This window comes from Micromonospora coriariae, assembly GCF_900091455.1.
Classification (GTDB): Bacteria; Actinomycetota; Actinomycetes; order Mycobacteriales; family Micromonosporaceae; genus Micromonospora; species Micromonospora coriariae.
Genome location: NZ_LT607412.1, coordinates 172141 through 227683 on the forward strand (window position 1 = coordinate 172141; position 55543 = coordinate 227683).

54 protein-coding genes and 4 pseudogenes (2 of these 58 running past the window's edge) are annotated in these 55543 nt (G+C 67.3%); 37 read left to right on the forward strand and 21 right to left on the reverse strand.

Translation table 11 applies throughout. The annotated features are described in order from the left end of the window. The 3 genes in view from GA0070607_RS00775 to GA0070607_RS00785 are tightly spaced (at most 57 nt apart) and all read left to right on the forward strand, a layout consistent with a single transcriptional unit that may run on beyond the window. A protein-coding gene (locus GA0070607_RS00775; RefSeq protein WP_089016438.1) for an NADPH-dependent F420 reductase crosses the window boundary here: on the forward strand, window positions 1-523 show its 3' portion. Its footprint begins 104 nt before the window's first position; 523 of the gene's 627 nt are visible here — the last part of the coding sequence; its start codon lies beyond the left edge, outside the window; its stop codon occupies window positions 521-523. A 52-nt stretch (window positions 524-575) separates the two neighbouring features. Continuing rightward, window positions 576-1517 (forward strand): SDR family oxidoreductase, encoded by a 942-nt coding sequence (locus tag GA0070607_RS00780; RefSeq protein ID WP_089016439.1) that lies wholly within the window; start codon window positions 576-578, stop codon window positions 1515-1517. A gap of 57 nt (window positions 1518-1574) precedes the next feature. After that, window positions 1575-2246, forward strand: coding sequence for an NADPH-dependent F420 reductase (locus GA0070607_RS00785; RefSeq protein WP_197701271.1), 672 nt, complete (start codon window positions 1575-1577; stop codon window positions 2244-2246). 436 nt (window positions 2247-2682) lie between these two features. On the opposite strand, the gene GA0070607_RS00795 is transcribed toward GA0070607_RS00785, so the two are convergent. Next, window positions 2683-3324, reverse strand: coding sequence for a TetR/AcrR family transcriptional regulator (locus tag GA0070607_RS00795; RefSeq protein ID WP_089016442.1), 642 nt, complete (start codon window positions 3322-3324; stop codon window positions 2683-2685). A gap of 144 nt (window positions 3325-3468) precedes the next feature. Between GA0070607_RS00795 and GA0070607_RS00800 the strand changes: the two genes are divergently transcribed. Continuing rightward, window positions 3469-4203 (forward strand): SDR family NAD(P)-dependent oxidoreductase, encoded by a 735-nt coding sequence (locus GA0070607_RS00800; protein ID WP_089016443.1) that lies wholly within the window; start codon window positions 3469-3471, stop codon window positions 4201-4203. A gap of 157 nt (window positions 4204-4360) precedes the next feature. Next, complete coding sequence (locus GA0070607_RS00805; protein WP_089016444.1) at window positions 4361-4984, forward strand: NADPH-dependent F420 reductase; 624 nt, start codon at window positions 4361-4363, stop codon at window positions 4982-4984. Window positions 4985-5007: 23 nt separating this feature from the next. On the opposite strand, the pseudogene GA0070607_RS00810 reads toward GA0070607_RS00805, so the two are convergent. Beyond that, window positions 5008-5148: pseudogene (locus tag GA0070607_RS00810) on the reverse strand (IS5/IS1182 family transposase); the annotation flags it as partial. 427 nt (window positions 5149-5575) lie between these two features. Here GA0070607_RS00810 and GA0070607_RS00815 point away from each other — a divergent pair. From GA0070607_RS00815 to GA0070607_RS00830, 4 genes are all read left to right on the forward strand, one after another. After that, on the forward strand, window positions 5576-6238 hold the full coding sequence (locus tag GA0070607_RS00815; protein ID WP_089016445.1) for an ABC transporter permease: 663 nt from the start codon (window positions 5576-5578) through the stop codon (window positions 6236-6238). Next, window positions 6238-7434 carry a betaine/proline/choline family ABC transporter ATP-binding protein gene (locus GA0070607_RS00820; RefSeq protein WP_089016446.1) on the forward strand — a complete coding sequence of 399 codons (1197 nt, stop codon included), beginning with the start codon at window positions 6238-6240 and terminating at the stop codon, window positions 7432-7434. Before GA0070607_RS00815 ends, GA0070607_RS00820 begins: the two co-directional genes overlap by 1 nt. A 112-nt stretch (window positions 7435-7546) precedes the next feature. After that, window positions 7547-8236, forward strand: a complete 690-nt coding sequence (locus GA0070607_RS00825) for an ABC transporter permease (protein WP_197701217.1) — start codon at window positions 7547-7549, stop codon at window positions 8234-8236. A 44-nt stretch (window positions 8237-8280) separates the two neighbouring features. Next, window positions 8281-9252 (forward strand): glycine betaine ABC transporter substrate-binding protein, encoded by a 972-nt coding sequence (locus tag GA0070607_RS00830; protein WP_089016447.1) that lies wholly within the window; start codon window positions 8281-8283, stop codon window positions 9250-9252. A 329-nt stretch (window positions 9253-9581) separates the two neighbouring features. Here GA0070607_RS00830 and GA0070607_RS00835 read toward each other — a convergent pair whose 3' ends face one another. The 3 genes from GA0070607_RS00835 to GA0070607_RS00845 all read right to left on the reverse strand — a co-directional run bounded on the left by GA0070607_RS00835 (window position 9582) and on the right by GA0070607_RS00845 (window position 11569). Continuing rightward, window positions 9582-9926, reverse strand: a complete 345-nt coding sequence (locus GA0070607_RS00835; protein ID WP_089016448.1) for a cupin domain-containing protein — start codon at window positions 9924-9926, stop codon at window positions 9582-9584. Window positions 9927-10373: 447 nt separating this feature from the next. Continuing rightward, window positions 10374-11264 carry a PhzF family phenazine biosynthesis protein gene (locus tag GA0070607_RS00840; RefSeq protein WP_089016449.1) on the reverse strand — a complete coding sequence of 297 codons (891 nt, stop codon included), beginning with the start codon at window positions 11262-11264 and terminating at the stop codon, window positions 10374-10376. Continuing rightward, window positions 11261-11569 carry a winged helix-turn-helix transcriptional regulator gene (locus GA0070607_RS00845; protein WP_231930718.1) on the reverse strand — a complete coding sequence of 103 codons (309 nt, stop codon included), beginning with the start codon at window positions 11567-11569 and terminating at the stop codon, window positions 11261-11263. The genes GA0070607_RS00840 and GA0070607_RS00845 overlap by 4 nt, the downstream gene beginning before the upstream one ends. 151 nt (window positions 11570-11720) lie before the next feature. Between GA0070607_RS00845 and GA0070607_RS00850 the strand changes: the two genes are divergently transcribed. Further along, complete coding sequence (locus GA0070607_RS00850; protein ID WP_089016451.1) at window positions 11721-12752, forward strand: NAD(P)H-dependent flavin oxidoreductase; 1032 nt, start codon at window positions 11721-11723, stop codon at window positions 12750-12752. Between the two features lie 176 nt (window positions 12753-12928). Here the strand turns inward: GA0070607_RS00850 and GA0070607_RS00855 are convergent, their stop codons facing one another. Beyond that, a complete protein-coding gene (locus tag GA0070607_RS00855) occupies window positions 12929-14353 on the reverse strand; it encodes a M48 family metallopeptidase (protein WP_089016452.1) in 1425 nt (474 codons plus the stop codon). On the opposite strand from GA0070607_RS00855, the pseudogene GA0070607_RS00860 reads away from it, so the two are divergent. Together GA0070607_RS00860 and GA0070607_RS00865 are read left to right on the forward strand one after the other, a co-directional pair. Beyond that, window positions 14306-14811 (forward strand): annotated as a pseudogene (locus GA0070607_RS00860) (transposase); the annotation flags it as partial. The gene GA0070607_RS00855 and the pseudogene GA0070607_RS00860 sit on opposite strands and share 48 nt — an antisense overlap. A 299-nt stretch (window positions 14812-15110) precedes the next feature. Then, on the forward strand, window positions 15111-15437 hold the full coding sequence (locus tag GA0070607_RS00865; RefSeq protein WP_089016453.1) for a hypothetical protein: 327 nt from the start codon (window positions 15111-15113) through the stop codon (window positions 15435-15437). A gap of 505 nt (window positions 15438-15942) precedes the next feature. On the opposite strand, the gene GA0070607_RS33130 is transcribed toward GA0070607_RS00865, so the two are convergent. Beyond that, the gene (locus GA0070607_RS33130) at window positions 15943-16263 is read right to left on the reverse strand and encodes an MDR/zinc-dependent alcohol dehydrogenase-like family protein (RefSeq protein WP_231930721.1); all 321 of its coding nucleotides are present in this window, start codon (window positions 16261-16263) and stop codon (window positions 15943-15945) included. A 386-nt stretch (window positions 16264-16649) separates the two neighbouring features. Continuing rightward, window positions 16650-16979: pseudogene (locus GA0070607_RS33135) on the reverse strand (alcohol dehydrogenase catalytic domain-containing protein); the annotation flags it as partial. Between the two features lie 220 nt (window positions 16980-17199). Here GA0070607_RS33135 and GA0070607_RS00875 point away from each other — a divergent pair. The 9 genes and pseudogenes from GA0070607_RS00875 to GA0070607_RS00915 form a co-directional block, all read left to right on the forward strand. Beyond that, a complete protein-coding gene (locus GA0070607_RS00875; RefSeq protein ID WP_089016454.1) occupies window positions 17200-17475 on the forward strand; it encodes a hypothetical protein in 276 nt (91 codons plus the stop codon). Then, entirely contained in the window at window positions 17476-18273 is a 798-nt protein-coding gene (locus tag GA0070607_RS00880; protein WP_089016455.1) for a hypothetical protein, read from the forward strand. Between the two features lie 14 nt (window positions 18274-18287). Beyond that, complete coding sequence (locus GA0070607_RS00885; RefSeq protein ID WP_089016456.1) at window positions 18288-19574, forward strand: MFS transporter; 1287 nt, start codon at window positions 18288-18290, stop codon at window positions 19572-19574. 19 nt (window positions 19575-19593) lie between these two features. Further along, window positions 19594-20040: a hemerythrin domain-containing protein gene (locus GA0070607_RS00890; RefSeq protein ID WP_231930722.1), complete on the forward strand. Its 447-nt coding sequence runs from the start codon at window positions 19594-19596 to the stop codon at window positions 20038-20040. 298 nt (window positions 20041-20338) lie between these two features. Then, the gene (locus GA0070607_RS00895; protein WP_408630934.1) at window positions 20339-24013 is read left to right on the forward strand and encodes a nitrate reductase subunit alpha; all 3675 of its coding nucleotides are present in this window, start codon (window positions 20339-20341) and stop codon (window positions 24011-24013) included. 1 nt (window position 24014) lies between these two features. Then, entirely contained in the window at window positions 24015-25664 is a 1650-nt protein-coding gene (gene narH, locus GA0070607_RS00900; RefSeq protein ID WP_089016458.1) for a nitrate reductase subunit beta, read from the forward strand. Window positions 25665-25720: 56 nt separating this feature from the next. Beyond that, on the forward strand, window positions 25721-26356 hold the full coding sequence (gene narJ, locus GA0070607_RS00905; protein ID WP_197701218.1) for a nitrate reductase molybdenum cofactor assembly chaperone: 636 nt from the start codon (window positions 25721-25723) through the stop codon (window positions 26354-26356). Then, a complete protein-coding gene (gene narI, locus GA0070607_RS00910) occupies window positions 26353-27081 on the forward strand; it encodes a respiratory nitrate reductase subunit gamma (RefSeq protein ID WP_089016460.1) in 729 nt (242 codons plus the stop codon). The genes narJ and narI overlap by 4 nt, the downstream gene beginning before the upstream one ends. Window positions 27082-27227: 146 nt before the next feature. Continuing rightward, a pseudogene (locus tag GA0070607_RS00915) lies at window positions 27228-27592 on the forward strand (helix-turn-helix domain-containing protein); the annotation flags it as partial. Here GA0070607_RS00915 and GA0070607_RS00920 read toward each other — a convergent pair. After that, window positions 27541-27780 carry an Ada metal-binding domain-containing protein gene (locus GA0070607_RS00920; RefSeq protein WP_089016461.1) on the reverse strand — a complete coding sequence of 80 codons (240 nt, stop codon included), beginning with the start codon at window positions 27778-27780 and terminating at the stop codon, window positions 27541-27543. The pseudogene GA0070607_RS00915 and the gene GA0070607_RS00920 sit on opposite strands and share 52 nt — an antisense overlap. A gap of 394 nt (window positions 27781-28174) precedes the next feature. On the opposite strand from GA0070607_RS00920, the gene GA0070607_RS00925 reads away from it, so the two are divergent. From GA0070607_RS00925 to GA0070607_RS00940, 4 genes are all read left to right on the forward strand, one after another. After that, window positions 28175-28603 carry an OsmC family protein gene (locus tag GA0070607_RS00925; protein ID WP_089021566.1) on the forward strand — a complete coding sequence of 143 codons (429 nt, stop codon included), beginning with the start codon at window positions 28175-28177 and terminating at the stop codon, window positions 28601-28603. Window positions 28604-28890: 287 nt separating this feature from the next. Continuing rightward, complete coding sequence (locus GA0070607_RS00930; protein ID WP_089016462.1) at window positions 28891-29271, forward strand: nuclear transport factor 2 family protein; 381 nt, start codon at window positions 28891-28893, stop codon at window positions 29269-29271. A 118-nt stretch (window positions 29272-29389) separates the two neighbouring features. Next, window positions 29390-30610, forward strand: a complete 1221-nt coding sequence (locus tag GA0070607_RS00935; RefSeq protein WP_231930723.1) for an MFS transporter — start codon at window positions 29390-29392, stop codon at window positions 30608-30610. Window positions 30611-30729: 119 nt separating this feature from the next. Next, window positions 30730-31098, forward strand: a complete 369-nt coding sequence (locus tag GA0070607_RS00940; RefSeq protein WP_269458416.1) for a Na+/H+ antiporter NhaA — start codon at window positions 30730-30732, stop codon at window positions 31096-31098. A gap of 122 nt (window positions 31099-31220) precedes the next feature. On the opposite strand, the gene GA0070607_RS32205 is transcribed toward GA0070607_RS00940, so the two are convergent. Continuing rightward, window positions 31221-32024, reverse strand: coding sequence for a hypothetical protein (locus GA0070607_RS32205; RefSeq protein ID WP_157743052.1), 804 nt, complete (start codon window positions 32022-32024; stop codon window positions 31221-31223). 532 nt (window positions 32025-32556) lie between these two features. After that, window positions 32557-32946, reverse strand: a complete 390-nt coding sequence (locus tag GA0070607_RS00950; RefSeq protein WP_089016465.1) for a DUF488 domain-containing protein — start codon at window positions 32944-32946, stop codon at window positions 32557-32559. 698 nt (window positions 32947-33644) lie between these two features. Here GA0070607_RS00950 and GA0070607_RS00955 point away from each other — a divergent pair. From GA0070607_RS00955 to GA0070607_RS00970, 3 genes are all read left to right on the forward strand, one after another. Next, entirely contained in the window at window positions 33645-34073 is a 429-nt protein-coding gene (locus GA0070607_RS00955) for a cupin domain-containing protein (protein WP_089016466.1), read from the forward strand. A 407-nt stretch (window positions 34074-34480) separates the two neighbouring features. Continuing rightward, window positions 34481-34909 (forward strand): RrF2 family transcriptional regulator, encoded by a 429-nt coding sequence (locus GA0070607_RS00965; protein WP_089016468.1) that lies wholly within the window; start codon window positions 34481-34483, stop codon window positions 34907-34909. A 28-nt stretch (window positions 34910-34937) separates the two neighbouring features. Then, complete coding sequence (locus GA0070607_RS00970) at window positions 34938-36152, forward strand: globin domain-containing protein (protein ID WP_089016469.1); 1215 nt, start codon at window positions 34938-34940, stop codon at window positions 36150-36152. 203 nt (window positions 36153-36355) lie between these two features. Here the strand turns inward: GA0070607_RS00970 and GA0070607_RS00975 are convergent, their stop codons facing one another. From GA0070607_RS00975 to GA0070607_RS00985, 3 genes are all read right to left on the reverse strand, one after another. Beyond that, window positions 36356-36871, reverse strand: a complete 516-nt coding sequence (locus GA0070607_RS00975) for a universal stress protein (protein WP_089016470.1) — start codon at window positions 36869-36871, stop codon at window positions 36356-36358. A 333-nt stretch (window positions 36872-37204) separates the two neighbouring features. Beyond that, window positions 37205-37558: an STAS domain-containing protein gene (locus tag GA0070607_RS00980; protein WP_089016471.1), complete on the reverse strand. Its 354-nt coding sequence runs from the start codon at window positions 37556-37558 to the stop codon at window positions 37205-37207. Window positions 37559-37616: 58 nt separating this feature from the next. Then, the gene (locus GA0070607_RS00985) at window positions 37617-38411 is read right to left on the reverse strand and encodes an NAD(P)/FAD-dependent oxidoreductase (RefSeq protein WP_172898955.1); all 795 of its coding nucleotides are present in this window, start codon (window positions 38409-38411) and stop codon (window positions 37617-37619) included. A 499-nt stretch (window positions 38412-38910) separates the two neighbouring features. Here GA0070607_RS00985 and GA0070607_RS00990 point away from each other — a divergent pair, with 499 nt between their 5' ends. After that, window positions 38911-39201 carry a DUF3040 domain-containing protein gene (locus GA0070607_RS00990; protein WP_089016473.1) on the forward strand — a complete coding sequence of 97 codons (291 nt, stop codon included), beginning with the start codon at window positions 38911-38913 and terminating at the stop codon, window positions 39199-39201. A gap of 420 nt (window positions 39202-39621) precedes the next feature. Here the strand turns inward: GA0070607_RS00990 and GA0070607_RS00995 are convergent, their stop codons facing one another. Both GA0070607_RS00995 and GA0070607_RS32210 read right to left on the reverse strand, forming a co-directional pair. Next, entirely contained in the window at window positions 39622-40752 is a 1131-nt protein-coding gene (locus GA0070607_RS00995) for a PucR family transcriptional regulator (RefSeq protein ID WP_231930724.1), read from the reverse strand. A 383-nt stretch (window positions 40753-41135) separates the two neighbouring features. Next, window positions 41136-41435, reverse strand: a complete 300-nt coding sequence (locus GA0070607_RS32210) for a hypothetical protein (RefSeq protein ID WP_157743054.1) — start codon at window positions 41433-41435, stop codon at window positions 41136-41138. 229 nt (window positions 41436-41664) lie between these two features. Between GA0070607_RS32210 and GA0070607_RS01000 the strand changes: the two genes are divergently transcribed. From GA0070607_RS01000 to aceE, 4 genes are all read left to right on the forward strand, one after another. Then, a complete protein-coding gene (locus GA0070607_RS01000) occupies window positions 41665-42792 on the forward strand; it encodes a baeRF3 domain-containing protein (protein WP_089016474.1) in 1128 nt (375 codons plus the stop codon). Window positions 42793-43275: 483 nt separating this feature from the next. Next, window positions 43276-43815, forward strand: coding sequence for a universal stress protein (locus GA0070607_RS01005; protein ID WP_089016475.1), 540 nt, complete (start codon window positions 43276-43278; stop codon window positions 43813-43815). 72 nt (window positions 43816-43887) lie between these two features. Beyond that, entirely contained in the window at window positions 43888-44889 is a 1002-nt protein-coding gene (locus GA0070607_RS01010; RefSeq protein ID WP_089016476.1) for an Acg family FMN-binding oxidoreductase, read from the forward strand. 153 nt (window positions 44890-45042) lie between these two features. Next, entirely contained in the window at window positions 45043-47760 is a 2718-nt protein-coding gene (aceE, locus tag GA0070607_RS01015) for a pyruvate dehydrogenase (acetyl-transferring), homodimeric type (protein ID WP_089016477.1), read from the forward strand. A gap of 32 nt (window positions 47761-47792) precedes the next feature. Here aceE and GA0070607_RS34050 read toward each other — a convergent pair whose 3' ends face one another. Beyond that, on the reverse strand, window positions 47793-48113 hold the full coding sequence (locus GA0070607_RS34050) for an HIT domain-containing protein (RefSeq protein WP_408630862.1): 321 nt from the start codon (window positions 48111-48113) through the stop codon (window positions 47793-47795). 186 nt (window positions 48114-48299) lie between these two features. On the opposite strand from GA0070607_RS34050, the gene GA0070607_RS01025 reads away from it, so the two are divergent. Both GA0070607_RS01025 and GA0070607_RS01030 read left to right on the forward strand, forming a co-directional pair. Beyond that, window positions 48300-49091 carry an inositol monophosphatase family protein gene (locus GA0070607_RS01025; protein WP_197701222.1) on the forward strand — a complete coding sequence of 264 codons (792 nt, stop codon included), beginning with the start codon at window positions 48300-48302 and terminating at the stop codon, window positions 49089-49091. Window positions 49092-49939: 848 nt separating this feature from the next. Next, window positions 49940-51151, forward strand: coding sequence for a low temperature requirement protein A (locus GA0070607_RS01030; RefSeq protein WP_089016479.1), 1212 nt, complete (start codon window positions 49940-49942; stop codon window positions 51149-51151). An 85-nt stretch (window positions 51152-51236) separates the two neighbouring features. Here GA0070607_RS01030 and GA0070607_RS32215 read toward each other — a convergent pair whose 3' ends face one another. After that, window positions 51237-51464, reverse strand: a complete 228-nt coding sequence (locus tag GA0070607_RS32215; protein ID WP_157743055.1) for a hypothetical protein — start codon at window positions 51462-51464, stop codon at window positions 51237-51239. Between the two features lie 171 nt (window positions 51465-51635). On the opposite strand from GA0070607_RS32215, the gene GA0070607_RS01035 reads away from it, so the two are divergent. Both GA0070607_RS01035 and GA0070607_RS01040 read left to right on the forward strand, forming a co-directional pair. Next, window positions 51636-52535, forward strand: coding sequence for an alpha/beta fold hydrolase (locus GA0070607_RS01035; RefSeq protein ID WP_089016480.1), 900 nt, complete (start codon window positions 51636-51638; stop codon window positions 52533-52535). Then, window positions 52532-53107, forward strand: coding sequence for a TetR/AcrR family transcriptional regulator (locus GA0070607_RS01040; RefSeq protein WP_089016481.1), 576 nt, complete (start codon window positions 52532-52534; stop codon window positions 53105-53107). The genes GA0070607_RS01035 and GA0070607_RS01040 overlap by 4 nt, the downstream gene beginning before the upstream one ends. Before the next feature lie 428 nt (window positions 53108-53535). Here GA0070607_RS01040 and GA0070607_RS01045 read toward each other — a convergent pair whose 3' ends face one another. From GA0070607_RS01045 to GA0070607_RS01055, 3 genes are all read right to left on the reverse strand, one after another. Further along, a complete protein-coding gene (locus GA0070607_RS01045) occupies window positions 53536-54075 on the reverse strand; it encodes a DinB family protein (protein WP_231930725.1) in 540 nt (179 codons plus the stop codon). A 260-nt stretch (window positions 54076-54335) separates the two neighbouring features. Then, window positions 54336-54629 (reverse strand): DUF1330 domain-containing protein, encoded by a 294-nt coding sequence (locus GA0070607_RS01050; protein WP_059130497.1) that lies wholly within the window; start codon window positions 54627-54629, stop codon window positions 54336-54338. A gap of 33 nt (window positions 54630-54662) precedes the next feature. After that, window positions 54663-55543: the 3' portion of an MFS transporter gene (locus tag GA0070607_RS01055; protein WP_089016482.1), read on the reverse strand. Its footprint extends 553 nt past the window's final position; only the last 881 of its 1434 coding nucleotides appear in the window; its start codon lies off the right edge, out of view; the stop codon is at window positions 54663-54665.

Here is a 55543-nt window from a genome sequence, read left to right on the forward strand (position 1 = left end):
CAAGGCCAGGAACCTGGCCGCCGCGCTCGGCGGCGGCGCCACGGCCGGAACGTTCGGCACCGTCCCCGCCGGCGGCATCGTCATCCTTGCCGTGCCGAACGCCAGCGCCGTGCCGGTCGTTTCCCAGTACGCTGACGCGCTGGCCGGCAAGGTCATCATCGACATCACAAACCCCATGAGAGCCGACGCGAGCGGGCTGACCACCCCTGACGGCACTTCCGCCGCGCAGGAGATCGCCAAGGCCGCCCCGGCGAGCGCGCACGTCGTGAAGGCGTTCAACACCGTCTTCGGCCACGTCCTGGCCACCCCGGGGCGCCCATTGGACGTGCTCTTCGCTGGCGACGACGCGCGGGCCAAGGCGAACGTGTCGGCGTTCATCGAGAGCCTCGGGTTGCGCCCCCTGGATGCCGGCGGCCTGGAGATGGCGCACTGGCTGGAAGGGACGGGCCTGCTGATGGTCAACCTGGCCCGCCACGGCGTGGGGGACTTCAACTTCTCCCTCGGCGTCAGCAATCTCGGCTGAGCACACACGCACTACCACTTCTCGCGTCACATCACTCACACGGAGCAGCAGGATGCGCGTTTTCGTCACTGGTGGGACCGGCCATTCCGGTTCGTACATCGTCCCCGAGCTCATCGCCGCTGGGCACGAGGTCACCGGCCTGGCCCGGTCGGACACTGCCGCGGCGGCGCTGTCCGCGCTCGGCGCGAAGGTGCGTCGCGGCGACCTCGGGGATCTCGACGGGCTCAAGGAGGCGGCTGCGGACTCCGACGGCGTCATCCACGTCGCGCACCGGCAGGACCTGCTTTTCTCCGGCGGGATCCACGCCGTGGCCGCCGCAGAGGTCCCGATCATGCTGGCCTACGGCGAGGCACTGGCGGGAACCGGGAAGCCGCTGGTCGCGGCGGGGAGCATCGGCTCGCCCGGGCAGGGATTCCTGGGCCGGACGGCCACCGAGGAGGACCCGGCCCTTCCCAGTGGCGATGAGCACAAGGGCACCCTGCGGGCTCGTAACGTCGTGGAATCCACAGTAATCGGCCTCGCCGAGCAGGGCGTGCGGTCATCGGTCGTGCGGATCGCCAACATCGCGCACAGCACGACCGATCGTGCCGGCTTCCTCCCGACGCTGATCGCGCTCGCGAAGGAGAAGGGCTTCATCGGCTACCCCGCAGACGGCGCGAACCTGTGGAACGCCGTGCACATCCGCGATGTCGCCTCCGTGTTCCGCTTGGCGCTGGAGAAGGGCCCGGCCGGCAGATACTGGCACGCGGTCGACGACGGGGGCATCCCGTTCCGGGAGATCGCCGAGGCCATCGGCGGTCGTCTGGGCCTGCCCGCCGTGAGCATTCCCGTGGACGAACTGGTGCTGCCGGGATACTTCGGGTTCCTCGCGAACATCGTCACGCAGAGCTACCCGGCGTCCAACCTCGTCACCCGCCGGACCCTCGGCTGGGAACCCGCTCAGCCCCGCCTGCTCGCCGATCTGGACAACGGCCACTACTTCCCCGCCAGCTGACGGCAAGGACCCGGGTCTCAACGAGTCCGGTACATGACGAGGAGGGCGGCTCAGAATATGACGACTGTGGGATTCATCGGCAGCGGCGCCATCGGCAGCACGATCGCGCGGCTCGCCGTCGAGGCCGGGCATCAGGTCGTGCTCAGCAACTCACGCGGTCCAGAAACGCTCGCGGACACGGTTGTGGAACTGGGGCCGCGGGCGTCCGCGGCGACCAGCGGGGAAGCCGCGGCAGCCGGTGACATCGTCGTGATCGCGGTTCCGGTCAAGGCCTTCCCCCACGTGCCCGCCGCGCCACTGGCCGGGAAGACGGTCATCGACACGTGCAACTACGGCCCCGAGCGTGACGGGCCCATTCCCGAACTCGACAGCAGGTCGCTCGCCTCAAGCGAGCTGCTGCTGCTGCGGTACCTCCCGGACGCCATGGTCGTGAAAGCGTTCAACAACATCTTCTTCAAGCACCTGCTGTCACTCGCCCGCCCGGCGGGGGCGGCCGACCGCTCGTATCTGCCGATCGTCGGGGACTCCGCGCCGGCGAAGGTGGCGGTGACCGAATTCATCGAATCCATCGGGTACAGCGTGCTGGACGCGGGACCACTGGCCGCCGGCTGGCGGCAAGCGACGGGCACGCCGGTGTGGGGGACCCCGTACGGGCCGTACTCGAACGAGAAGGGCCAGCCGGTCGGCGAGGACGCTATCCGCGCGGCACTGGCCGCCGCAACGCGGTGAACCGCGAGTGCGTGCGCGGGCCGCGGTATGGTCCGGCCGTGTTATAGCCCCGCTCGGCAGGCCGCCGGGCGGGGCGAAACACAGAAATCGTTGTCGTCCAGGTCAGTCGCGGCGATTCGTTCGCGGAGCCGGTCGGCGGACAGGGCCCGTTTCCCTTGGCTTCTGGGGAACAGCCATGTCGGCCTGTCGCGGGCCCGTGCGTCGTCGGCGACGCGTAACGCGAGCCCGGCGAGGGGCTCGCGCAGCCGCAGCGGAGTGCTCGACAGGGCCAGGGTGACCCGTGGCCCTGTCGAGCACTCCGAGTGGGCGTTGGCCGCGTTCGCGTTGGCGTCCTCCTGCGAGTCGGGCTTGTTCTTGCCCTTGTGCGGCGTGATCTACCGCTTCGGCCGCGCCGAACTCGACGCCGTCTTCCGTGCGACAAGGCGTGATCGGGCCGTCATTGGCCTCCCACCGGAACGGGAGCAGACCCCGTAGTTCCGCGGTCATCGCTGGGCTGCCGAGGAGATGACGCGGGGATGGCGTTGTCGATGAGGACGGCGGCGATGGCGGCGGCGGTGGGGAAGGCGTCGGCGTTGAGAACCCGGGTCCGGGCCGCAGCGCCGTCGATGAGCAGCGCGAGCTGCTCGCCGAGCTGTTCAGGCTCGGCGGCGCCGGCTTCCCGGGCGGTGTCGGCGAGCCGCGCGGCGACGGCTTCCTTGTAGTTGCGCGCGTACTGGGATGCGGGGTGCTGGGGGTCGTGAAGTTCGACGGCGGCGCCGATGTAGGGGCACAGGGGGGTGGTGGAAGGGACGTCGAAGGCGGCCAGGAGCCGCTCGCGGGGCGTGAGGTCGGTGCGGTCGAAAACGCCGGACAGAACGGAGGGGTCGAACCGGCGCAGGTACTCGGCGACGAGTTCGTCCTTGCCGGTGAAGTGCTGGTAGGCCGTGCGCTTGGACACCTGGGCCGCCGCGCAAAGCTGGTCCATGCCGGTGCGGTTGATGCCCTGCTCGCGGAACAGCTGCTGGGACGCGCTGATGATGCGCTCGCGCGCACCCCGGCCGCGGCGGCGGCCCTGGGGGCCCTTCTCCAGCTCAGTCATGGGTCCATGGTACCCCTGCTGGGTAACGACCGGTGTACATAGTTTGCGCTGCGGCCACCCGCCCCGTACCGTAAGCACACAGAGCGGTGTACATAACATCATCGCCTCAGGTGCGCACGGCACCACCGACCTGAAGGAGCGGTCATGGGAAAGCTTGACGGCAAGGTAGCGGTCATCACTGGCGGCACCACCGGCATGGCGCTGGCCGGCGCCAAGCTGTTCGTCGACGAGGGAGCGCACGTCTTCATCACCGGCCGCCGCCAGGACGCCCTGGACGAGGCCGTGAAGCAGATCGGCCACAACGTCACCGGCGTCCAGGGCGACGCCGCCGACCTGGACGACCTGGACCGCCTGTACGACACCGTCAAGCGGGAGAAGGGAAGCCTCGACGTACTGTGGGCCAGCGCCGGCGGCGGCGAGCCCGCCCCGCTCGGCGAGATCACCGAGGCCCAGTTCGACACCTGGTTCGGGCTCAACGTTCGGGGCACCCTGTTCACCGTCCAGAAGGCCCTCCCGCTCTTCAATGACGGCGGCTCGATCTTCATGACCGGCTCCAACGCCTCCCTCGGCGCCTTCCCCGGCTGGAGCCTTTACGCCGGCAGCAAGGCCGTCCAGCAGGCCTGGGCCCGCGTCTGGCTCAACGAACTGCGCGACCGCAAGATCCGGGTCAACGTCCTGACCCCGGGCCAGGTCGCCACCGCCAAGCAGGAAGAACTGTTCGACGAGGCCACCAAGCGCCAGTTCGAGTCCCTCATCCCCCGCGGCCAGATGGGCCGCCCCGAAGAAATCGCCACCGTCGCCCTGTTCCTCGCCTCCAACGACTCCAGCTACGTCAACGGCCTGGAACTGGTCGCCGACGGCGGCACCACCGCCATCTGAACCACACACCAGGAATGCCCCGGTCGCACCCCACAACAACCGAATCTACCGGCGGAAGACGACGAGCCGGAGGTGCCGGGAAACGCCGACGCCCGGCGCCTGGCCCGGCACGAACGAGACAGAGCGACACCTTGAGAGCAGGAAGAGAGCACACCTCATGAGCAGCATCACCCTCATCGGTACGGGCAACATGGCCCGTACCATCGGCACGCTCGCGGTGGCGGGCGGCAACACCGTCGAGGTCATGGGACGCGATCAGTCCAAGGCCGATGACCTGGCGAAGGCTCTGGGCGGTGGCGCGACGACGGGCAAGTGGGGCGACGTCCCGGCCGGGGACATCGTCATCACGGCCCTGTTGTACGACGGTGTCGTTCCGGTCGTCGCCGAGTACGGAGAAGCCCTCGCGGGCAAGGTCATCGTCGACATCAGCAACCCCTTCAACGCCACATTCGACGGACTGGCCCACAGCGAGGAGACCTCGATCGCGCAGGAAGCCGCCAAGGTGGCCCCGGCCAGCGCCAACGTGGTGAAGGCATTCAACACCATCTTCCGTAATGTCCTGGAGAAGGGCCGGCCCAACGTCTTCCTCGCTGGCGACGATGCGCAGGCCAAGGCGGGCGTAGCGGCATTCATCGAGAGCCTCGGGCTGCGCCCGCTGGACGTCGGCGGCCTGAAAATGGCGCACTGGCTGGAAGGAGTGGGCGTGGTCACGGTGGGCCTTGCCGGCAACGGGGTCGGCCACTGGGACTTCGCCCTCGGCGTCAACGAATTCACCGGCTGAGCCCCAGGGCCGAGGATCGGGTGCTCGGCGTGGTGTAACACGAGGATGGCCTGCACGATCGCAGTGGCGCGGTGTGGGCAACAGCGCCGCTCGGTCAAGATTTTCCGGCTTTTGAGGGTGGCGTTGGCGCGTTCGCCGATGGAGCGGGTCCGGGCGTGGGCGCGCCATCCTCACCGGCCGCTGGCGCACTCTGCGCCAGCGGCCGCCAGCCCACGCCGGAACGGGGAGATCGCCGCCGTGCTGCACCTGACCCTTTCGAATACAAATACCTACCGCTGAGATTACGTCATTGGATGTCCGATTTTCTCGTTGGCTAGCAATGTTCGACCAACTCGATCTCGCCCCACTCGAATGCGTGGATTGGCCTACCGGCGACGCATCACACGAGGTCCGACGGCGAACGTCACCCGTGGAGCATGAACTCCTCGCCACACCGAAAAGGCCCAGACCGGCAATTGGTGTGACCGCTTGACGAGCGTCCGCTGCCGTGCGGCGACCTGGGCGGCCGTCACCGGTTACGTGACCGGCAACCGGCCACCGGTCAGGGGGCCTCGGCAAACATGAAAATCCATCGGTTAAACTTGCTCGTCAATGACCTTCCTCGACTACATCTCCGGCTTGCCCGCATATCTGGAACGAGAGTGGTCTGACCTACTCGAGCTGACCTTCGAGCATCTGCTTGTGGTGCTCGTCACAATTGTGTTGGCGACTGTGATCGCGCTCGGGTTGGGTCTGGCAACTTATCGCAATCGAAACGGAGCCAGAGCCGTACTGACGGTGACCGGCACGTTCCTGACCGTCCCGTCGTTCGCCCTGTTCGGACTGTTCATACCGATTTTCGGTCTCGGGGCCGTGCCCACGGTCGTCGCGTTGGTGCTGTACTCACTGCTTCCCATCGCGCGCAACACGATCACTGGGCTGCGTTCGGTCGATCCAGCTATCGTCGAATCGGCGCAGGGCATGGGGCTCTCCCGCCGCCAACGGCTGCTCCGCATCGAGCTACCGCTGGCCTGGCCGGTCATCATGACCGGCGTACGCGTGTCGACCCTGATGATCGTTGGGATCGCTGCCATCGCGGCCATCGTCAACGGGCCCGGCCTCGGTGGACCGATTTTCCAGGGGCTCTCGGCGATCGGCACCCAGCGCGGCTTCAACCTTGCCTTCAGCGGAACCCTCTTCGTGGCGATGCTGGCGCTGCTGCTGGACGGCGTCCTCGGACTGATCTCCAAGTTGACGACATCGAAGGGGCTGTGATGCCTGAGCATGCACAAGGGACCGTTACGGCGGCGTCCATCCGCCTCGAGTCGTTGACCAAGCGCTATCCGGGTCAGGCCGAGTCGGCCGTGGACAACATCACCATGGACATACCGGCAGGCGAAATCGTGGTTCTGGTCGGACCCTCTGGTTGCGGCAAGACCACCAGCCTGAAGATGATCAACCGGATCATCGAGCCGACCTCCGGACGCATCTTCATCGACGGCGAGGACGTGACCCACGTCAACGCTGATCAACTACGCCGTCGGATCGGCTACGTCATCCAACAGATCGGCCTGTTCCCGCACATGACGATCGCCGAGAACATCGGCATGGTGCCCCGGCTGCTCGGGTGGAGCCGGGCCCGGATCTCCGAGCGTGTCGACGAACTGCTGGATCTGGTGGGCATGGAACCGTCGGCCTACCGTGCGCGGTACCCGAAGGAACTCTCAGGCGGCCAGCGCCAACGGGTCGGGGTCGCCCGGGCGATGAGCGCCGACCCTCCGGTGCTGCTGATGGACGAGCCGTTCGGCGCCATCGACCCGATCACCCGCGAGCGTCTCCAGAACGAGTTCCTCCGCCTGCAGAGCAACATTCGGAAGACCATCGTCTTCGTCACCCACGACATTGACGAGGCGATCAAGCTCGGCGACCGGATCGCGATCCTCACGAAGGGGTCGAAGATCGCCCAGTACGACACTCCCGAAGCGATCCTGACGGCTCCGGCCGACGACTTCGTCGCGGACTTCATCGGCTCGGGAGCATCGCTCAAGCGCCTGAGCCTCAGCCGCGTCCGAGACGTGGAGCTCAACCAGTGGGCAGTCGGCCGGCTCGACGACGATCGGGCACACCTGCGCCAGGCGCTCACCGACAGCGATCACGGGTCGCTGCTGTTGCTCGACGAGAACCAACGGCCGGTTCGCTGGGTCACCGGCCATGACCTGACACGGTCGGGCGAGTCCCTCGATCGGGTGGGGCTTCCCGCGGCGGCCACCGTGGAGCCGCACGCCACGCTGCACGACGCGCTCAACGAGATGGTCACCTCGCGGGTCGGGTGCGCGATCGTCGTCGACGACCAGCGGCGGTACCAGGGCATCGTCGACATGCGCACAGTGATGCGCGCCATCGACGAGATGCGCGAGAGTTCCCGGGCCCGGGACCGGGACACGGCAGGCCAGCGCGCGGAGGCCGGTTAAGGTGGCCATCCCAGCATTCGGGGCCAGGACCCGCGAGGTCACGCCCGACGCCAACGACCTACTCAACGAGCTCGGCGGACCGTCCCGATTCTGGCGGCGGTTGGGCACTCCGGTGCTCCTCGCCGCCGTCTGCGTAGCCCTGTACCTCTACGTACGGAACCAGGACCTCGACAGAATCTCCCAGGCGAGCCTCAACGCCGACACGATTCGCGAGAAGCTGATCGAGCATGTGCAGCTCACCTTCGTCTCGACCCTGATCGTCGTCCTCCTGGCGGTGCCGTTGGGGGTGCTCCTGACCCGCTCAGCGGTCCGCAGGTTCTCCCCGGTAGTGCTCGCCGTCGCCAACATCGGTCAGGCGATACCGTCGATCGGGGTTCTGGTGTTGATGGCGATCACCGTCGGCATCGGCTTCGGCCAGGCCGTCTATGCGCTGGTCATCTACGCCGCGCTGCCGGTCCTGCGTAACACCATCGTCGGCCTGAACCAGGTCGATCGCATGCTCGTCGAGGCGGGCCGGGGAATGGGCCTGAGCGGCTGGCAGGTGCTTCGCCGCATCGAGCTACCGCTGAGCGTGCCGGTCCTGCTCGCCGGCATCCGTACGGCACTGATCATCAACGTCGGCACCGCCACCCTGGCGACCTTCGTCGGTGCCGGCGGCCTCGGCTTCCTTATCGACCAGGGGATCCGCTTCGATCGGATGCCCGTTCTCATCACCGGAAGTGTCCTCACCGCAGTTCTGGCGCTGCTCCTTGACTGGGTGGCCGGAATTGTCGAGGACGCTCTGCGCCCGAAGGGGCTATGACCTCCGCGGCTTCGTCCTGAGTCGCTCACTATCTGAGGAGGAACATGAGGAACACGAACAAGCGAGGCCGTTGGCCGCTGCTCACCGGCGCACTGGCGCTGGTAATGCTCGTCGCCGCGTGCGGCAGCGACGGCAACGACGATGTCGCGGGCAGCGGAAGCATCGGGGAGAAGTTCGACCTCGGCGGCGCCACGGTCACCGTCGGCTCCAAGGAGTTCACCGAGCAACTCGTCCTCGGAAACCTGACCAAGCTCGCACTCACCGCCGCGGGCGCCAAGGTGGAGGACCAGATCGGATTGCAGGGCAGTACGACCGTCCGCGCCGCGCTGACCTCCGGCGAGATCGACCTGTACTGGGAGTATCTCGGTACCGGCTGGGTCACCTACCTGAAGAACGAGAAGGGCATCCCCGGAGCCAAGGCCCAGTTCGAAGCAGTCCGCGACGCCGACGCGGCCAACGGTGTCACCTGGCTCGACCAGGCCCCGTTCAACGACACCTACGCGATCGCCGCGAGCAACGAGACCGCCGAGCGGCTCGGCGTCGCCTCGATCTCCGACCTCGCCGCACTGGTCGCAAGCAACCCCGCGGACGCGACCTTCTGCGTCGGCGGCGAGTTCTCCACCCGGCCCGACGGCCTGCCCGGCCTGGAGAAGGCGTACGGCTTCAAGGTCGCACCGGACAACGTCTCCAACGTGCAGGACGCCCTCGTGTACAACCAGGTCGACAAGGGCGAGTGCGCCTTCGGCTCGATCACCTCCACCGACGGTCGGGTGGGTAGCCTCGGTCTCACCGTGCTGACCGACGACAAGCAGTTCTTCCCACCCTTCAACGGTTCGCTGAACGTCCGGAGTGAGGTGCTCAACGAGCACCCCGAGATCAAGGACATCTTCGCTCCGATCGCGGCGGCCCTCGACGATGCCACGATGGTCGCGCTCAACGCGAAGGTCGACGTGGACGGTGAAGAACCGGCGGATGTCGCCAAGACCTGGTTGACCGAGAACGGCTACATCGGCTGACGACCCTGCCCCGCGGCCCCAACGTCGGGCCACTGTTCACCGCGTAGGGGTTCGATCCCCTTCGGGCGCACAGATGATCAAGGCCGTGACCCGCGCGACCGCGGGTCACGGCCTTGGTCGCTTCTGCCGCTTGCTGCCCGCGCGGCGCCCCTGCCCGTCAGAACGAGCCCACCGCTCCGGGTCGTCCCGATCGGCCAGCGGGGGACTGCCCACCACGAGCGGCCCCTCATAATGCCAACAGCGCTGGACCGGGCATAACGGAGCGTGGCAGGGCCATCCGTTCCACTCACGACGGACGCTGAACTGCGGGCGGGCGACCGTCGGCCGCCCTATTCGGCTCGCCGACCCGAAGCGCGCGAGCCGTACGCCGGGCCGAACACCACCAGCAGCGCCAGGTCCTCGGTCACCTCGTCGAACCGGTGCTCCTCGCCAGCCGGCACGAAGATCACCGAACCCGGGCCAACCTCGGCCGCGCCGTCCGGAGTCACGATCCGGGCCCGCCCCGCGGTGACCACGTAGATCTCATCCTCGGTGTGCGGACTCTGATCGTCGAGACCGCCCGTCGGGATGCAGTACGTCCCCACCGACAGGTCCGGCACCCTCAGGTGCTCCACCCAGTCGTTGACTGCCCCGGCGGGTGCGGTCCACCGGCCCGCTCCTTCGATGATCAGCATGGCGGAAGCCTAGCCTGGTGCGAATCGCCGGTAGTCGATCCCGACCCTCGCAAGGGAAAAGGCTCGCGGCCAGGGCGGCGGCGCTCGGCACGCCAGCCGGCTCGCCGGCTGACTGCGCGCCGGGGGCCTGCCGACCCCGGACCAGCGGGTGTCACGCTGCCCCGCCGGGAGGGCCGACAGGGCTACGACTGGGGGTACGACGAGCTGCCCCGGCACCGGACGCACCTGCGGGTCAGCCCGCCGGAGGGCGTCGACGACCCGTTCGGCCTGCTCATGGCGCTCTGCGCTCATCGGCTACCGCGCGCTCCGCGGCTACTAGGTTCAATGACCTGCGACCGTCGCCCGGCCAGACCTCGGTCGAGGCGCCCGGGCTGTCGCTCTCTTTTCGGCTGCCCATATGAGTGCACGGCTGATCGTCCGGTCTACCGAGCGGTCGCGCTCGACGTGCTACTGACGTCCGGCGTTCTTTTTGGTGTCGGGTTCTGCGGGCCCGGTGCGGATGATGGCTGTTCCGCCGATCCGGGTGGAGATGCCGTAGGTGGTGGCGGTCGTGGTGGCGCGGACGAGGGAGGGGCGGCCGGCGGCGTGTCCCTGTTCGACCTCGATGCTGTTCCGGGCGTGGGTCGCATACAGGTGGGCGGCGAGGCAGCCGGTGCTGTTGGCGTTGACGACATCTTCGCCGACGCCGATTGCGGGCGCGAACATGCGGGCGATCGCTCTGTCGCGGACCGGAGACCTGGTGTAGACGAAGCAGCCGAGGTAACCCCGGCGGTGGCATTCGGTGGCGAGTCGGGGAAGATCCGGTCGCAGGGAGTGCAGGGTCGGCGCCGTCTTGACGGGTACCAGAAGTCGTGGTGTTCCTGGCGAGGCGACGCTCGGGCCGTCGTCGGCGGCGATGGCGGCCGGCTCGATGCCGAGGGCGCTGAGGATCTTGTCGAGATCCTCGGAAACGGTGTTTTGAAGATCAATGATGCCCTGATCGAACCACACCTCGATGCCGTCGTCGCGCTGGATCGCTGTGGTGTCGAAGGTGCGGCCACCGGTCCGCTGGCGCCCCTGTTGCTTGGTTGTGCCGCGACGGTGTAGCAGGAAGGCTTGGGCGGCGATGGTGCCGTGTCCACAGTTGGTGAGCTCGCTGTGTGTGGTGAAGAACCGCACGGTGTCCGCCTCGGTGTCCACGAAGGCCGCGTGTGAGGTGCCGACATCGCGCACCACCGCGCGGCGTGCATCATCACCGAGCGTGTGGTCATCGATCAGTACGGCGGTGGGGCTGCCGCCGTGTCCGCGGTGCGTGCAGGCGTCCACGATGGTCACGTTGCGGTGGTGGTTGCCGGTCATGGTGGCGTCGCCCTGTCGGTGATCATCTCGTGGTCGGCGAGGGCGGCGGCCCAGTCGTCGGACCAGCGCACGAGAGGGCGCAGTGCGCGGTAGGCGTCGTCCCCGAGTGAGGTGAGCGCGTATGCGGTATCCGGGCGCTGCTCGACGAGGCGGGCCTCTGCCAGCTCGGTCAGCCGTTGCCGCAGGACGCTGGACGACATGTTGTCACAGCGCTGTTGCAAGGCACGGAAGCCGAGCGGACCGCCTTGCAGTTCCCACACGATACGCAGGCTCCACCGCCGTCCGAAGAGGTCGAGCGCGGCCATCAGGGGTCGTCCGGTACTCGACCCGCGTACCGGTCTCCCCGGCCTGGGCGCCGCCATCGCGATCCCGTCCCCTTCTCCACCGCTTCTGTTTCCGATACAGTACCGGGCTCGGATCTGATTCGTTTTCCGAAGCGCTGGAGGAAATTTCGCCATGATCGTTGGGTTACGCACCGCACTGGGCGACCGTCTCGGCATCACCGCGCCGGTGGTGCAGGCGCCGGTCGGTTCCGCGGCGGCGCCGGAACTTGCCGCCGCAGTGTCCGAGGCCGGTGGGCTCGGCATGCTGGCAGTGACGTGGCAAGGTCCTGACCGGGCGCGCGACAGCATCCGCGAGGTGCGACGGCGTACGTCCCGGCCGTTCGGGGTCAATCTGATACTCGACTTTCCCGTGCAGGACACGTTGGCGGTCTGCTTGGACGAGGCGGTTCCGGTCGTCTCGACCTTCTGGGGCGACCCGGCGCCTGTCAGCCAGCTGATCCGGGACGGCGGTGCGCTGCACATGCACACGGTCGGCAGCGTGAGGGAGGCGCAGCACTCCGTCGACTGTGATGTCGACGTCATCGTGGCGCAGGGCTGGGAAGGCGGTGGGCACGTGCGCGGGACGACCACCACGATGGTTCTGGTGCCGGCCGTGGTCGACGCGGTCAGCCCGATCCCGGTCATGGCAGCCGGAGGCATCAGCGACGGCCGCGGTGTCGCCGCCGCCCTGGCCCTGGGCGCGCAAGGCGTGTGGCTGGGCACCCGTTTCCTCGCGACCATCGAGGCAAGGACCCATCAGCTCTACCGCAACCGTCTGGTCGCCTCCGGTGCCGAGGACACGGTCCACACTCGCTGCTTCGACGGCGGCTGGCCCGACGCGCCGCACCGCGTCCTGCGCAACACCACCGTGCATCGCTGGGAATCCGCTGGATCTCCACCGTCGCCGGGGCGCCCCGGCGACGGCGACATCGTGGCCGTCGACGACGAAGGCCAACCGCACCACCGGTACGAGGATCTGATTCCGCTGCCCGGCATGACCGGAGACCTGGCGGACATGGCTCTCTATGCCGGACAGTCGGTCGAACTCGTCCGCGACGTCCGCCCGGCGGGTCAGCTCATCCGCGACCTCACGACACAGACCATCGACGCCATCGAGCAGATGCGCCGGATGACCCGACCGGCGCACGGGAGTCCGCAACCATGACCTCCCCACCTCCCAGCGAAGGCCACGCCGACAGCAGCGCTGCTGTGCGGGAAGCTTCCGGCGCGGCCGGGACAGCGCCAGCTACCTCGAAGACGTCGGCTACCTCACCCACGGCACTCTCGGGTTCTGCACCGACTGGAAGATCGATTACGTCCCCACTGGCTGGCGCAAGCTCCTCAGAACCGGTCCCTGGTTCCAAGGAGGGCGTTGTGCGCGGTGCGGCGCCACGGCGCGAGTTCAGTGTCGATCTCGGCCCAACGGATGTCGTCGACGCAGACGGCTCCGTCGACACCAGGCAGGGCCTCGATCAGCGCCATCCTCTGGTCTTCGCTCGGGTGGGTGCTCCACAGGTCGGTGGTTCGCCGGCTGAGCTGGCGGGCCAGCGGCAGGTGGGCGGCCAGGCGTTGCCGGGCTTCGGCCGCCATCGCCTCAAGTTGCTCACCGTCGATACGTGGCGCCAGATGCCACAAGTCCTGCCAGATCCGGCCGGCAAGCAGGACCGTCTCGGAGGATCGGAGGAAGGGCGCGCTGCCGGCGACCCTGCGGGCCACTAGATCGGCCCGGTACTCGGCGTGACGGCTGTCGGGCATCGCCACGCTGTCGACGAGCAGCTGAGCGGTCGCGGCGGCGACATTGGCCAGAGCGACGATTCCGTGAACGATCATCCCGAGGAGGACGACTGTCCCCCTCCCCTGCTCGGCCAGCGAGTCCGCCGCCCGAATGGCTCGCCGCCAGGGGTTCCGCCCACCGGTGGCCGCTACCGCCCGGGCGCCGAACGTCCTCGCCAGCAGGGTCCTTCGTACCCGAAGCGGATCGCCGTTGGCGAGGTGACCCAGCTCGTGGGCCAGGAGCGAAGCCCGGGCCGGCCGCGGCAGCATCACCCACAGCGGGATTCCGATGACGAGCACCGACCGCTGGCGCCAACCCAGCCGGGCGACACCAGCGTTGAGGCTCAGGTCCGCGCAGATCACGTCGGGAACCGGTGTCCCGGCGGCATCGGCGACCTCCCGCACCAGACGGTGCAACTGCGGAGCCTCGCGCTCGGTGATCACGCCATACTTCGGCACCCGCCCGAACGACGGCTTGACAAGCAGCAAGATGAGCACAGCGGGGATCGCCATGGCCAGCCGGACGCCCGGCGGCAGATCGCTGGCCACGACAAGCCAGACGAGGTAGCCCGCCGCCGCCAGCCCCAGCAGGGCCAACACCACGGAGGCCGCCAACAGCCAGACCTCACCCGACGACGTCCCAGCCGGGCGTGCCTCCGGGTCGGCCAGCAGCTGCTCATGCGCCGCCCGATCGACCTCCAGCCCTCGCCGGAACCCCCACCGGCCGATCATCCTGGTGCCGCGCCAGGGAGCCAGGGCCGGGTCGTACACGTCCAGGTTCCACCGGCAGGCAGAGCACCAGGAGAGCGCCCCCGCCTCCAGCAATACCAAGTCGTGGGCACACGCCGGACACTTGCTCGGCGTCGTCGTCTTCGTCGGCACGAGGGTGGAGTGTAGATCGCAGTGACAGGAGTGCGTGGTCCGGCAAAGGCGGCGTGGTCTGCGGTCACCAACGTGTGGCCCCAGACGGTCGTGCAAACCTGCGTGATCCATCTGATCCGCAACACGATCCGGCTGACCTCCTGCAAGTACTGGGACGAGCTGAAACGAGCCCTCAAGCCGATCTACACCGGGCGGTCAACGCGCCGCGGCCCGGACCGCTTTCGACGACCTGGCGGACAAGTGGGGCGGGCGTTATCCGGTGGTGATCTGGTTGTGGGACAACGCCTGGTCCGAGTTTCATCCGGTTCCTGGACTACGACGTGGAGATCCGCAGGGTGATCTGCTCGACCAACGCGATCGAGTCCCTCATCGCCCGCTACCGGCGAGCGGTCAAAGCCCGCGGCCACTTCCCGAACGAGCAGGCGGCGCTAAAGTGCCTGTATCTCGTGACCCGGTCTTTGGCCCCGACCGGAACCGGCCGGACCCGATGGACGATGCGCTGGAAACCCGCGTTGAACGCCTTCGCCATCACCTTCAGCGACCGCTTCCCGGCCGTTGAGACCTACTAGAAGACCGCCGGAAGCACCGTTAGCGAGATAGTCCCCCGGCTCCGGGGCTGGTGCGGGCGCGGCCGGCGTGGCGGTGGTCGCTGGTGGGGCGGCGGCCGGAGTCTCGGGTGTGCTGGTGCCGCAGCCTGCGGCGGCGAGCATGACCGCGGGCGGTGACGGCGACGGTGCTGTGGTGAAGACGCATTGCGTGATCCTCGGACAGCGGGCACACCTGCGCCGCCCTCTGACCCGCTCGCGGCCTGTCCGGCTGGGGACACAGCCGCTCCCCCACCTGACCTACGAAGATCAGCATGACTGACATGAGCGAGCAAACGGTCGTGCGCTGCGGCGACCGCCTCACCACCATCACCGACGTTCAGATCCCGCCCACCGTATGTCGCTTCCCCGCCGGGCACGCTGGCTGGCACATGGCCGACACCGGGGCCGAATGGAGCCAGGTACCGGCCGCCGACCTGCCGCTGCTGCTGCTGGCCGCAGTCGACAACGCGTTGCGGAACGGCTCGTACATGACGGGCGCGAACGTGGCGTTCAACCGGCCGTGCGAACGCCTCGGGATTGACCGGGATGCGCGCGTGTTCCGGCCCGACTGGGCTCCCGCCACCGACAGTGCGGACGGCAGTCGATGAGCGCCGTCGAGTCAAGGGCCGGAGTGTGGACAGCTATCACCGCCGACCAAACCGGTGGCATCCATATCGGCAGCGAAGCCGTCCGAAGGAGCACCCGCGCATCCTGGTGGTGCGGGCACTGCTCGATGAGGACGACATCTGCGAGAAGGAGACCGGTGCTGTCGTCGACACCGAGTTCGACCAAGCAGTCGAGACCATCGCAACGACACCGGGCACGTCGGATTGGGGAGCGCACCGTCGTCGTCGGTCATGAGCCAGCTAACGTCAGCGGGAACGGCCCAGCCGGCCTCGTCCGTCTCGCCCAGATCCCACTGCGCCGCGGCCTGTTGGAGATCGTCCGGCGCGGGTGACCTGCCGCAACTGAGGATGCGCTTTCGGCGGCACGGCCGGACCGAAGCCGCCTGCCGCGCAGAACGCGTGGGCAAGGGCGTTGAGTCGGTTTCCGTCCGGTAGCGTGCCCCCGCCGAAGTCGACGGGGGCAGGGGCGTCCGTCATGACGTTCTCCTCAGCGCGTGAGGACGACTTTGAGCGCGCCCGTTTCCGCCGCGCCTGCGAAGACGTCGTACGCCTCGGCGATCTGCTCCAGTGCGAACCGATGGGTGACCATGTGGGCCGAGTCGAGCTGTCCCGCGACCAGCATGTCGAGCAGCCTCGGGGTGGAGTACGTGTCCACGAGCCCGGTGGTGAGGGTGACGTTGCGGATCCACAGGTCCTCGAGGTGCAGAGTCGCCGGCTTGCCGTGTACGCCGATGTTGGCGACTCGCCCGCCGGGCCGCACCAGCCTCGTGCAGAGTTCGAAGGTCTGCGGTGTGCCGACCGCCTCCATCGCCACATCCGCCCCGAGACCCCGGTGAGCGACAGGACAGCGGCCAGCGGGTCACCGTCGGCGAGGACGGTCGTATCGGCGCCGAACACTTTCGCGGCTGCCAGGCGACTCTCCGCCTTGTCTACGGCGATGATATGCGCCGGGGAGAACAACCGCGCGGTCTGGATGGCTGCCAGCCCGGTCGGCCCGGTGCCCACCACGACGACGGTGTCGCCGGGGCGGACGGGGCCGTTGAGGACGCCGACCTCGTACGACGTGGGGAGGATGTCGGCGAGCAGGACGGCGGCTTCGTCGGTCACGGCCGCCGGCAGTTTGTAGGTGGACGTGTCCGCAAACGGGATGCGGGCGTATTCGGCCTGGACACCGTCGACGACGTGCCCGAGGATCCAACCCCCGCCCCCCAGGCACTGACCGTAGGTGCCCTCCCGGCAGTAACGGCACGTCCCGCACGCGGAGATGCACGACGCCAGCACCCGGTCACCCTCGCGAAGGCTGCTCACGCCGGCCCCGACCGAGACGACGGTGCCGACCGCCTCGTGTCCGAGGACCCGGCCAGGCTCAACGGCAGGGACGTCTCCGCCGACGATGTGCAGGTCGGTGCCGCAGATGGTGACAGCGTCCACCCTGATGATCGCGTCCCGAGGGTCCACGATCCGTGGATCCGGGACTTCGGTCCATGACTTCTCGCCCGCTCCGCCGTACACGAGTCCTCGCACTGTTCCTCCATCGTCGGTGCCTCAACTCGATGCTGCGCGCCTACCGGACGTACAGGCAGGGCCGACGGGCCCTGATTGCCGGGAATGCGCAGGTACCGGGCCCGCGCGCGGCGGCACCGCGGCCCGCTCCGTCAGCTCGGTGGTGGGGCCGCCCCGGGAGCCCGGCATGGAGGGCCGTCCGGCCCTGGCCGCCCGGTAGTTTCGCGCGCAGGCTCGCACCATGCAGAGCAACGGCACCAGGACGTCCGCCCGGCTGCTCGGCGTGGGCCTGGTGCTGCTCGCCGCGGCGGTCGCAGCCGTGGTGGTGCTCGGCCCGCTGGTGTTCGGTGTGCTGCGTTACCGCACGTCCGCGACGAGCATGAATCAGATCATCGGCGGGGACGCCGCCGCATTGATCGTCGTCGCTCCGGTCACCGTCGCGGTGGGGGTGTTGGCGATCCGCCGGCATCCGGCGGCGCCCGTACTCGCCCTGGCGCCCTCGATCTTCGTGCTCTAGATGTACACGCAGCTGATCGTCGGCAACGAGTACCTGCGATTGCCGGGCAACGTCGAGCGGTTCTTCCCGCTGATGCTCGGCCCGTTCGTCCTGGCCGGCGCGATCGCCCTACGGGCGTGGACCAGGTCCCCAGCGGGACAGCTGCCGGCGGCCTCGCCGCGGGCCGATCGGGTGGCGGGAGTCCTGTTGCTGGTCATCGCCGCCTTCGTGGCGCTGGGTCTGCACCTGCCGAGTTACCTGGACGCGATGCGCGACCAGCCCACCGCGGTGCAGTACCTGTCCAGCCCGACACCGTTCTGGCTGGTCAAGCTCATGGACCTGGGCATCGTGGTCCCGGCGGCGATCACCGTCGGAATAGGCGCGCTGCGGCACCGGCCGTGGGCGCCCAAACCCGTGTACGCCATCCTCGGCGCCTACACCCTGATCGGCGCCTCAGTCGCCGGCATGGCCATCACTATGGTCGTCCGCGATGACCCGGACGCCTCCATCGGGGTTGCCACCGGCGTGACGGTGCTCTGCATGCTGCTGGCCGCGGTGACCTGGTACGTGTACCGCCCGCTGTTCCGCCCGGCCGGGGCACATGCCGGCCTGTCAGCGCCCCACGCTGCTCCGCGCGCACTACCCGCTCGGCTCCTGACACATGGGGCCGTTCGGACTGACGACCCGGCGCCCGCCCGAGTCGTCCTATGTGGTCGGGAACAAAGACCCTGTTCGGTCGGATCGGAACCGGAAATCCTGGTGGGTGTGCCGCTCTGGAAGGCGCTAGCCGATGGCGACCGGCATCTGCGTCGCGAATGACAGTGGAGACGACAATGAGCACACGGGATCCCCGCGCAGCTTCGCCGGGCGCAGTGCAGGCAGCCGGCGGGCAGCGGACGGTGATGCTCGTCCTGGCCACCGTCGGGTTCGCAGTCAACTTCTGGGCCTGGGCCCTGCTCAGCCCGCTGGCTCCCAAGTTCAAGGACACGCTGGGTCTCAGCGCGTTCCAGCAAGCTCTGCTGGTCGCAGTCCCGGTCGTGGTTGGCTCGCTGGGCCGGATCCCGGTCGGGGCGTTGACCGACCGGTTCGGGGGCCGGGTCATGTTCCCGCTGGTCTCCCTGACGACGATCGTCCCGGTGCTCTATCTGGGTCTGTCCGGGCACACCTCGCTGGCCGGGCTACTGGTCGGCGGGTTCTTCCTCGGCGTCGGCGGCACCGCCTTCGCCGTCGGCGTGCCGTTCGTCAACGCCTGGTTCCCGCCCGAGCGGCGGGGGTTGGCGATCGGGGTGTTCGGCGCCGGGATGGGCGGCACCGCGATCAGCGCGCTGACCACCGTCAAACTCGTCACCGCTGGGCGGACCGCGACCCCGTTCGTGGTCACCGCGATCGCCTTGAGCGCTTACGCGTTGGTGGCCGCGCTGCTATTGCGCGACGCACCCGGCCAGGCGCTCCCGTCAGGGACGCTGTCGCGGCGGCTGGCCGGCACCGCACGTCTGCGGGTCACCCGCCAGGCGGCCGCCCTGTATGCCGTCCTCTTCGGGGGCTACGTCGCGTTCTCCGTCTACCTGCCCGCCTACCTCAAGACCGCCTACGGGCTCACTCAGGCCGACGCCGCCAACCGGATGGCCGGCTTCGTGCTGCTCGCGGTGGTGATGCGCCCGATCGGCGGCTGGCTGGCCGACCGCCTCGCCCCGACCCGCGTCCTGGCCGCATCGCTCGCCGTGGTGGTCGTCGGCGCGGCTGTACAGGCGTTCACCCCCGGCCTCGCGCCGCTGGGTACCATCGCGTTCCTGTCCATGGCCGCAGCCTTGGGTGCTGGCAGCGGCGCGACCTTCGCCTTGGTCGCCCTGCTGGCACCGCAGAATCAGGTCGGCTCTGTTACCGGCATCGTCGGTGCCGCAGGCGGCCTCGGCGGGTTCGTCCCACCACTGATCATGGGTGCTATCTATGGCCAGTACGGGTCGTACGCTCTTGGCCTGGCCGCCCTCGCTGTGGTCGCACTCGCCGCGTTGGCGCTGACTGTCACGGCTGTCGCCAAGAACGTCAGCCAGACGTCCGTCGGCGTCCAGGACCCAGCGACCCGCCCCAACTCAGGCAAGGGAAGTGCTGTTCATGTGTGAGTACTGCGGGTGCCAAGCCGTGACCGCGATCGACGATCTGACCCGCGAACACGATCTGGTCGTCAACCTCATCGGTGAGGTCCGTGCCGCGCACGCCGCTACCGACACCGCTCGGATGGCAGAACTGGCCCGGCAGATCACCAACGTCCTGGAACCACACACTTATGTCGAGGAGCACGGCCTGTTCCCGATGTTGGCCGCCGACTTCCCCGATCAGGTCATGGCCTTGCAAGCCGATCACCGGCACATCGAAGCGGTCCTCGGCGAAGCCGGCGGCGGCGCACCCGCCGACCCTGGCTGGCCCGCCCGGCTCGTCGAGACCCTCCACCTGCTCCGCGAGCACATCCTCAAAGAGCAGGACGGCGTCTTTCCGGCCGCTCTCGCCAGCCTGAACCCCGAGGACTGGGACGCTGTCGACACCCTCCGGGCGACGGTAGGCACATTGTTGCCCGCTCCCGGTCGCTGATCGCCATGTCCTACACCCGAGGGGTTCCATCCCGGCGATTGTCCCGGGTCGGTCTCGTGCCCCCACCGATCATCGGCTGCGCCTGCGGCCGTGCCGACTCTTATGCCGGCGGGCCGTGGCTGCCGCCGCCAACCGCGGCCTTCGCCACGCTGCTGACCCCAACCGTCGTACGCCGGCCCGCGCGTCGACACGACGAGGAGATGTCCATCTCATGACGACTGCCCGAAACCCCCGCGACAGCACCAGCAGTTCGGGACACGCTGATCGGTCGGGTTTGGACGGCCCGCTCAGTGAGGCCCTGGTGCGCACCCGTCGCTACTTCACCAAGGGCACGGTGTCCGAGGACCTGCGGACCCTCACGAAGCGGGGTGGCCGCCAGGCCGACGACTTCTACCGGGACCGGTGGAGCCACGACAAGGTGGTCCGCTCGACTCACGGGGTGAACTGCACCGGGTCCTGCTCGTGGAAGGTCTACGTCAAGGACGGCATCATCACCTGGGAGACCCAACAGACCGACTACCCGTCGGTCGGTCCGGATTCCCCGGAGTACGAGCCCCGCGGCTGCCCGCGCGGTGCGGCATTCTCCTGGTACACCTACTCGCCGACCCGGGTCCGCTATCCCTATGTCCGCGGCGTCCTTCTACAGATGTTCCGGGAGGGCAAGAGCCAGCACGACGGTGATCCGGTGCGCGCGTGGGAGCACATCGTCGAGAATCCGCAGCGGGCGAAGGCCTACAAGTCCGCCCGCGGCAAGGGTGGCCTCGTACGCGCCACCTGGGAGGAAGCATGCGAGATAGTCGCCGCCGCGCACGTCCACACGATCAAGAAATACGGCCCCGATCGGGTGGCCGGCTTCTCGCCCATTCCGGCGATGTCGATGGTCTCGCACGCGTCGGGTGCACGCTTCGTGAACCTGGTCGGTGGCTCGATGCTGAGCTTCTACGACTGGTACGCCGACCTCCCGGTCGCCTCCCCGCAGGTCTTCGGCGACCAGACCGACGTTCCCGAGTCGGGCGACTGGTGGAACGCCGGCTACTTGATCATGTGGGGCTCCAACCTCCCGGTCACCCGCACCCCCGACGCGCACTGGATGACCGAGGCCCGCTACCGCGGCCAGAAGGTGATCGCGGTCGCTCCCGACTACGCCGACAACGTGAAGTTCGCCGACGAGTGGCTGCCGGCCAGACCAGGCACCGACGGCGCGTTGGCCATGGCGATGGGCCACGTCGTGCTCAAGGAGTTCTTCGTCGACCGGCAGACACCGTATTTCACCGAGTACGTCAAGACCTACACGGATCTGCCGTACCTGGTGAAGCTCGACGACGCTGGTGACGGCGCATTCACTGCGGGCAAGTTCCTGACGGCCGCCGACCTGGCCTCAGCCGGCGCGGCGCAGGAGAACGCCGCCTTCAAAACCGTTCTCATCGACGCACGCACCGGTGAGCCGGTCGTCCCGAACGGCTCGCTCGGTCACCGGTTCGGCGACGCCGGTATCGGCCGCTGGAACCTCGAACTCGGCGACGTCGACCCGCAGCTCTCCCTGCTCGAGGGCGCCGAGGAGACGGTCCTGGTGCAGATGCCACGCTTCGACACTGCGGACGGAGCAGCCGCCGACCTACCCCGCGGCGTTCCGGTCCGCCGTGTCAATGGGCACCTCGTCACCACGGTCTTCGACCTGCTGCTCGCGCAGTACGGCGTCGGCCGTGACGGCCTGCCGGGGCAATGGGCCCGCGGCTACGACGACGCGGACGCGCCGTACACCCCCGCATGGCAGGAAGTGATTACCGGTGTCCGGGCCTCTACCGCTGCCCGGATCGGGCGGGAGTTCGCCGCGAACGCCGAGGAGTCACGTGGCCGATCGATGATCGTCATGGGGGCTGGCACGAACCACTGGTTCCACTCCGACACGATCTACCGCGCGTTTCTGACTCTGACCAACCTCACCGGATGCCAGGGCGTCAACGGCGGCGGCTGGGCGCACTACGTCGGGCAGGAGAAGGTCCGTCCGATCACGGGCTACACGCAGATCGCCAACGCCCTCGACTGGAGCCGGCCGCCACGCAACATGATCCAGACGGCTTTCTGGTACTTGCACACCAACCAGTTCCGGTACGACCAGTTCGGCGCCGACACCCTTGCCGCCACTACGGGCAAGGGCCAGCTGGCAGGAAAGTCCACGGCCGATGTGATCGCCCAGAGCGCGCGGATGGGCTGGATGCCGTCATACCCCACGTTCGACCGCAACCCGCTCGACCTCGCCGACGATGCGGCCGCCGCCGGTAAACCGGTGGGCGCGTACGTCGTGGAGCAGCTCAAGTCCGGCGAGCTCGACTTCGCCGGTGAGGACCCGGACGCACCACAGAACTATCCGCGCATCCTGTCGATCTGGCGGGCCAACCTGCTCGGCTCGTCGGGAAAGGGCAACGAGTACTTTCTCAAGCACCTACTCGGCACCGACTCGTCCATACGGGCGACCGAGACTCCAGAGGACCAGCGCCCGGTCGACGTGACCTGGCGAGACGAGGCACCCGAGGGCAAGCTCGACCTGCTCATGACGATCGACTTCCGGCAGACCAGCACCACGATCTTTTCCGACGTCGTTCTCCCGGCGGCAACCTGGTACGAGAAGCACGACCTCAACACCACCGACATGCACCCCTTCGTGCACTCCTTCAACCCGGCGATCGCGCCCCCATGGCAGACGCGGACCGACTGGGACGCCTGGCAGAGCATCGCAGCGAAGTTCAGCGAGCTCGCCGCGACCCACCTCGGCGTGCGCAAGGACGTCGTCGCAGTCCCACTCACCCACGACACGGCGGACGCGATGGCAAACCCGCACGGCGTGGTGCGTGACTGGAAAATGGGCGAGTGCGAACCGATCCCCGGCGTCACCATGCCCAAGCTCGTCGAGGTCGAACGTGACTACGGCGCGATCGCCGAGAAGATGAACGCGCTCGGCCCTCTGGTCGACACCCTCGGTGCGACCACCAAGGGCGTCACATTCGAGCTAGGCAAGGAGGTCGATTACCTGCGGCGCAAGAACGGCGCCGTTCGCGGCGGCGTGGCCGACGGCCGGCCGTCGCTGAAGAAGGACGTCAACGTCTGCGAGGCAATCCTGGCCATGTCCGGGACCACCAACGGGCATCTGGCTACTCAGGGGTTCAAAACGCTCGAGAAGCGCACCGGTGTCCGGCTGGCCGACCTCGCCGAGGAGCACGAAGGCAAGCAGATCACCTTTGCCGACACCCAGGGGCCACCGGTGCCGGTGATCACCTCACCGGAGTGGTCGGGCTCCGAGACGGGCGGGCGACGGTACTCGCCGTTCACCATCAACGTGGAACGCAGGAAGCCCTGGCACACCCTGACCGGCCGGATGCATTTCTACCTGGATCACGACTGGATGACCGAGCTCGGCGAGGGCCTGCCCGTCTACCGGCCACCGCTAAACATGGCGGCACTGTTCTCGGAACCGTCGCTCGGGAATGTTTCCAACGGGGCGGGAGCCGCCGAGGTCGAAGGGCTCACGGTGCGGTACCTGACCCCGCACAACAAATGGTCCATCCACTCGGAGTATCAGGACAACCTGTTCATGCTGTCGCTCTCACGCGGGGGCCAGAACATCTGGATGAGCGATCGCGACGCGGCCAAGGTCGGCATCCAGGACAACGACTGGATCGAGGCGGTCAACCGCAACGGGGTCGTGGTCGCCCGGGCGATCGTGTCGCATCGGATGCCCGAGGGCACGGTCTACATGTACCACGCACAGGACCGGTTGATCGACGTACCGATCGCCGAGACCTCGGGCAAACGGGGCGGCATCCACAACTCCCTGACCCGGATCCTGGTGAAGCCGTCCCACGTCATCGGCGGCTACGCCCAGCTCACGTTCGCTTTCAACTATCTCGGCCCGACAGGCAACCAACGCGACGAGGTCACGGTCATCCGCAAGCGCTCACAGAACGTGGAGTACTGACATGCGCGTCATGGCCCAGATGGCGATGGTGATGAACCTCGACAAGTGCATCGGTTGCCACACCTGCTCGGTGACCTGCAAACAGGCGTGGACCAACCGCACCGGCACCGAATACATCTGGTTCAACAACGTGGAAACCCGCCCCGGCCTCGGCTACCCCCGGACGTACGAGGATCAGGAGAAGTGGAAGGGCGGCTGGGAGCTCAACAAGCGCGGCAGGCTGGTGCTCAAGGGCGGCGGGCGGTTCAAGAAGCTGTTCAATATCTTTTCCAACCCCAAGCTTCCCTCGATCGGGGAGTACTACGAACCATGGACCTATGACTACTCCACGCTCACTGATGCCCCTGCTCAGGAGCACACGCCGGTCGCTCGTCCGAAGTCGCTGATCTCGGGCAAGGACATGAAGATCGAGTGGTCGGCCAACTGGGACGACGACCTCGGTGGGTCCACCGCGACCGCACACCGTGACCCGATGCTGAAGAAGATCAGCGACAAGGTCAAATTCGAGTTCAAGCAGACCTTCATGTTCTATCTGCCGCGGATCTGCGAGCACTGTCTGAACCCGTCGTGTGCGGCGTCATGCCCAAGCGGGGCGATCTACAAACGTGTGGAGGACGGCATCGTCCTGGTCGACCAGGACAAGTGCCGGGGCTGGCGGATGTGCGTGTCAGGCTGCCCGTACAAGAAGATCTACTTCAACCACAAGACCGGCAAGGCCGAGAAGTGCACGTTCTGCTTCCCGCGCATCGAGGTCGGCCTGCCGACCGTCTGCTCCGAGACGTGCGTCGGCCGGCTGCGCTACATCGGCCTGATGCTCTACGACGCCGACAAGGTCCTCGAGGCGGCGGCGGTCGAGGACGACCACGGACTCTACGAGGCGCAACGTGAGGTCTTCCTGGACCCCTTCGACCCCGACGTCATGCGGGAGGCGGAGAAGGCAGGGATCGCCCGCGACTGGATCGACGCCGCGCAGCGCTCCCCGATCTACGCCCTGATCAACACCTATAAGGTGGCGCTGCCGCTGCACCCGGAATACCGCACGATGCCGATGGTCTGGTACATCCCACCGCTCTCCCCCGTGGTCGACGTCGTACAGGAGACCGGCGAGGACGCCGAGGACAAGGGCAACCTGTTCGCGGCGATCGACGCCCTGCGCATTCCCATCGAATACCTCGCGGAGCTCTTCACCGCGGGCGATGTGGGGCCGGTCGACGCCGTACTCAAGAAGCTGGCCGCTATGCGCTGCTACATGCGCGACATCAACATGGGCCGCGACCCGGACGGCACCATCCCGGCCGCGGTCGGCATGAGCGAGGAGGAGATGTACGACATGTACCGGCTCCTCGCGATCGCCAAGTACGACGAGCGCTACGTCATCCCTCCGGCGCACGCCGAGCAGGCACACTCCCTGGAAGAACTGGCGACCGAGTGCTCGGTCTCCGCGTACGGCGGCGGACAGCAGGACCTCTTCGGCGAGGGCTCCGGCGCACCGACGCCGATCGCCGTCGAGAACTTCCAGATGCTCCAGGACCGTCAGACAGCCGACACGCTCGCTTCGCCCGCCGACAAGGGCGCGCGCGTCAACCTGCTGAACTGGGACGGCAAGGGCTCACCCGAAGGACTCTTCCCGCCACGGGAGACAGACTCGTGAGCCGTCGACCGAAGGCCGGCCTTGCGCCGCATGAGCTGACAATCGCCTGGCAATCGGTGTCGCTGCTGCTCGACTACCCAGACTCCGAGATGCTGGCGCGCCTCGACCTGATCCGGGGCGCCTCGCAGCGGCTGCCGGTGGCCATCGGGGACTCGATCCGCGAGTTCGCGGACCACGTGGAACAGACACCCCTGCCGCAGCTACAGGCCCAGTACGTCGAGACGTTCGACAACCGTCGCCGGTGCAACCTGTTCCTGACCTACTTCGCCCACGGGGACACCCGCAAGCGAGGGCTGGCCCTGCTGCGGTTCAAGCAGACCTACCTCAGCGCCGGCTACGAGCTCGACAACTCGGAGTTGCCCGATCACCTCTGCGTGGTGCTGGAGTTCGCGGCGACCGTGGATCAGGAGCGTGGTCGAAGCCTGATACTCGATCACCGGGCCGGGCTCGAGCTGCTGCGCGTCTCGCTCGTCGACATGTCTTCTCCCTGGGCGGCCCTCATCGACGCGGTCACTGCGACCCTGCCTGCCCTGCGCGGCGACGAGCGGGACGCCGTACGCCGTCTCGCCGCCGAAGGCCCCCCTGAGGAGGAAGTGGGACTGGCACCGTTCGCCGCCCCGCAGTTCAGCGCCGGCGCCGCACCGAAACCGACCTTCTTGTCCATGCCGTCATTCCCAGGAGCACGCCGATGAACGAGTTCCTCTTCGTCGTGGTTCCCTACATCTGCCTGACGACCTTCGTCGTCGGGCACCTGTGGCGCTACCGCTACGACAAGTTTGGGTGGACCACCCGGTCGAGCCAGCTCTACGAGAACCGGCTGCTGCGCATCGGGAGCCCGCTGTTCCACTTCGGGATGCTCGGAGTCGTCGGCGGCCACATCATCGGGCTCCTCGTGCCGCAGTCGTGGACGGACGCGATCGGGATCAGCGAGCACAGCTATCACGTGGTGGCCGTCACCGGCGGTCTGCTCGCAGGCGTCGCAGCGCTGGCCGGCATGGTGATCCTGATCTACCGCCGCCGCACGGTCGGTCCCGTCTTCTCCGCGACCACTCGAATGGACAAGGTGATGTATGCCTTCCTCGCCGTCGTGATCGTGCTCGGGATGTGGAACACCATCGCCGGCTCGATCATGACCTTCGGTGGTGAGTACAACTACCGTGAGGGCGTCTCGGTCTGGTACCGCTCGTTCCTGGCCTTCCAGCCGGACGCCAGCTTGATGGCGAGCGCACCGCTCGGCTTCCAGCTGCACGCACTGGCCGCCTTCGGCCTCTTCGCACTGTGGCCGTTCACCCGACTCGTACACGTGTTCAGCGCACCCGTGGGCTACCTGACCCGCCCCTACATCGTCTACCGCAGCCGCGATGACCAGCTGGGCAGCCACCGGCCTCGGCGCGGCTGGGACCGAATCTCACAATGAACCCCCCGACGCGCCTGTCGTGTCCCGGCTGATGCTTCACATCGGCGTCCCAGCTGATGCTTGCACAGTGGCCGTGTTCGGCTTCTTGATCGCGTGATGTCTGCGGGCATCGCGAGGTCAGGGGGCCGGGATTGGCGCTGGTGCACATGTCGGTGGTGGAGCAGCGGTATCGCGCGGTGCTCGCGGTGAAGGCTGGGGGTCGCGTGGGCGAGGTCGCCGCACAGCTGGGGGTGACGCGGGAGAGCGTTCACGCGCGGCTGCGTCGGTATGAGGAGGCTGGTCTGGCCGGGTTGCAGGACCGGTCGCATCGACCGGACTCGTGTCCGCATCAGGCGTCGCCGGCGGTGGAGGCGGCGGTGTGTGAGCTGCGGCGTGAACACCCGCGGTGGGGTGCCCGGCGGATCGCGTTCGAACTGGGTCGTAACGGCTGCCCGGGGCCGGTGCGTCGCGGATGACGGTCTATCGGATCCTGGCCCGGCATGGGCTGCACGTGGCGGTCAAACGCCGCCGTGGCCGTCCAGCGAGCTGGGCGCTGGCCGCTGTCGGGTGAAAGTCGACGTTTTGCGTGCGAGGGGTCTTGGCGCGGCACGATGGACGACAGTAGGTGCCGGTCGTCTTCACCGCGGTGAGAAAGCTGCCATCGAGTCGTTCCTCGCGTCGTTGGATCGCCTCGTACTGCGACTGCGGATCACCAAGCATCAACGTTCCCCAGGGTGTCCGGATTTGAGTCCGCCCGAGTCGCGGGAGGCGACGACGATCGCCCGCCCTGATGCGTGAACGACGGCGAACCCAAGCTTAAACGGACTTATGAGTCCATCCCGGGGTTTGGCGTTGAACGAGTTCATCTGGGGCATCTTGGTCCGAGCCGCCTCCCAGTGCAGCTTAACACCCCGAGTGATGGTTTCGCGAGGGCCGAGCGGTTCTGGCGACGAGTGACCGACTTGGACTATCTGGTCCACGGAGCTAACCTGCGGAGGTACTCGGTCATGGGGTGATACGCCCGGCCGCAGCCCCCGCTCAGACTTCGGCTCGGCTGCTGCTGGATCCGCGTATCTCGACCATCACTACCAGGATCTACAGGAAGGCGCGGCTGATGGAAACCGATCGGGATCGTGTCGTCGCATCCGCCCGAGTTGTCCTTCCGGCCACTGAGCGCCGGCGCACGGACATGACCACCCGCGGCTTCACGTTCGTCGCCGATGAACCGCACAACGGCGCACTCGGCGAAGGCCCGACGCCGACGGAGTACCTGTTGATGGCGCTCGCGTCGTGCACTGCTCAGACGCTCAGGCAGTACGTCGACTACAAGTACGACACCGCCGGCGACATCACCGTCGAAATCGACTACCACGAACCCGAGCAGGACGGCGCAGAGCGCTACCTGAAGCGCACGATCACGCTGAGCGAAGACCCTGACCCCGACGACTTGAAGGTGATGCATGAGATCGCCGAAAAGTCCCCGGTGACCCTGCTGATTCAGTTCGCATGGAGCGTGAGGACCGAGTTCATCGGGCCGAGCTGAAATCAGGCCGCTTCCTGCTCGGCGATCACGGCAGTGCAGCAAGCGGTTGTCGTTCCGCCCCAGGCGGCGACAGTGAGGCCGTCGAGCGCGACAGTTTGAACGCGATGCGGCGCCTATAGATCGCGACGTGAGCTGTTTTGACTGCCCGCGTGACTCGCGCGGATACATCTTGGGGTGCCTACAGAGCAGGACGGCGCCGCGAACCGAAAGTAAACATTCGGGCCATAACGCCCTTCGTTGTGCCCACCTGCAGCGAGCGTCGAACCACACACAGAAGGAGCAAGAAAATGAATGACACCATGCAATCCGCCGAAGATCTGGCGATCCTCGAGCAGCTCAACCTCGACTACAACCATGCGGACCAGGCCAGCGACGCCAAGCGCTTCAGCGAGTTTCTTGCTGACGATTTCATCGTGCAGACACCGGGTGTCACCCGCAACCGCGACGAGTACCTCGAGTACATCGCCAAGCCGCGCCCTTTCAAGGATCTCGCGCTGCGCGAGGCCAAGATCCGCATCCTCGGCGACGTTGCTCTGATCCACGGCCGCGCCTCATACACCATGATCGCGGACGGTGCGAAGCAGGAAGCTCTGTACACGGACGTGTACCAGAAGCGTGAGGGCACCTGGGTCTGCGTCTCAGCCTGTGCGATCGCTCCGGGCGCCTGACGCCGCTCAAACCAGGCTCCTGGTCGCGAGACATCTTCGCGTCGGGTTGGGACCACACGGGAGCCAAGGGATAGTTCAGGACGCAGAAAGGCACAGCTCGATGCTCAACACGGCACCAGTGACCAACGTGCCCGGCCGGGGCAGAACGCTCCGGCTGACCTTCATATCTGCGGTGGTCTCACTGGTGGCCGCGTTTGCCGCTGTTGGCTCGACGATCCCGCTGTTCAACATCTATCGGGCTGAGGACGGGTTCACCAACGCCGGCATCTCGATGACCGTCGTCGCATACTCCGCCGCCACTCTGACCACGCTGCTGGTGCTGGGGCGACTGTCCAATCATCTGGGCCGACAGCCCATTTCTATCGCCAGCCTCGTCCTGCTCCTCTTGGGCTGTGTGCTGCTGTTGAACGTGCACGACATCGGCATCCTGATCACCGGCCGGCTCCTGATGGGCCTCGGTGCCGGGCTGGCCAGTAGCAGCCTCACTGCATACATCGTCGACGCCGCACCCGCCAGGCCTGCATGGTTGGCCTCTGTCGCCTCCAGCCAGACAGTCATGCTTGGCCTCGCCGTCGGCGCCATCGCCTCCGGCGCCCTGGTTCAGTTCGGGCCGTGGCCACGCGACCTCATCTTCCTGGTTGTCATCGGCCTTCTCCTCCTGTCTGTCGGTCTCATTGCCGTCAGCCCGGAGACCGTGACTCGGATGCCGGGTGCTTGGCGATCGCTGCGACCCCGGGTCTACGTGCCGCCCCGGGTCAGGCATCTGCTCCCCGTCGCGACGGCGGTGTTCCTGGCCACCTGGGCGGCCGGGGCCTTCTACCAAGCGTTCGTGCCTGCGCTGGTCGAGGATCAGCTCCACACCAACAGCCCGCTCATCGTCGGACTGGTGTTCGCCGCCTACATGGGTCCCAGCGTTCTCGGCGCTCCCCTCGGCGGCCGGTTCACAACGACGGCAGCCCAACGCCTCGGCATGATCGCCTTCCTAGCCGGAATGATCGGCATCATCACAGCGATCGCCACCGGCACACTGGCGTTGTTCATCGCCGCAACGATCGTCGCCGGCGCCGCTCAAGGGATCGCCATCAGCGCCACCACTCGCGGTCTGCTGCACGGAAGCACACTGGCCGACCGGGCACCGATTTTCAGCGTGATCTATCTACTCTGCTACAGCGGCGCTACGATCCCGGCCCTCATCGCCGGCCAGCTTTCCCACACCTTCTCGCTCCCGCAGATCGCCCTCGGCTACGGTGCACTTGCCCTCATCGCCACCCTGTTCACCGCCATCGCCGCACGCAACGCGCACACCGACACGGTCGAGAACAGCCAGCACGCTGAGTAATCATCTGACGAACCTCACCGTCATCCAGACCTCACTCGGCCACGAGCGGGCCGCTGACAGTTTTCGTCGACGCCCATCGATCGCCGCGCGGATCGGCGCGATGGGACAGAACCGGACCGGTGTCCTGTTCCTTCTCGTGGGGACGCTTGCGGCGAGCCTCTGGGCCAACGGGGTCCCTGACGCCGTATGACGCGTTCTGGAAGACCCATCTGATGGTCAGCGTCGGCGACCTACAGCTGGATCTCACCCTGCATGCGCTCGTGAACGACGGGCTGATGGCGATCTTCGTCGTCACTGTCGAACTCGAAGTGCGACGGGAGATCGCCATCGGGCAGCTGACGAGCTGGTTCCACGCCCTGGTCCCCGTCGCCGCCGCGATCGCGGGGCTGGCGGCGTCCGGAACTGCCTTCAACACGGTGAGTAACCGAAGCAGCCCGGCCTATGCCGGCCAATACCGCCTGTGCGGCCCTATCCCCACTAGCCGATGACAATGCGTCCGTTCGAGTCGCGAATACGGTCGGTACATCGGCGGAGCGGTTGTCGTGGCACGAATTGTGTCTGGCGGCGTCCAGGCTGGCGTTTGCCAGCGAGAGTGTGTCTAGCTCGTGGGTTATTTGCCCAACTCGATCGTCCGCCACTCGCCCCAGTTGGTGGCGTCTGAGTAGGACTTCTGCCATAGGTCGCCGTCGGCGCTCACCGCGATGACCTCGATGTGCCCGATGCTCGTGACGCCTGCGGCCACATCGCGCATCGGCACGGGTGCGGCCAGGTCCCGCCAGGCCGGATAGTCCTTGCCCTGCCAGTGATCCCGGTGCCTGACGCCGCCGTCGGCGCGAACGACGAACAGTTCCTGATGGCCATCCCAGGCGTTGACCACATCGGCGGCCACGGCCGAGCCGTCCGGCAGCCGACCGAACACGTCGTCCCAGTCGCTCCAGCCGCCTTCCCCATATGGATACCAACGATTGCGGACCTGACCGTCGAGACCGACCGCCCAGCATTCCATAATCCCGTCGCGTGGCGCTGAAAGCGCCACATCCCGCGCAGTAGTCCATCCACCCCCGGCGCACCATGCCGCGCCGTCAACACGCCATCGGTGAGTGACCTTGCCGTGCCCAGAGACCGCATAAACCTCACGGTGCCCGAGCCGGGCGCTGTTGGCCGATATTGCCACGATGCGGCCGGCACCGGGGTCCTTCGGGACTTGCGTCCAACGCTCGCCGAGTGTGCATGCCCACAGGTCGCCTCCGGTATCCACGTAGAACACCTCGACGCGGTCCGTTGCCGTAACGGCCGCGGTGACGTCGGTGACCCTGCCAAGCGGCCGCATGTCGCTCCAGTCCGACCACCGGCCGGACTCCACGTAGGACGCCTTGAATAATCCGCCCTGCGTGGTGACGACGAAGACAGTCATCTCTCCGGCCCGGAGCGAGGCTGTCGCGACCGCTTTGGCTCGCAACTTGGCCCGCTTGCGCGACCGAGTTGCCCAGACACCAAGCGGCAGCGATGCGACCGCCAGAGCAGCGCCGCCTAGGGCCTGCGAGGCGCCGGGGTCGAAACCAACCAGATTTTGACAGGTCAACCAGACGCCGAGGAAGAGGCGAGACCAGCCAGGCACACCGCAAGCCAACGCATACGGTCGATCCCACCAGCAGTACCCGCGAGGCGGAATCCAGCAATCGGCTCGGAGACTTCCCCCAACAGCCGAGACCACGGCCGTGCATGGCACACCGCATCTGTAGTCGTGCGCGCAACCCCGCAGTGAAGCCGAGGTGTTGTGCGGCTTGCTGGCTACCGCCGGACGGCCGTCATGCCGACGCGGTCGCTGTTTCGACGCTCAAGACAGCGAACAGCCGGCCGTCCACCGGCCGCCGTCTCCCTTGCGATGCTCGGGCTTTCGAAGAGGTCGTATGCTCCGGACGCGCGGCATGCACGCGACGGGCGCGTCAGGCAGAGCCGGCGTCACCCAATGTCGGGGTGTGGGGGCCACGCAGAAGGTCGATGAGGACTGCTGCCTGACTGTGTTCGATGTCCTTGCTGGCGGTCAGCAGCGTGATCGGCGTGGTGCGGGCTAACTTCCGCAGCCGCTCGATCGTCGCTTGCGACTGAACGTCTTGCAGTTCGATCAGGTAGCGGCGCCGGAACTCCACGAACCGCTCGGGTTGGTGGCCGTACCAGCGGCGCAGCGGGGTGGACGGCGCGATGTGCTTGACCCACTCGTCAAAGTGGACCGCTTCCTTGGTCAAGCCGCGCGGCCACACCCGATCGACCAGCACCCGAACGCCGTCATCGGGCGAGAGATCGTCGTAAACCCGGCGAAGGGTCACCGTTTTCATGGGTCCTCCTTAATGTGGATGCGCTGATCGCTCGCGACTACCACGGTGTCAGGGTCCCCGCCAATCTTCGCGTGGTGCGCTCGCTGACGGACAGATGTCTGGCAAGCCGGTGCCGTGATCGCCGCACTGCCGATGGTCGGCAGGTTGCGACGGTCGACGTGACCGGTGACGACACCTGTGCAGGTCCGAGGCACAGGCAATCATTGATCGTAGTCGAGGCAGCGTACGCGGTCGCCTGGTCGGCAAGGAACCGCCACAGTCAGCGTCGGTTGTCAGGCCAAGCCGAGGGCAGCGACCGACGATCCACCGATTCATTGTTGCCCACTCGGTCGCCGGTCTACGCGTCGATACTTCAGGAGTCAGTTATAAGTATTGCTCAACGAACCGCAGAAACGACCTGGAGGGGTTCGTTGGCCGACGGCGGTGGAACGATCCGCTCGGGCAGCGGCACGGTAGCGATCAACGATCTCGGTCACCTCGTTGCACCAGTGGAACCGCCCACGCGGGCGCCAGCAGCATAAAGAGGAATCGCTCAGGGACTCATCGACCCTCACCACCCGCCCCCAAGCGCACCGCCGGCACCGGCGGCCCTCGGAGCAGTGTGGTCACGACGATCCGGGCGCCACGTGACGACCGGTGGGTAGCGGCGGGAGCGCGGCCACCGACGTGGTCGCCCGTGAAACGAGAAGGAGTTAGTGATGGAGAAGTTGTCGTTGACCGCGATCGCCGACGGGCTGCTGAGCCATGAACTCGGCGCGTCGAGCCGCATGGGCATGCGCATTGTTGATGGTGGACGTCTGCGTCCGCTCTGCCAGACCGTGATCGCGTTGACCCGTGGCGAAGAGTTGGACGAGCACGAATATCGCGCTATTGCCACCGTGCAGGTGCTGCGCGGTCGGGTACGGGTCGATGCCGGCGATGACACGACGGACGGCTTCCCCGGAGAATTGCTGGTTGTGCCCGGCACACGGCACACGGTGACCGCACTGGAGGACACGGTCGTGCTGCTCACCGAAGCTGAACGTACGTCGTCGATCGCGGCTGAGGCAGCCGATACCGATCTGGCCGCTTCCTGTCAGCGTCGGAGCAGGCGGCAACGCTGGCCTGTGAACGCACGTCTGCGCTAACCAAGACGACGCATCGCTGGGAACGTGCCGCGCACAGTTCGGGCGCGTCGATTGGCGTCGATGATGCCCAGACCCATGGTGTCGCCTCGGGCCGCCAATACCCGGAGTGGCTACGCCCCGCGGCTGCTTTGACACTCGGCCACGTACTCAGCGTTGGCAGATGCCCACGGTTTCCGGTCGGCAGCCGTACCGGTGAACGCAGTGCCGACCGGCCACACCGGAACCAGCACCACCACCACACAAGCGATCCCGCGGTGGAACCGCGCCGCCTCGGAGGCCGGCCACGAGTCGACCGCTCGCTGGGCCTCGGCCGGCACATCCTCAGACTTCCGTCTCCGCGGGTGCGATCTCCGTGACGCCTCTCATAAACAGGAGTCTGAGATTCTCTTTATCGGTACGGTTGCGATGTGCGGCTCAACAGATCCACGGACATCAGTCTTCGCATCCTCATGCTCGGTGCGGCACGCGACGACCGGCTCACCATCGACGAGCTGGCCGAGGCACTCGTGGTCCCTCGGCATCACTTGGCCAAGGTGGTGCAGCGGCTGCAACACCTGGGCTTGCTGGAGACCGTCCGCGGCCGCAGCGGCGGCGTCCGCCTCGCCGCCACCGCGCACAGCACCTCGATCGGTGGCCTAGTGCGTGAGCTCGAGGGCGAGACCGAAGTCGCCGACTGTGAGGGCGAGCGGGCCTGCCCGCTGATCCAGGCATGCCGGCTGCGCGGAGCGCTGCGCCATGCCCAGGAAGCGTTCTACGCCACCCTCGACCCCATCACCGTCGCCGACCTGAGCGCACCGCCTGCCCGGCAGGTGCTGCTCAGCCTTGGCCGCCGGTAACCGTCCCACCCCCTCGCCTGGAGGAACCATGCTGTCTCCCACCAGTGTCCCGGTCATCGAGGCCACCCTGCCGATCGTCGGCAGGCACCTCGACCAGATCTCCGGAATCTTCTACGACACGATGCTCGGCGAGAACCCGGAGCTGCTCAATCTGTTCAGCCGCAGCGCGCAGGCCACCGGTGAGCAGAAGAGCGCCTTGGCCGGCGCGGTGGCCGCGTTCGCCACGCACCTCGTCGGAGCGGGACCGGACGCCGTGGTCTTCGACCACATCGTCGAACGCATCGCGCAGCGGCACTGTGCGCTGGGCATCCGCCCGGAGCAGTACACCACGGTCGGTCGCTACCTGATGGGCGCCGTCGGCGCCGTGCTCGGCGACGCGGTCACCCCGGCGGTCGCCGCCGCATGGGACGAGGTCTACTGGCTTTTCGCCGCCCGGCTGATCGGTCGCGAGGCACGCCTCTACGCCGAGGCCGGAGTCGATGGCGCCGACCCGTGGCGCGAGTACGTGGTAGCGAAGAAGATCGCCGAAGCGCACGACACGGTGTCGTTCATCCTGACCCCCGCCGACGGGCGGCCGGCTCCCGCCTTCCTGCCGGGCCAGTACGTGACGGTCGCCGCCGACCTGCCGGACGGCAGCCGCCAGCTGCGGCAGTACTCCCTCTCCCAGGCAGCCACCGGCGGCACCCTGCGGATCACCGTCCGCCGGGTACGCGGCAGCGGCGGCACCCCGGACGGCATGGTCTCCAGCTTCCTGCACGACAGGGTGAGCGCCGGCTCCCGGCTCCGGCTGAGCCACCCGTACGGCGACCTGACGCTGCGCGACAGCACTGCGCCGCTGGTCCTGGTAAGCGCCGGGGTGGGCATCACCCCGATGGCCGCGATCCTGGATCATGTGGCCCGCACCCAGCCGACCCGCGAAGTCACTATCGTGCACGCCGACCGCAACCCCGAACGACACCCGCTTCGCCTGGACATGCACAGCCACGGCTCCCGGCTGACATCCTTCACCGCGGTCGTCTGGTACGAGGAAGCGAGCGACGTCCCAGGTGCGAACCAGGGCTTCATCGACACCGACAGCATCCCGCTCGACCCCGGCGCCGACGTCTACCTGTGCGGCCCGGTGCCATTCATGCAAGCGGTGCGCGCCGGGTTACACCGCCGTGGGGTGAACGACGAGCAGATCCGCTACGAAGTCTTCGGCTCCGAACAATGGCGGTCCACCCCGGTCCCCGCAACCGTCTGATCAACACCTACTCATAGACGCTGCCGCCGGAGCTGATCTGCATGGTTGACGCATCCGGGGTGGGACGAACCTCGTCGGAGGTTGTGTCCCACGCCGGAGCTGCCATGCTTGGCCTTGACCTGTCAATCCGCGTCGCGGTCCGACGGGACCACCATCACCGGGCACAACGAGCAGACTGGCCGAAATTCGACGGCTGAGAGTCATCAATGCTGCGGCAGCGGAATCCCCCGACACCACTTCGGTGCGGTACTCGATACATTCGGGTACCGCACGCTGATCCCGTGCGCGCCCGCCGCGGACCAGAACGGTACGTCGCTGGTCGCGATGGCGCCGGTCGGGCTTGTGCCTGCCGATTGATAGGCGAGGATCAGTTCGGCGTCGCGGAGCCGAGCCTGGGTGAAGGCGGCGTCCGCCACGGTGCGGGATCCGGATGAACCATCGGTGCCGACCACGATCGGTCCGTTGCCGGACGGGCGGTCATCGCCGCGCAGGATCACGACCGGGCAACACGAGTGTCCGGCGACTTGGGTGGCGATCGAATCGGTCAACAGCTCGGCGAACCCGCCGGAGCCGCGGTGCCCGACGACGAGTAGTTGAGCGGAGCGTGAGGCATCGAGGAGGACTGCGCTGGCGGATCCGTCGAGCAGATGAGTCGCCAGTGAGAGGTGTTGATGCGCTTCCTGGGCTTCGTGGGCGACCTTGGCCAACAGATCCAGCATCGCTGCACGCGGTCCTTGGCCGTGCTGGTTGTAGGGGGCATGGAAGGGTGGGAGGATGACCGGCCAGCCCAGCGCGTGGATGACCTGCAGTGGATGACCTGCAGAGGACAGTCGCGTCGCTGCGCTTCCCGGGCACCGTAGTTCACAGCGGAGCGGGCAGCTGCGGACCGTCGAAGCCGACGATGACAGGGGCGTTCACGGGGACCTCCGTAGTGACGTGGGTGCCCCGCTACTGCCGGCGGGCCTGGGGACGGCAGCCGTGCAGTTGTTTGTTCTTGGCTGAGGTATGCCGATGCCGGGGCATAGAAGGTGGCTGCTAAGGCGTCGATCGACTCAAGCGACCGCGGCTTGAAGTCCGCGGTCGCGGTGTGGTGTTGTGGGGCTCAGATATGACAGGACTCCGCTGAGTTCCAGGACTCGCCGCGGGAGACCTCGGGGGTGGATGACGCCGTACCGCTTGCGGTGCCGTTCCGCGGTTTGCCGGGCCTCGACGAGGGCGCCGATGCCGGCGCAGTCGAGGAAGGTCACGCAGGACATGTCGATCAGCAGACTGGAGACCGCTGGATCGCACAGGGACGCGGTCAGCACGCCACGCAGGTGCCCGACGGTGTTCAGGTCCATCTCACCGATCGGGCACAGCACCTTCTGACCGTCGCGGTACGGGTCGCGGGTGAGCGAGAACAGCATGACGCCTCCTTCGTGCGGTGCCTTCCAAGTGTCTGCGCGGGGTGACACAGGTGACGATTCAGGCGATAGCCGGGTGGCGGACCCGCCATCGCGGCGACGGCCTGCGCCACTGGGCGCGGCGCCGCGCCCAGCGGCAACGCAATGCACGCGCGCCTTCAGGCGGCGGACGGTCGCTTCGACACCCCCGAGAGCGGACCGCCTCGGCCAGAGACCGGACAAACTCCGGCGGGTGCCGGAAGCGTTGCCCGCGAATCTCCACGGCCGCCGCGACCCGGTCGGTCAGGGCTCGTTCCATGGCTCGTGCGCGCCGCCCGGAAATCGGAACGTAGTCGAGCTGCTGGCCGGCGACGGCGAGCTGCCCCAGCTCGGCCACCAGGCGCCGGGCGTCGCGCTCGCGGCCGAAACAGGCCAGAAAGGCACCCGTGGGCTGCGTCCGCGCGGTCACGTTGCCCGCGGCCAGCGCATCGAACGCGTCCAGCGCCCGCGCGTTGACCGGCACGTAGGTGGCCATGCCACGCCGCCACTGCCGGCCAGCGCAGCGCCGGACGTACCCGGCAAGGAACCGCGCCAGGTCGCTGTCGGCGCGAGGCGGCGGATACACCGGTGCCCGAGGGCTCAGCACCGCACGCAGCCCGTACCGGAGGACCGACGGTTCCGGCAGCGGCGCGGTAAGCGCCGGCGTCAGCCACCCCGCATTGCCCCAGGAGGCGCCGGCACCGACGTGGTCCCGCTCGTAGACGGTGACGCCCGCGTCGATCTCCTGCAGGAACCAGGCGGTGGACAGGCCCACCATCCCCGCCCCGATGACGGCAACGTCGTCCGTAGGACCGTGCCCTTGATATGCGGAAGGCATGCCGTTCCTCATCTCTGCGTTAGGCCAACATCCACCATCCCCAGGCGCGCCAGCGCGCCGACAGGGTAGGCACCGGCGAACCTGCGGGCTCGCTTCCTGCTGGCGGCCGGCAACCAACTGTCCGGGCAAGCTGGGGAGCAGTGGTTGATGGCGCCATGGTCACGGCCTGCCTGTCGATGCCGCAGACACCTGGGATGGCTATCCGAACCGCAGGTCGTCGTGCCGGCGCGGACAGGCTGGTCGCCGAAAGCCCTCGGACCGCCTTACCGGAGCTCGGCAAATTACGACCATCGAATTGACCGATCCATCGACTGTTCACCGTACCTCGCAGCATGAAAACTGCTGTTAGACAACGTCGACTCGCGACCGATGGGCTTGCGTCCAGCGCCACCGCGTGATGCTGAACGCGTAGGAGACATAGACGCGTGCGCGGTCGGCGAGGGGCAACCAGCGCTTACGCCGCACACGGTCACCCAGTGGGGAAAGGCAGGGCGACATCATGCTGAGCGATGCCGAGCAGCGAAAACTGACCGAAATCGAGCTGAACCTGCAGACCGAGGATCCTCTTTTTGTGAGGAGCTTCAGTGATCGGAGTCGGTGGCGGTCGAGGCGGTGGGGCATGACGGGGCGCGGCTGGCTCATCATGAGTGCGCTGATCATGTGCCTCGCCGTGTTGATGATCAACGCATGGGTAGCCGCCCTGGCAGCGACCATCGCCGTTATTGGTGCCGGTCTGTGGCTCAATGACTCCTGGCGCCTCAGAATTCAGCGGCTTTCGGCGCGCCCCTGAATGCACCGAGAAATTTATGATCACCGCGAACGAACTCCGACATACGTACAAGTTGCACGTTGCGGCCTTCGAGGACAACTGTCGCACAAGGAATGCATCAATGCCATCAAGTTGGCCAAGACCGATCGCCGTCAGTCATGCAGAGGCAGTTTTATGGTCGTCGAAGTAATCTGCAACGGAACAGAAGGAGCGCGACAGTGCCACTAACGCTTGGACACGACGAGGAACATCCGATCTTCTTGATCGGTCACCACACGTTCGAGGCTTGTCCGCGTCCCGCTCGGACCGATACATTCTCGGAAGATTCAGTCGACGACATCGTCGACGCGTGGGGTAAGGATTCCTTTCCGGCAAGCGATCCGCCATCGAACTGGTGAGCCGCCGTAGCTGCGGTACACAACGTTCTCGTTGTAGCTCTAGCTAGCCCGGCGTCGGTAGCTCTTGTTGTGGCCAGTTGAGTGCACGCGCCCCGAGCAGGGCTGCCTGCAAAGTAAAGCGGTGAGCCGGGTCGAACGGGTTGTATCCGGTGAGCATTTTGATACGTTGGAGACGATACGTCACCGTACGCACCGACACGTGGATGCGTTTTGCCGACTCCGTTGCCACGCCGCCCGTATCGAAATACGCCTCCAGTGTTGCCAGTAGTGACTCTCCCCCGCCTCGAGCTTGCGTGAGAGGGCTGAGCACCGCATGCACCAGTTCAACGATTGCCGGCTGATCGCGCAGTAACACCCGATAGATGAGCAGGTCTCGTGCACTGACAACCGGGCTGCCCACCCGCAGTCGCGCCGCCATGGTCAAGGCCTCACGAGCCTCCTCGTAGGAACGAGCGATGCCGTACAGCCCTGGATGCGGACGGCCGACGGCTACCTGCCACGGCCGGCCGCGCGGAAGACGGCGCAGTTGGTCGTGCATCAAACGGCCGAGCTCCGTGGTCGCATCCCGACCCGACGGTATCCGCACCGCATCGATGGCGTCCGCAGGAGCCAAGACCACCAGGAGGCCATTCTTGGTGGCGACAAGCACGTCACGATCACCCAGCCGGTCGAAGATGACCGACTCGAGCGCCGTGATAGCGGCGTCGGTGTCGGGAAGCCGGCGACTCGGTGCGGCCAATGCCACTTGATGGACGCGAGCCAGGTCGAGACCGAACGGTTCAGCCCGATCGACCAACGCACCCAGGTCGGGGTCGCCGCGAAGTAGGTCGTCGATCAGCTCGCGACGAAGGGTCTCTTCCCGACGGACGAGGTCCCGGCGAGCCGTCGCATAGCCCTCGGCAAGAGTCGCCACCGCATCGTCGATGACGTACAGCACGGCGGCCGCAGCCGCCCGGACCGCTTCACGGTCGCGGCTACGCACGACAATCGGCAAATCCTGCCACAGCCGACGTGCCGCCGACAGATAGAGCTGAACCACCCGCCCAGCCGAAACGCCCTGCTCCGCAGCCCGGCGTCCCAAGACCTCCACAGCATCCAGTTCGGACCGTTTCGGTCTCCGCCCCGTTATCGCCGCATCTGCCAACAGGCCGAGGTAATCGCCGAGCAGTTCCACCGAGACACCTCCCGCGTCTCGGCTCGCCCCTGCTGCGACCTCGTGGAGCCAATGGTCGTCCGATTCGGCCACCGAGGCTGCCGACGCGCTGTTCCGAAATCCAGATGCCATCACGTTCCGCACTTTCTCGAGCGTCTGTCAGGCTTCGCTCACAGCACGTCATATACCAGTTTTTTGACGACGCCACACGCACTCCCGCGGCGAACCGAAGTTCGGCGAGCCTGCCATGATGATTGAGGTGCCATACCGCAATCCCAGGAACGAGAACCAGATGGTCGGAGATCAGCCGGCGGTGACAGCGCCAGCACATACTCTCACTGCACGTGATCACCGTCGAGGCCGTACGCCCATCAACAACCAGGTCATCGACCCAGGCGACGAACTCACGGCTGCACATATGTTCGGCATTCGCACGAGATGTCGCCACCTGCCACCAACGGTCCGGCGGCTCCGCCGACCCGCGGCGGCGACCACCCGAGCCGCTCATCCCGCCGATACAGCATGCCGGTCGCAGGCATGCGACCGGCATGCTCGCTGCCTCCCACCGAGGCGAATTCATGAGCTCGCAGTCCACCTCCATCGACGTCGGACTCCACCTTGCCGCGCGGCGTCAGGTCTCCAACAGAACGGTCGACGGCGACTAGCGGCTGTTCAGATTGCCGATCTTCGGCAATGAAGAGCATGACGGAAGGAGACCATATAGCGAATTAGGTCGATGTTCCAGCGTCTGCGTCGGTCAAGGATTTCCGAGGGTCGGCAGTGTAGGTCTGCTTTATCTGGCCGTCACACGCCTGTTTCCCCGTCCGGACCATCGGTGACGATGGGTGAACGCACAGAGTCCGGCAGCCGCTCACCGCCGGGGCACGTCCCGGACTCTCTTCGTACCGGTGCACGACCCGATGAGAGGCTGGGATGGATCTTTTCAAGAGGGAGGATCTGCTGAGGCTGGCTGACGACAGCGGTGGCGTACGGGTCTCGATGTTCCTCCCGACCCATCGCGGCGGGCCACAGAGCGACCGCAACCGCATCCGGCTCAAGAATCTGGTGCGCCACGCCCAGCAGGTGCTTCGCCACGAAGGTACACCCGGCACCGAGGTCGACGCGATCCTTGCACCGGCACGCGATCTCCTGCACCGCGTGTGGTTGTGGCAACGGCCGAGCGACGGACTTGCGTTGTTCCTCAGCGCCGGCTCGCTCCAGCCTGTCAGGGTTCCGATCCGGCTACCGGAATTGGTTACGGTCGGTGACCGGTTCGCCGTACGACCGCTTCTCTCCCTACTCACAGCCGGCGGCCACTTCTACATCCTGGCCCTGAATCAAGAAGAGATCCGCCTGTTCCGCGGGTCGCGCTTCGACGTTGACGAGGTGACGCTCGACGGTCTGCCGTTGGCCATGTGGCTGACCATGCCGCGCCGTCAGCCGATGAGAGCCCACGCGTTCCTTGTCGATCGCGCTGGCGACCCACGCGCGGGGTTCAACGGCAATGACGCCGATTCGGCGCCGTTGATAATCGAACATCTTCGCCGCGTTGATCGAGCTCTGACGAAAGTGCTCGACGACGAGGACGCCCCCCTCTTGCTGGCGGGCGTACGATCCACGCAACAGCTTTACCGGCAGGTCAACACCCATCCCCGGCTCCTGGACACGGGAATCGACGGAGGCCCCTGGGACTTGAGCGCCGCGCAGCTACACCGACGTGCCTGGCCGCTCGTGGAGCCGACGTTACGCAAGGATGAGGTTGCTGCCGTGGCGGCGTACCGGGCATTGCTCGGCACCGACCGCACCCATACCGAACCGGCCGAAATTCTCGCCTTCGCGGAGCAGGGACGCATCGAGACTTTGTTTCTCTGCGCCGACAGGGCCTGCGGCGACGCCTCGCTCCCCGCAGGACCGTCGGTCCGACACACCTCGGTTTCGTTCCACAAGGAGCATCTCGATCTCGCTGCTGTGGCGACGCTCCGTCACGGCGGCGCGGTATACACGGTTTCACGATCACGGATGCCTGATGTCACCTCAGCCGCCGCGATGCTGAGATATTGAGGTCGCAGACCAGCGCGGTGTGCCGGCCGGCCAGAGCGTGAAACGGACTGGTGCGCAGGTGCACGCTCTCCGCGCTGATGTGGGGCTCGAAGCAGGCAACGTCGTGCCGCTACCTCAGTAGTTCCAGGACAACGCCGCTCGCTGCCGACGCCCGGCAAGAAATCCCTGGTCGCCGGCGAAACGCCTTGAAGGCGAGTCGCCTTGCCCGTGCTGACCGGATCGACTTTGCCGATCCTCGGCAGATTCGTCTACCCGTATTGGTCATCGGTGGCTCTACCCACCGATCAGGGGGACGCGGATGCTGAATTCGAGGATCGACACGGCCAAGGAACCCGAGGCCAAGGTGGTTGTGGGTGCTCGTGGGCTTGGTCATCTGCCTCAAGCAGCGCGACAGATCAAAGAGCGTGCGCCGAAACAGCGCGCTCCGTTCCTAACGCGCGCCAGGTATGGCAGCCGGACACGGGCCCCCAGGACAGGAGGCGCATGATGATCCACAACCGCAGTCCGCAGCAGCCGGACCGACGACCGATCGTCGTCGGCGTTGACGGTTCACCAGGTTCGAAAGCCGCTCTGCGATGGGCCTTGGACCAGGCGGAACGAACGACGGCCACCGTGGAGACGGTCATCGTGTGGGCACCGGAGGCAGGGTTCTACTACGGCTACGAGTGCGCATCGATCGCCGTCGCCGGCGAGGATCTGGCCGCCGCCGCGGACACAGTGCTGATGGACACCCTCGTGGAGGTCATCGACGACCGCGGACGATCGGCACCGATAAAGCCGCGCGTACTGCGAGGTCGTCCGGTCGCGGAACTCCTGCGTGCCGCCGGCTCAGCTCAGCTGCTCGTTCTGGGCGGACCCGCCCACGGAAGGATCGCGGGGTTGGTACGGGGCTCGGTAAGTCACGAATGCCTGCAACACGCCCCATGCCCGGTGCTGATCGTGCCGGCGACACCGGGCGTGCTTGCGGCAGGCGCCCACGCCGACGAGCCGGCAGGGAAGCTCCGCATCCGGCCGAAGGAATGACGCTCTAGCCGAGCCCCACCCCTGCCCAGGGGCATCGACCGCTGGAGATGACGCCACCACGAAGGACAAGAGATGAGCTCCTCGACCTCGTACACCGAGCAACTGACCGACGCACTTGTCGACGCAGCGATTCAGGCCGTCCGCCATGCGCCGTCCGTGCTCAACACGCAGCCATGGCGCTGGCGCGTGCATCCCGCACGGTTGGAGCTGTTCGCCGATCGCAGCCGTCAGCTGAGCGCCATGGACCCGGACGGCAGGCTGCTGATGCTCAGTTGCGGAGTGGTCCTTGATCACGTCCGCGTCTCCCTCGCTGCTCAGGGCTGGGTATCGCACATCCGCCGAACGTCGAGTACATCGACGCCTGAACTGCTCGCCACGCTGACATCCTTCGATCGCGTCGAGATCACTCCGAAGGCGCAACATCAGGCGCACGCCATGCGCAGGCGGTACACCGACCGGCGGCCCGTCAGCGAACAACCCCTCTCCCCAGCTGTCATCCGCGCCGTCGCCGCATCGGCCGATGGGCGCGTACGACTGCACGTGCTATCCCCCGATCAGGTGCTTGACCTGTCGGCGGCCGCCTCAAGGGCCGTCACCGTGGCAGCGAAGGACGCATTCGCGCGCGCCGAACTGGAGTACTGGACCAGCAGAACGATGCCCGAGGGCTCAGGACTACCCGCTGCTGTACTGCCAGACCACTGTCCGCAGACGTCGGTGCCAGGCCGTCGCTTCGGTCACCCAGGGACGCTACCCATCGGGTCAGGGCATGACCGCGCGGCGACCTACGCGTTGCTCTACGGCGACGAAGATGTTGCCGAGCGCTGGCTGGAGGCCGGTGAAGCCCTGTCGACGGTGTGGCTCACCGCCACCGCGCTGAATGTGTCGGTGCTGCCGCTCAGCGATGTCGTCTCGGTGCCTGCCACCCGGGAAGCCCTGCGACGCATGCTGCGGACCTTCGACCATCCCTATCTGGCATTGCGGCTCGGCATTGCCGAACCGCAGTCCGGTACGCCGCCGCGTACGCCCCGCCTCCCGGCTGCTCAGCTCATCGACGCAGTCCCCTGGACGACGTGACGCCCCACCCGCAACAGCACTTTCTGATCCACCAGAGCCGATCGAGCGGGTCGCGTGCAGATGAACCGGGCAGCAGCGCGAACATCCGTCCGTGCACGTCAGGACCATATCCGCCACGGCTGCAACACCGCCGACGTCTAGAACAGGATGACGATGAACCACACGCCGAAACGGCGCCCGGTGATCAGCGACGGCCTGGCGAGCCAACTTCCGGACATCGACCCCGAGGAAACCCGCGAGTGGGTCGAGTCGCTCGACGGAGTCATCGACAAAGGTGGCCCCAAGCGCGCCCGCTACGTGATGTTGCGCCTGCTCGAACGGGCTCGGGAGCGACGGGTCGGGGTGCCGCCGCTGACGTCGACGGATTACGTCAACACGATCTCGCCGGAGCAGGAGCCCTGGTTCCCAGGTGACGAGTTCGTCGAGCGGCGGATCCGGGCGTACATCCGGTGGAACGCCGCGATGTTGGTGCACCGCGCACAGCGGCCGGAGATCGGGGTCGGCGGGCACATCTCCACGTACGCGTCGTCGGCCAGCCTCTACGAGGTCGGCATGAACCACTTCTTCCGCGGCAAGGACTACCCGGGCGGCGGCGACCACATCTTCTTCCAGGGCCACGCGTCCCCAGGCATGTACGCGCGCGCGTACTTGGAGGGCCGGCTCGGCGAGAACGACCTGGACGGCTTCCGCCAGGAGCTCTCGCACCCGGGTGGCGCCCTGCCGTCGTACCCGCACCCCCGGCTCATGCCGAACTTCTGGGAGTTCCCGACGGTCAGCATGGGTCTCGGCCCGCTGAACGCGATCTACCAGGCGCGCTACAACCGCTACCTGCACAACCGCGGCATCAAGGACACCAGCCAGCAGCACGTCTGGGCGTTCCTTGGCGACGGTGAGATGGATGAGGTTGAGGCGCTCGGCGCGATCGGGGTGGCGGCGCGCGAGGAGCTCGACAATCTGACCTTCGTGGTCAACTGCAACCTGCAGCGCCTCGACGGCCCGGTACGCGGCAACGGCAAGGTCATCCAGGAGCTGGAGGCGTTCTTCCGCGGCGCCGGCTGGAACGTCATCAAGGTCGTCTGGGGCCGGGAGTGGGACCCGCTGCTCGCCGCGGACACCGACGGTGCGCTGGTCAACCTGATGAACACCACCACCGACGGCGACTACCAGACGTACAAGGGCGAGTCCGGCGCGTACGTGCGGGAGAACTTCTTCGGCCGTGACCCGCGCACCCGCAAGTTGGTCGAGAACATGACCGACGACGAGGTGTGGAACCTTAAGCGCGGCGGGCACGACTACAAGAAGCTGTACGCGGCGTACAAGGCAGCGACCGAGCACACCGGCCAGCCGACGGTGATCCTGGCCAAGACCATCAAGGGCTGGACGCTGGGCTCGCACTTCGAGGCCCGCAACGCCGCGCACCAGATGAAGAAGCTGACCCTGGACGACCTGAAGGCGTTCCGGGACCGGCTGCACCTTGAGATCAGCGACAAGCAACTGAAGGAGAACCCGAACCTTCCGCCATACTTCCACCCAGGCGAGAGGTCCGACGAGTGGCAGTACATGATGGAGCGGCGCCGTGAGCTGGGCGGCTTCGTTCCCACCCGCATGGTGACAAGTCGACCGCTCAGCCTGCCCGGTGGGGCCGCCTATGCGAGCGTGAAACGCGGATCAGGCAACCAGCCGGTAGCCACGACCATGGCACTGGTCCGGCTGCTCAAGGACCTGATGAAAGACCCTGAGATCGGCCACCGATTCGTGCCGATCATCCCGGACGAGGGTCGCACGTTCGGACTGGACGCTCTGTTCCCGACCAAGAAGATCTACTCGCCGCATGGGCAGACGTACGCGTCGGTGGACAGGGATCTGCTGCTGAGCTACCGCGAGTCCCGCAGCGGCGTACTCCTGCATGAGGGGATCACCGAAGCGGGTTCCACCGCGTCGTGGACGGCCGTCGGCACGTCCTACGCGACCCACGGCGAACCGATGATCCCGATGTACATCTTCTACTCGATGTTCGGGTTTCAGCGCACCGGCGACGGCTTCTGGGCGGCCGCCGACCAGATGAGCCGCGGCTTCCTGCTCGGCGCCACCGCCGGCCGGACCACTCTCAACGGTGAGGGCCTGCAACACCAGGACGGCCACTCACTGCTGATCGCCTCTACCAACCCGGCCTGCCTGGCCTACGACGCGGCCTACGCGTACGAACTCGGCCACATCGTCCGCGATGGCCTGCGCCGCATGTACGGCGAGCCGCAGGAAAACGTCTTCTACTACCTCACCCTCTACAACGAGCCGATCCTGCAACCGGCGGAACCGGAGAACGTCGACGTAGAAGGCATCTTGGCCGGAATGCATCGCATCTGCGGCGCCGACGACGCCGCTGGCCCGACGGCGCATATTCTGGCTTCAGGAATCACCGTTTCGGCAGCGCTGGCAGCACAACGTTTGCTCCACGACGAGTGGGACATCCACACCGACGTCTGGTCAGTCACGTCCTGGACCGAGCTACGCCGCGACGCCCTTGACGCCGACCAATGGAACCTTCTGCATCCCGACGAACCGGTCCGTGTCCCTTACCTGTCCCGGCGCCTCCAGGAACACCCCGGCCCCGTGGTGGCCGTATCCGACTGGATGCGCGCGGTGCCGGATCAGATCGCTCGGTTCGTCCCCGACCGGTGGGCGTCGCTGGGCACCGACGGCTTCGGCATGTCCGACACGCGGGAGGCGCTGCGCCGCCACTTCCGTATCGATGGGCCTTCAATCGCTCTACGCGTGATTCAGGAGCTGACCGCGAGTGGAGCACTGGAATCAGACAGGCTCTGCAAGGCACATGCAACATTCGGCCCAATCCCCGACGACGACCCGGTATGAGCTTGCGGTTCTCCCCGACTGGCAACGCCTCGTCAACAGTACGGACCGCGATTCCCATCAAGCCCGTACGCGACACCGGCCGCTCCGCAAACCTCGCCGCGCTGTCGTCGCCCTCGTGCGGACCAAATGCGGACCGCTCGCCGCCGACCCTGTGCCGTGTCAGGTCGGAGAGGCTGCCTGCTGCAGACGTGGAAGTCAACCAGAGACGGCACGTGACGCTTCGGCATCACGACGATGTGCACCGGCCAGAACGGCCTGGTGTGCTCGAAGGCGAGAACCTCCTCAGTCTCTGCCACTACGGTCACTTTGGTTCGGCCGCTGAGCGCCTCTTCGCAGTAGAAGTCCTCGCTCACAGCAGCTCGCTTCCTCGTGGAGCCTGGTTCACGACTCGTTCTTGATCTTCAAGGCGCAGGCGGTCCGCGTGGTTGCACCTGCTGCCCGCCCGTGACCGCTGGGTGCCACGGTTACTGGCCGGTGGATGGCCCAAGGTAGGGCCCAGTCGGATCAAGCCGCTCGAGCGCTGTGGCTAGTCTGGACGCGTGAATGCGCCCCGGCTCGATCGGACGATGTTGGAGTTTGCGATCGGGCTCTCAGAGCGCGCGGGCGCGCTCGCCGCCGAGAGGTTTTTCGCGGCTGATTTCGCGCTCGGGATCAAGGCGGACGGCACTGAGGTCACGGATGCTGATCTCGCCGTCGAGACGCTGATCCGTGGCGAGCTGGCGGCACGCTTTCCGGCTGACGAGATCTACGGCGAGGAAACCGGTGCGACGGCAGGCATCTCGGGCCGGCGGTGGGTCATCGATCCGATCGATGGCACCAAGTACTTCGCGTATCGGATCCCCATCTTCGGTACCAACCTTGCGCTTGAGGACGAGCACGGTCCAGCCCTTGCCGTGATCAACCAGCCAGTGGCCCGCCAACTGATCTATGCAGGCCGCGGCTGCGGGTGCCGTGTCCGCATTGACAGCAGGGATCTCGTACCGGTGCTGCGGGACAACCCTGACTTGGCCGCCGCCCGGGTGGAGCTCGTCAATCCGGCTGGCTGGCCCGCTGATGTGCTAGTCACGCTGCATCGCCATACGCGCATCACCGGTCACCTGGGCGGCATCGGCGGTTTGCTCACCGGCCTGGTAGACGCGTTGGTGATCGCGGGTCCTGAGATGGGATACGAGGACCTGGCACCGCTACCGCTGATTCTTGAGGAGGCTGGAGGAAGGGCGACTGATCTTCACGGCAACCCGCTACTTGCCGGAGACGGAACTGCCCTGCTCAGCACCGGACGCCATCATGACGCCCTGCTGGACCTGTTAGCGCCCGTCCTGACCGGCTGACTCGGCTTGGCGCCAGTGAGGCATCAGACCGGCTTCCGGTGAGCGGATCTCCTCGTCGGGCACTCGTAGACCGTCCACCTTCCCGGACGGGGCCAAGGTGGAGCGCCTCACCAGCGGAACGACCTTGGCCCCGTCCGGGAAGGCTGGTAAGCCCTTGTGGTGCCCGGCGAGGTGATCCGGGGCGGCATCTCTGAGGGTCGGGGTTCGGGGTGGAGCCCCGAAATCTTCAGGTACTGGTCGCCTCGAGCGTGGCCGGCCGGCCCGGCCGATGCCGGCCCGAGGTCGCCAGCAGGCCGGTGGCGGCGCCGGCGCGAGCCTCTCACCTGCGGGACCGTGCGCCGACGTCCGTGGTTGTGCGGTCCTGTTCGCACCCGTAGTCACTCAGTTAGACACTCACCCTGACACCGCCAGACTGGCTGCCATCGCGAGCGTCTCGACCTCTCATCCGTGAGAATTACGCGGCTGGTCCGACTGCGTTCGTGGGGGCCGTTCACGCGGAGCGGCGATCCGGAGGCCTCCGGTGCAGGCTGCTCCCATGCGAGCCCCTTGCTGTCACCGCTGCTATCAGACAGCTTTCCTGCAGCGGACCATGCTCGGCCAACCACCGGATCAAGCTGTCCGTGAGGTCTGCCGGCAGCTGGGTCGCCATCAGCTATCCGGACGTGATGGAGACGATGCCGAGGATTGCCCGGTAGTCAGACTTCGGTAGCGAGCGGCCGGGGTGCCGTCCGGCGAGGGCACATGCTGTTGCGGCTGAGACTAAGAACTCTCGCGAGAGCCCCGAGTTGTGCGGAGCGTGGTACGACTAATGGAGCAAATGCCGCAAAGCTGATAGAACGGGCGCGCCGATGACCGCCGGCAACACGGGCGACCTGCTGCGGGATCACGGCGAGCCGCAGCGCGCGACCTACGTCGAACTCTTCTTCGACGTGATCTTCGTGTTCGCGCTGACTCGGTTGTCGCACACCCTGTTCAGCGACCTCACCTGGTCGGGTGCCCTGCACACCGTGATCCTGTTGTCCGCGTTCTGGTGGGTCTGGGTCATGACCGCCTGGACCACTAACCGGCTCAACCCCGCTCAACCGGCGATCCAGCTCGTGATCATCCCGATCATGCTCGGCACCTTGATCATGGCGGGCGCGGTACCCAGGGCGTTCGGCGAAAACGGCATGATCTTCGCCGCCGCCTACGTCATCATCCAGGTCGGCCGGGCCTCCTTCGTCACGGTCGCGCTGCACGGTCGAGAGGTGGCGATCGGCTCGCTGCAGCAGCTCATCTGGTTCTCGTTTTCGGGAGTGCTGTGGATCGCGGGCGCGCTCACCGAGGGCGGCGCGCGGCTGGTGCTGTGGATCCTCGCGGCAGGGCTCGGCTACGCGATGACGTCGTTGGAGTTCCGGCTGCCCAAGCTTGGTCCGGCCCGGATCACCACGCAGAAGGTCGGCGCGGAGCATCTCGCCGAGCGCTACCAGCAGTTCATGATCATCGCTTTCGGTGAGACGATCCTGGCGGCCGGCGGACAGTTCGCCACGCTCGGCTTCGACCAGGAACGGGTGATCGCGTTCGTGCTGACGTTCGCCATCACCACGCTGCTGTGGCGGATCTACTTCTACCGGGCGGGGCTGCTGCTCCCGGCCGTGATCGCGGCGAGCACCACGCCGGCGGTGTTCAGCCGGTCCGCCTCGTACGCCCACCTGCTCATGGCCGGTGGCATCGTGCTCACCTCGGTCGGCGACGAGATCATCATCACCCACCCGTTCGCCGATGCCAACCTGGTCTGGTCCGCCGTCATCCTCTGCGGGCCGGCGATCTACCTGGCCGGCCGGGCCCGCCTCGACTACCTGTCGTTCAGCCGGGTCGCCCTGTCCCGGGTGATCGGGCTGCTCCTGCTGGTCGTGCTGGCACCGGTGGTCGCGTTCCTACCACCGATCCTGATCGCCGTGGTGGCCGTCATCATCCTCACCGCGATCGCCGCGTCGGATGCCGTCTCCTGGCGAGTCCACCCCAGCAAGCCAACCCCGCCACCACCCAGCGGGCGGACGCTACGCCCGCAGCGCCCATAGCTACAGCCGCGCGCGGGCCGGTACGAACCGGCCGCGGATATCGCCCTCATAGACGAGGCGGGTGGTACGTGTCGTCACGGTCCGCTCACAACGCCGCCATCTGCTTCACGGCAAACCGGCCCGGCCAGCCGCTTCGAGTACGAGCCGCGCCCGCGACACAGTACGGATCAGATCCAAGGGTTCCGCCAAACGGTCGCGCGATCGTTCGATCGGGGACTACGCCGTGGTGGCCATCCCCCGCCTCGGCATTGCCGTAGAAGGTCGAAATCTCGTTGTAGAGGTCGTACGCCTGCCAGGCGTAGTAGGCGGCCACGCCGTAGCGTGGACGGCTATGTCTCAGCCGCGTGGACAGCTCACTGTCCGTCCGGGCGCGGGGTCTCTCGGCACCGAAGGCTGTAGAGCACCTCGGGTTGATCTTGGGGCTTGAAATCTGTACTGGTTGCCGTACTGGTGCGCGACCTGCCAAACCTGACACACTAACCGCATGGTTAGTAATCAAACCAAGCGGTTAGGCCACTACGTCTCCCCCGCCGCCCGCGAACGCTTCTTCGCCGCGTACACCCGCGCGATGGCCGACCTGCCGCCGCCCGACGACACGCTCGACGTGCCGACCACCTACGGCACCGTGCGCGTGTACCGCTTCGCGGGCAGCGGGGATCCCGACGGTGCGCCGCTCGTCCTGCTGCCCGGCCGGGTCTCCGGTTCGCCGGTGTGGGCCGCCAACCTGCCGGCCCTGCGCCGCCTGCGCACCGTGTACGCCCTCGACCTGCTGGGTGAGCCCGGGGCCAGCGTCCAGTCCCGCCCGCTCGCCGACAACGAAGACCAGGCACTGTGGCTACACGAGACGCTGACCGCCCTGCCGGAGCCCGCCCTGCACCTCGTCGGCCTCTCCATCGGCGGCTGGACGGCGACCAACGCGGCCGTACGCCGGCCGGAGAAGATCGCCGGCCTGGTGCTCATCGACCCAGCGATCACCTTCGCCGACCTGCCATTGCGGGTGGTGCTGCGGTCGCTGCCGGCCTCGGTGAAGTGGCTGCCGAAGCGGTGGCGGGACGGCTTCAACAGCTGGACCGCCGGCGGCGCACCGGTGCGGGACAATGCCGTCGCGGACATGATCGAGGCGGGCATGCAATCCTACGTGATCCGGCTGCCGACCCCGAAACGGTTCAGCGCCGAGCAGCTGGGCACGATCGACGTGCCGGTGCTCGTCATCCTCGCGGGCGCCTCGGTCATGCACGACTCGGCCGCGGTGGCACGCGAGGCCGGGGGGACGCTCCGCCACGGCACCGTGCACCTCTACGACGGCGCCTCCCACGCGGTCAACGGCGAGCAGCCGGACCGGATCGCGGCCGACGTGGCCGCGTTTCTGGCGGCTGCGCCGTGACGGGCCGCACGCCGACCTTCACCGAGCGGGCCCGCCGCGCCCAGCTCGTCGAGGTGACCGTCGGCATCGTCGCCGCGCACGGGTACGCGGGCTGTTCGCTGCAGCGCATCGCCGACGCCGCCGGCATCACCAAGGCCGCGGTCATCTACCACTTCGCCACCAAGGACGCGGTCATTCGCGCCGCCTACGACGCTGTCATCGAGGCGCTCGTCGGGCACGTCGCGGAACGGATCGCCGAGGCGCCGACGGCGGAGTCCAAAGCGGACGCCTACGTGTGCGGGCTCATCGGCTACCTGGCCGCGCACCCGGACCACGTTCGGCTGATCATCGAGGCCGCCGACGGGGACCGGGGCTCACCGGGACGATGGGAGCCCTTCGCCGGCCTCATCGACGACGCGAAGGCCAGCGGAGCCTACCGCCCGGACGTGGACTCACGGATGCTGGCGATCCTGGTCGGCGGCGCGATCGACGCGGCGGTCGGACAGTCCCTCCGGGAGCCGGCGTTCGACCTGCACACGGCGGCCGAGGCGGTGGTGGACCTGCTGCACCGCGCCGCACTCGCCGCGCGGTGAGCCGCACGGCCCTACCGTATGCACCGGCGAGGATTTGCTCGACGACCGGCTGCGGGTCCTCCGCGGCCCCGACCACCCCGACACCCTCACCACCCGCGCCGACCTCGCCTCCTGGCGGGGCCAGGCCGGGGTCCCAGCCGGCGCCGCCACCGCCTTCCACCGGTCCAGGGTCCGCGCTTGACACGGCCCCGCCTCTTCAGGGATGACCCCCAGGCAACCAACACGGCCCTCCGAGCTGCCCTGAAGCATCGGCTGAACTGCTGAGACGATTCGACTTCGTCCTGGCGCGTCCACGGGTGTCCGTCGTGATCGTCACCCAGTTTGTCACTCACTGGCTCCGGGCTGCCCCGGTTCTGCTTCACCGCCGTTCCTCACGGTGAGGTTGCATCCTGACGGCGGTCCTTATGCTGACCCACCGCCCCGGTGGGTCACAGGCCGGTTCGCCCGTCGATGCACTCGCGCAGGAGGTCGGCGTGGCCAGCGTGCCGCGCATACTCCTCGATCACGTGGACAAGCACGTCGCGCGTGGCATGGCTGCCACCGTCGACCGGCACCTCGCGGCCCAGGTCGGCCTCCTCGAGGGCGTCGAGCCATTCGTCCGCCTTGGCGATCTCGGCCTTCCAGGTTGCAAAGGCGTCCTTCACCACCACTGGGTCGGGGACCGCGCCCCCGAAGTCCCAATCCGGGTCGTCCTCGTGCTTGTAAAGGCACGGTGCGTCGGTCCGCCCTTGCAGCACACGCTGGAACCAGTGGTTCTCCATCTGAGCCAAATGGCGGACCAGGCCGAGCAAGCTCAGGGTGCTGGGCGGTACCGAGCGTCGGCCGAGCTGCTCGGCGTCCAGTCCGTCGCACTTCATCTCTATGGTCAGACGGTAGTTGCCGAGGTACTCCCGGTAGGTCGCCTTTTCGCCGACGGGCTGACCGAAGGTCCTGGGGTCGTCCTCGGGGGCGGTCCACAGTTTGCTCACGGCGCCACCCAATAGCGGGCGGACCGCACCAGTCAAGTGAGTTGCGGTGCACCAACTTCGACGGCCGCCAGGAGGAATTCGATCGCCGCTCGCTCATCGGCTAGGAGCGAATGTTGCCGCATCCGCGTCTTCGGCCAGAGGTTCACATTCGGTAGCCAGCGGATAGGGGACCGCGTAACCCATCAAGCGGAGTCAACGTGTAAGCATCAACCGGAGTACGACACCGCCGGCAGGCCGCTGTCGTACTCTCTGGACCTCGGTCAGTCGATGCCTTCGACGATGCGGAAGTCGCGCTCGACGCCGTCGGAGAGGGCGACCAGCGCCTCCTGGTAGGCCGCACTCTCGTGCGCCGCGACGGCCTGCTCGAAGCTGTCGAACTCAATCAGGACGGTGCGCTCGGCGATTCCGGCGTCATGCGCCACGACCCGACTGCCACGGGCGAGGATCCGACCGCCCCCGGCCTCGACGGCCGGACCGGCCAGCTTGTTGTAAGCAGCCAGCTTCTCAGGGTCTGAAATGGTGCGGTAGGCGCTGACCCAGTAGCCCTTGGGCATGGAACCTCCAGTGTTGGGATGAGTGCATCTGGCTTACGGGTTGATCTCGGACGAGCGTCGGCGGGCCAGAGCGAGGCTTGTCAGCGTCGTGATCGCCATGGCGCCGATGCCGACCAGCGCGGCGGTGGTGTAGGCGCTGTCGTCGGGGAAGAGGTGGCCGGGGCCGGTGCCCGCGGCGAGGATCAGGCCGCCGATGGCGCTGCCCAGGGAGTACCCGACGCTGCGGACGACGTAGTTGAAGCTCATGGCGCTCGACGTCTCGCTCTTGGGGGTGACGGCCAGGATGACGCCGGGCATCGCGGCCGAGAAGCCGCCAACGCCGAAGCCGAGCACGCCCATCGCCGCGAACAGTTCGGCCAGGTCCGACCGGGCCGCCGCGAACAGGGCGAACCCGCCGCCGACCACGACGGCGCTGCCGGCCAGGAGCAGGGGGTCGGCGATCCGCGTCCGGACCCGCGGCGTGAGCTTGCCGGCGACGAACCCCAGCACCGAGAACGGGATGAGGACCAGCCCGGCGACGAATGTCGTCAGCCCGAAGCCGTAGCCGGCGCCGTGCGGCGTCTGCGCGTACCGGGTGATGAGCGTGAGCAGGAGGTACATGCCGATCCCGCCGACGAACATGGCGAGGTTCGCCCCGGCGACCGCCGGGTGCCGCACCGCCCGCACATCGACCAGGGGCGTCGTGCTGCGCAGCTCGATGACGGCCCAGACGAAGAGCAGCACCACCGCGACGACGGCGAGGCCCGCCGCCACGGCGAGGTGCCCGCTCCACAGATTCCGTTCGCCGGCGAGGAACAGCACCAGGAGCAGCGCAGCGGCCAGGACGACCGCGCCTGCCACGTCCACGTGGGCGGAGCGGCCTTCGGGGGCTTCGGGCATGGAGCGCCACGCGGTCAGGAGGGCGGCGGCGGTGA

What these genes read in the sequence shown, in the direction of transcription:
- GA0070607_RS00780 (WP_089016439.1), top strand. Translation starts at nt 576, where the DNA reads ATGCGCGTTTTCGTCACTGGTGGGACCGGCCATTCCGGTTCGTACATC.
- GA0070607_RS00785 (WP_197701271.1), top strand. Translation starts at nt 1,575, where the DNA reads ATGACGACTGTGGGATTCATCGGCAGCGGCGCCATCGGCAGCACGATC.
- GA0070607_RS00795 (WP_089016442.1), bottom strand. Translation starts at nt 3,324, where the DNA reads ATGACTGAGCTGGAGAAGGGCCCCCAGGGCCGCCGCCGCGGCCGGGGT.
- GA0070607_RS00800 (WP_089016443.1), top strand. Translation starts at nt 3,469, where the DNA reads ATGGGAAAGCTTGACGGCAAGGTAGCGGTCATCACTGGCGGCACCACC.
- GA0070607_RS00805 (WP_089016444.1), top strand. Translation starts at nt 4,361, where the DNA reads ATGAGCAGCATCACCCTCATCGGTACGGGCAACATGGCCCGTACCATC.
- GA0070607_RS00815 (WP_089016445.1), top strand. Translation starts at nt 5,576, where the DNA reads ATGACCTTCCTCGACTACATCTCCGGCTTGCCCGCATATCTGGAACGA.
- GA0070607_RS00820 (WP_089016446.1), top strand. Translation starts at nt 6,238, where the DNA reads ATGCCTGAGCATGCACAAGGGACCGTTACGGCGGCGTCCATCCGCCTC.
- GA0070607_RS00830 (WP_089016447.1), top strand. Translation starts at nt 8,281, where the DNA reads ATGAGGAACACGAACAAGCGAGGCCGTTGGCCGCTGCTCACCGGCGCA.
- GA0070607_RS00835 (WP_089016448.1), bottom strand. Translation starts at nt 9,926, where the DNA reads ATGCTGATCATCGAAGGAGCGGGCCGGTGGACCGCACCCGCCGGGGCA.
- GA0070607_RS00840 (WP_089016449.1), bottom strand. Translation starts at nt 11,264, where the DNA reads ATGACCGGCAACCACCACCGCAACGTGACCATCGTGGACGCCTGCACG.
- GA0070607_RS00845 (WP_231930718.1), bottom strand. Translation starts at nt 11,569, where the DNA reads ATGGCCGCGCTCGACCTCTTCGGACGGCGGTGGAGCCTGCGTATCGTG.
- GA0070607_RS00850 (WP_089016451.1), top strand. Translation starts at nt 11,721, where the DNA reads ATGATCGTTGGGTTACGCACCGCACTGGGCGACCGTCTCGGCATCACC.
- GA0070607_RS00855 (WP_089016452.1), bottom strand. Translation starts at nt 14,353, where the DNA reads ATGGATCACGCAGGTTTGCACGACCGTCTGGGGCCACACGTTGGTGAC.
- GA0070607_RS00865 (WP_089016453.1), top strand. Translation starts at nt 15,111, where the DNA reads ATGAGCGAGCAAACGGTCGTGCGCTGCGGCGACCGCCTCACCACCATC.
- GA0070607_RS33130 (WP_231930721.1), bottom strand. Translation starts at nt 16,263, where the DNA reads ATGGAGGCGGTCGGCACACCGCAGACCTTCGAACTCTGCACGAGGCTG.
- GA0070607_RS00875 (WP_089016454.1), top strand. Translation starts at nt 17,200, where the DNA reads ATGCAGAGCAACGGCACCAGGACGTCCGCCCGGCTGCTCGGCGTGGGC.
- GA0070607_RS00880 (WP_089016455.1), top strand. Translation starts at nt 17,476, where the DNA reads ATGTACACGCAGCTGATCGTCGGCAACGAGTACCTGCGATTGCCGGGC.
- GA0070607_RS00885 (WP_089016456.1), top strand. Translation starts at nt 18,288, where the DNA reads ATGAGCACACGGGATCCCCGCGCAGCTTCGCCGGGCGCAGTGCAGGCA.
- narH (WP_089016458.1), top strand. Translation starts at nt 24,015, where the DNA reads ATGCGCGTCATGGCCCAGATGGCGATGGTGATGAACCTCGACAAGTGC.
- narI (WP_089016460.1), top strand. Translation starts at nt 26,353, where the DNA reads ATGAACGAGTTCCTCTTCGTCGTGGTTCCCTACATCTGCCTGACGACC.
- GA0070607_RS00920 (WP_089016461.1), bottom strand. Translation starts at nt 27,780, where the DNA reads ATGCTTGGTGATCCGCAGTCGCAGTACGAGGCGATCCAACGACGCGAG.
- GA0070607_RS00925 (WP_089021566.1), top strand. Translation starts at nt 28,175, where the DNA reads ATGGAAACCGATCGGGATCGTGTCGTCGCATCCGCCCGAGTTGTCCTT.
- GA0070607_RS00930 (WP_089016462.1), top strand. Translation starts at nt 28,891, where the DNA reads ATGAATGACACCATGCAATCCGCCGAAGATCTGGCGATCCTCGAGCAG.
- GA0070607_RS32205 (WP_157743052.1), bottom strand. Translation starts at nt 32,024, where the DNA reads ATGACTGTCTTCGTCGTCACCACGCAGGGCGGATTATTCAAGGCGTCC.
- GA0070607_RS00950 (WP_089016465.1), bottom strand. Translation starts at nt 32,946, where the DNA reads ATGAAAACGGTGACCCTTCGCCGGGTTTACGACGATCTCTCGCCCGAT.
- GA0070607_RS00955 (WP_089016466.1), top strand. Translation starts at nt 33,645, where the DNA reads ATGGAGAAGTTGTCGTTGACCGCGATCGCCGACGGGCTGCTGAGCCAT.
- GA0070607_RS00970 (WP_089016469.1), top strand. Translation starts at nt 34,938, where the DNA reads ATGCTGTCTCCCACCAGTGTCCCGGTCATCGAGGCCACCCTGCCGATC.
- GA0070607_RS00975 (WP_089016470.1), bottom strand. Translation starts at nt 36,871, where the DNA reads ATGCTGGATCTGTTGGCCAAGGTCGCCCACGAAGCCCAGGAAGCGCAT.
- GA0070607_RS00980 (WP_089016471.1), bottom strand. Translation starts at nt 37,558, where the DNA reads ATGCTGTTCTCGCTCACCCGCGACCCGTACCGCGACGGTCAGAAGGTG.
- GA0070607_RS00985 (WP_172898955.1), bottom strand. Translation starts at nt 38,411, where the DNA reads ATGCCTTCCGCATATCAAGGGCACGGTCCTACGGACGACGTTGCCGTC.
- GA0070607_RS00990 (WP_089016473.1), top strand. Translation starts at nt 38,911, where the DNA reads ATGCTGAGCGATGCCGAGCAGCGAAAACTGACCGAAATCGAGCTGAAC.
- GA0070607_RS32210 (WP_157743054.1), bottom strand. Translation starts at nt 41,435, where the DNA reads ATGCTCTTCATTGCCGAAGATCGGCAATCTGAACAGCCGCTAGTCGCC.
- GA0070607_RS01000 (WP_089016474.1), top strand. Translation starts at nt 41,665, where the DNA reads ATGGATCTTTTCAAGAGGGAGGATCTGCTGAGGCTGGCTGACGACAGC.
- GA0070607_RS01005 (WP_089016475.1), top strand. Translation starts at nt 43,276, where the DNA reads ATGATGATCCACAACCGCAGTCCGCAGCAGCCGGACCGACGACCGATC.
- GA0070607_RS01010 (WP_089016476.1), top strand. Translation starts at nt 43,888, where the DNA reads ATGAGCTCCTCGACCTCGTACACCGAGCAACTGACCGACGCACTTGTC.
- aceE (WP_089016477.1), top strand. Translation starts at nt 45,043, where the DNA reads ATGAACCACACGCCGAAACGGCGCCCGGTGATCAGCGACGGCCTGGCG.
- GA0070607_RS01030 (WP_089016479.1), top strand. Translation starts at nt 49,940, where the DNA reads ATGACCGCCGGCAACACGGGCGACCTGCTGCGGGATCACGGCGAGCCG.
- GA0070607_RS01035 (WP_089016480.1), top strand. Translation starts at nt 51,636, where the DNA reads ATGGTTAGTAATCAAACCAAGCGGTTAGGCCACTACGTCTCCCCCGCC.
- GA0070607_RS01050 (WP_059130497.1), bottom strand. Translation starts at nt 54,629, where the DNA reads ATGCCCAAGGGCTACTGGGTCAGCGCCTACCGCACCATTTCAGACCCT.